Origin of the sequence: Pelomicrobium sp. G1 (assembly GCF_051905455.1) — a bacterium.
Classification (GTDB): domain Bacteria; phylum Pseudomonadota; class Gammaproteobacteria; order Burkholderiales; family UBA6910; genus Pelomicrobium.
In genome coordinates, this window is record NZ_JBQACR010000002.1 from 1 (window position 1) to 55,544 (window position 55,544).

Below are 55,544 nucleotides of genomic sequence, written 5' to 3' on the forward strand. Positions count from 1 at the left end.
GTCTTGCCCTCCCCTGCGGGGGTGGGACTGATCGCGGTCACCAGGATGAGCTTGCCGTCGCGGCGCGACTTGAGGCTTTCCACCCACTCGAGCGACACCTTCGCCTTGTAATGCCCGTAGGGCTCCAGGGCGTCCTCGGGAACCCCCAGCCCCTCGGCCACCTCCCGGATGCGCTTCATCTTGGCACGTTGCGCGATTTCAATGTCGCTCAGCATATTCGATAAAAATAGAGAAAGAGATCGAACAAAGCCTAAACGGAACCATTTCTCGCAAATCGACCGTCAGCAGATGCGGAAGGGATGCCACGACGTTATAGCCGGTGTGTGGCGAGACTGCCTTCCACGGTTCGAGAAGCGACTGCCGCGAAGCCCTGCGGGCTCGTCAGACCGCCACCCGGGTTCCGCCTTGCTTGAGCGCTCGCTCGAGCTGGCGCTCGGCGGCGGCGATGGTGTTGCCCAAGAGCATGGTCACCGTCATCGGCCCCACACCCCCAGGCACCGGGGTGATCCAGGACGCTTTCTCCTTTACCGCGTCGAAGTCCACGTCTCCCACCAGCCGCCCGTCCGGCAGCCGGTTGATGCCCACGTCGATCACCACCGCTCCGCGCTTGACCATGGGGGCAGTAATCAGGTTGGGCCGCCCCGCCGCCACCACCAGGATGTCGGCGAGGATAGTAAACTGGGCTAGCTCCCGCGTCTTGATGTGGCAGATAGCCACCGTCGCCTCCCGGGCCAGGAGCATCAAGGCCATGGGCTTGCCCACGATGTTGGAGGCGCCCACCACCACCACGTTCTGCCCCTCGATGGGGATGCCGGTGTGCTCGAGCAGCACCTGCACGCCGTAGGGGGTACAGGGGGGAAAGACCGTGTCGCCGATCACCAGCCCCCCCACGTTGTACAGGTGAAAGCCGTCCACGTCCTTGGAAAGATCGATGGCCTCCAGCAATCGGCGCATGTTGTAGTGGGGCGGCAGGGGCAACTGCACGATGATGCCGTGGATCGCCGGATCGGCGTTGAGCGCTTCGATCGCCCGCAGCACCTCTTCCTGGGGAGTATCGGCGGGGAAGCTGTGCACCTCCGAGTGCAGCCCCACCTCCCGGCAAGCCTTCACCTTGTTGCCCACGTACACCTTGGAGGCGGGGTTCTCCCCCACCATCACCACCGCTAGCCCCGGCACCACGCCCCGAGCCTTCAACGCCTCGACCCGGGCCCGGTAACCCGCCCGCACCTTGGCCGCCACGGCCACCCCGTCGATGATCTTCGCCGTCACTTTCGACTCCTCGCCCTTTTTCCGAAGACCCGCCCGTTCCCTCTCAAGCGGGCGTCAGGAACCCGAGCACGATAAAAATCATGATGCTGGCACCGGTCAGGGCATAGGCGCAACGGTTGAGCCATGCGGTCCGCACATGCCCGAGCCGCTCCTGGAACAGGGAGGCGGCGAGCGCCGCCAGCGCTCCGACCACCGCCAGGGCGATCACCACTTCCCGGTTGAGCAGCCAGTCCATCAGCGTTTCGCTATCCTGCGGGAGTAGGCTTCCACGAAATCCGCCGCTGCCTTGCTGCCCCCGGCGAAGGACTTCATCGCCTCCTCGTGGAGCAGGGACAGGGCCTGCATTTTAATGTCGTTGGCCCGGTCGTTCTCGACGATATCCTTGAGCTTCCTGGGACGGGGTACGTCCACTTCCAGCACCGCTCGCACCCGAGTGGGGATGTTGGTCATGATAAGCAGCCGGTCGGCGAGAAAGATCGCCTCGTCGATGTCGGTGGTGACAAAAAAGTTGGTACGACGGGTCTCCTCGAAAAGCGCCGCGTAGTACTCCCACATCAACTCCTTGGTCATGGCGTCGAGCCCGCGGAACGGCTCGTCCAGGAGCATCACGGAGGGGTTGTTGATCATGGCGCGAGCCAGTTCCGCCCGCCGCTGCATGCCCCCCGAGAGCTGGTTCGGGTACTTGTCGCGGAATTGGGTGAGCCCCACCTTATCCAGCAGGAACTCGGCGAATTCCCGGTTTTTTTGCGTGTCCTCGCCCCGCGCCTTCGGTCCGTACATGATGTTCTCGTAAGTGGTCATCCAGGGGAACAGGGCCGTTTCCTGGAAGACGACCAGTCTGTCGTGACTTGGACCGCTCACGGGCTTTTCATCCAGAGTGATGGTGCCGCTCGAGGGCTGTTCGAAGCCCGCCATCAGGCGGATCAAGGTGCTCTTGCCGCAACCGGAGGGGCCGATCATCACGGTGAGCTTGTGGCGCTGCACCGTGAACGAGCAATCCTTGACCACCTCCTTGGCGAACCGTTCCACGCCGTAGGACTTGCTGACCTGATTGACCTCGATTTCACCGGCCTGCACCTTGCCGAGGCCGGCTCTGGAGGTCGTTTTGAGTACCGTTGCCATTGAAGCGTCTCCCGAGTTCTACCGGACCCTTAACCAGGGGGTGGACAGCTCGCCCAGCTTGCGCACGATGCCGCTGGAGATATACCCGGCGATGCCGATGGAGATCATGCCCACCACGATCTGCTCGTAGGAGCCCCCGACGTAGGAGTTCCAGATGAAAAACCCGAGGCCGCCCCCGGCCCCGCTCGCCTGGATGGCGCCCCCGCCGCCGGAGATCATTTCCGCGGCCACCACCACCTCCCAGGTGATGCCCATGCCCACCGCCGCCCCCACCACGATGGAGGGCAATGTGCCGGGCAGGATGATGCGACGGAACACGTTCCAGCGCGTCGCCCCCATGGAGCGGGCCGCCTGGAAATAGCGCACGTCGATGGACTTGGCGCCCCCCAGCACATTGATCACGATGGTGTAGAACGCCCCCAGGAAGGTGACGAAGGCGATGGACATCTCCTGGGTCGGCCAGAAAATGATGGAGGCCGGCACCCAGGCAAGGGGCGGGATCGGGCGCAACACCTCGAAGGGCGGGAACAGGACGCCGTAGGCCGTGCGGCTGATGGCCATCATGAGCCCGAAGGGGATGCCCACGATCATGGCCGCGATGAAGCCGGCGAACACCCGCAAGGTGCTCTTGTACCAGCTCAGCCAGTAGCCCAGATCGTAGAGCAGCCCGAGCCACACCTCGATCACCGACGAGGGGGCCGGCACCGCTCCGATCCAGGGCAGCTCGAAGCCGAACCACTGTTTCCAGCGCGAGCCGACCTCCCAAAGGAGCACGAACACCGCGATGGATACAATGCCGCGCCCCACGGTGCGGCTAAACAGGGTTTTCCTGATCGCTGCCACGTCCACGGATCAACCCTCCTTCTCGCCGGCGGCGAAGGCTTTCAGCGCCTCCTCGTGCACCGCCTCCATGGTCTCGTCCATCAGCTCGCGGAAGCGCGGCGCCGTGAGCACGCCGTAATCCCGCGGATGGGGGATGTCCACTTCGAGGATTTTCTTCGGCTTGCACGGTCGCGTGGTCATGATGACCACCCGGTGCCCCAAGAAAATCGCTTCTTCCAGGTCATGGGTGATGAAGAAAATGGTGACCTTGTTCTTGTAGTAGATCTCCAGCAGCGCTTCGTGCATCACCGACTTGGTGAGGGAATCCAAGGCCCGGTACGGCTCGTCCAAGAGCAGCACCTTGGGATCGTTCATGAGGGCCCGCACGATCTCCACCCGGCGCCGCACCCCGGAGGAGAGCTCTCCCGGATAGCTCTGCTCGGTGCCCGAGAGCCCTGCGTCCGCCATCATTCCCCGGGCCTTTTCGCACGCCTCCTTCCAGGTCATCTTGCCCTGCATGACCGGACCGAAGGCCACGTTCTCCAGCACGGTCTTCCAGGGGAAGAGGGCACCGTTCTGGAACACCACGATGCGGTCGGGCCCCGGCTCCGCCTTGGGCTTGCCTGGCCCGCACAGCATTTCCCCGTCCAGGTAGATGGCGCCGGAGTTGATGCTGTGGAAGCCGGCGATGGCGTTGAGGAGCGTGGTCTTGCCGCACCCCGAAGGGCCTACGATCATGCAGATCTCGCCGGGGGCGATGTCCACCGAGCAGTGGTCCACCGCCAGCACCGCCGCCCCGTCCGGGTCGTAGATCTTGACCACGTCCTGGATGCGGATGGCGCCCTTGCCCGTGGGGCTCAGCGGCGCGAAGTTGGCGGACGGCTCCCTCATCATGATTGCCCTCCCAAAGCGAGCTCGCGAACTCGCCATTGCATCAGGTGGTCTCCGACGATCCGCACCAGGGCGCTGGTGATGTAGCCGACCGCGCCCAGGGTCACCATGCCGATGATGATGGTGGGATAGCGCACGGTGGTGTAGGAGTTGTTGATCACGTAGCCCAGGCCGAACTGGCCGGATACCATCTCCGCGGCCACCAGGGAAAACCAGGCCACCCCCACCGAGATCTGCAATCCGGTGAAGATGAAGGGCAGCGCCCCGGGGATGATGATGTGGCGGAAAGTCTGCCAGCGGCTCGCCCCCAGGCAATAGGCGGCGCGGAAATAGGACTCGTCGATGGACTGCACCCCCAGCATGGTGTTCAGCGCGGTAGCGTAAAACGAGGCGAGGAAGGTAAGGAAGATGACCGGCGTCTCTAGGCCCTTGAACATGAGAATCGCCAGGGGCACCCAGGCGAGGATCGGGATCGGCCGCAGCATCTCGAACACCGGAAACACGTATTCCTTGAACTTCGGCGACCAGCCGAGGAACAACCCCAAGGGCACGCCGAGTGCGGTAGCCAGGAAGAAGGCGATGCCGACCCGTCGGCAGCTCACCCAGATGTGCTGGTAGTATTCGGGGGTATAAATGGAGAGGCCGTAGGCCGGGTCGGGGCTCAACCATTCCTTGACCACCGCGGTAAGCCCTGGCATCTGCTCGAATCGCGGCAGCTTCCATACTTCCACCGCCAGGTACCAGAAGCCGAGAACCAGGGAAAAGCCGATCGCCATGAGATAGGGGCGCGGGCTCCTCAGCCACTGGGCCAACCGGAACATGGTGAGCGCCAGCCCCGTCAACTGTTGGGGCGCCGCGCGCCGGCCCACCGGCCGCAGTTGCGCCACCCACTCCGGCACGGTGAAATCCCGGGTGATCATGGTGGCAAAGCGGCTCATCACCACGTCGCCCGTCTCCGGGTCCGACTCCAGGATGCGCAGCAGGGCGTCGCCGTTGATCGCCAGACACTCGGTATCTTCGACGGCGGTAGATTTGGCCAGCCGGTAGGGTTGGCTCTTGAGCAGTGCCGCCCAGCCGAAAACCTCGCCGGGCCCCAGAATGCGCAGCAGGTTAGTGGCGCCGGCCCCCGGCCCGAGGACGTGCTCCACACGCCCGCGTACCACCACGAACAGATCGTCGGCCCGGTCGCCGCGGTTATAGATCACTTCGCCAGCCTTATACGAGACTCGCCGCGCCGCCCGCGCAATAGCTTCCAGCATCTCGTTGGAGACCACCTGGAACGGCATCGCGCTTTTGAGCAGGCCAACGGTGTCCTCCGTCCGGACCGTCCTCGTGGCCAATTCCATGCCCGTTACCTCCTCCTGGGGTTTCGCTGAAGTAATTCTCGCCCCTGTGGGTCGGGGTGGCCGGCCGCTGGGCGGCCGGCCACCGTTGCTCTTATTGCTTGAATGCCGCCTGGAACTCCGATTCAGGCAAGGCTTTGACGATCCCGATGGGCGCCTTCAGACCACGCTCCTTGAGGATCTCCTGGGTGAACTGGGGCATGACCGCCTCGGGACGCAGCGTCGGCGTGTTGATGGTCTTGATCTCGTAGAGGAAGGCCGTCGCCCGCTTGATCAGCTCTTCCGCCTCGGGGGTGATGGTATAGTGCAGGAGGATGCGCTCCGGCCCGCCCCCGGCCTCCTTGGCATGCTCGCCGTAGGCCGACCTCCACAACGCCTTAGCCGGGAACCCCGTGGTCTGCTCCTGAGCCATCCGGACCACTTCGGCCGCGTTCTTGGGGTCGGCCAGGAAAAGCTGGGCGTCCAGCTCCGCCTGCAGCCAAGCCTTCACCACGTCGGGCCGCTGCTGGATCAGATCGGCCCGCATGGCGAGGAAGCCGCCGTCGTTCTCCTGGGCCGAGCGGCCGGTGGCCACCAGCCGCGCCAGCCCCTCCTCGATCAGCCGGGAGGTGGTGGGTTCCCACATGACCGCCGCGTCCAGCTTCTTGGCGCGGAAGCCGCTGGTGATCACTTCGATGTTCTGGTTGAGATAGGCCGCCGGCTGGACGTTGTACTTCTTGAACACCGCCTGGGCGAAGCGGTCGGTACAGCTTCCCTTAGGCACCGCCACCTGCTTGCCGTTCAGCCACTGGATGGCTTCCTTGTCGCTCTTGAACTCCGGCGCGTCGGTGCGCACCAGGAAGGCGTTGCACTGGTCCCAGCCCAGTCCCAGGTTGGCGACGATGCGGATGTCGGCCACGTTCTGCTTGGTTGTGGACACGATGGCCGGCATGTCCCCCATGTAGCCGATGTGCTGCTTGCCGGCCAGCATGTTGTTGACGATGATGGCACCCTGGAGGCCGATCTGGAACTCCACCTCGGAGCCCTTGGGCAGGTATTTCTCGTAGAATTTTTTCCCACGCATCACCACGCCGGACCAGGACTCGGTGTAATAGGGCTGGTAGCCCACCACCAGCTTGACCGGCTCGCCCGGCTTGCCGAAGCTCAGGGTCTGCTGGGCGAGGCCGGCGCTCGCCGAGAGCCCGAACACGGCCGCCCCGGCCAACCCCAATACCCGCCGTGCGCCCGCTTTGAACCGCTCACTGGATAAAATGCTCATTTTGCCCTCCTATCTCCTAAGGATTAAGGATGATTGAACGCGCGGCTTTTTCCACTTTTTGTCGTTCCGGAGCGGCGGCCGGGAATCTGGCCTCCGATCCGGGCCGCGAACGCCTGCTACTTCGCTCCGGAAGCCGTGAGGTAACGGGTGATCAGCTCGGCCAGCCGCCGCATCACCAGATACCCCGACGCCGGGTCGGACTCCAGAACCTTGAGCACCTCTCTTCCGTTCATCCGCAACACCGAAGACTTCTCCAAACAAGTCGCCCGGGCGATCCGGGACGGCTGCCCGTCCATGAGGGCCGCCCAGCCGAATACTTCGCCGGTGCGCAGCACGAACCCTGCCGGCGTAGTGCGCTCGTCGCGCCCGATCAAGAACTCCACCCGCCCGCTCTCCAGGATATAGAGGTCTTCCGCAGGGTCTCCAACCCGGTACAAGGTGCTCCCCTCGGGATGGGTCTCGGACCTGCACAGCGCCTGGAGCGCGGCCAGGGTTTCCCGCGGCAGCCCCTTGAACAGCTCGGAGGAGTCCAAGGCGCTCGGCGGCGCGAGATAGATCGCGCCGTCCTCCACCGTGATGTCGAAGATCTGCAAAGGCGATTCCGCAAGGCCCTGGGGCGCGCCCGTGCGGATATCCCATTGCCATAGGTGCATGTGGCAGGTGAGCACCTCGCCGTCGAACAGGCCCTCGCACAGGGGCACCTCCTGGTGAGGGCAGATGGCCTGGCAGGCGTAAAAGTCCCCGCCCGCGTTGGCCACCAGCACCTTGAGCCCGCTTTCCACCTCGACCTCTTTCAGAGCGCCAGGCGGAACCTCTTCCACCCGGCATACCATTTTCTTGCTCACGCCGTGGACCTTAGCTGAATTTGTCGTAGCGGATGTTGTCGGTGGTCAATTTAGCCTTGAGCAACAGCATGCGGATTGCCGCCTCCACCGCGGGCGGCGGGCCGGCGAGATACGCCCGCACGTTCTGGTACCTTCCTTCCATGCGTCTTGCCGCCACCTCGTGCACCAGCCCCTGGTCGAAGGCAAGCCCCGGGTAACGGTCGACGAGCGCCTGCGGCACCGGCTCGTCGGAGAGCGCCACGGTGATCTCGAGGTTGTCGGGAAACTCCCGGCGGAAGCCCTCCAGCGCCTCGAGATAGAAGACGTCCCGCGCCGAGCGCACGCCGAAGAAGACGTAGCCCTTGTACTGGCTAAAGTAGCGCTCCTGGCAGCCGCGGGAGAGAATGGACATCATGCCGGCGATCCCGCTGCCTCCGGCGATGCACAGGACGTTCTTGCCGAGCCCCGGGTAGAAGGTGGCCTTGCCCAAGGGCCCGAAGAGGCGAAGCTCAGCCCCTTGCACGCTCCCGTCGAAGAGCCACTCGGAGAAGCCCCCGCCGGGCTTTTTCTTCACCACGAACTCGAGACGGCTCGCCCGCCGCTCGAAGTTGACCATGGAGTAGCCGCGAAAGCCCCGCACCGCAGGGGCCTCCGCCAGCACGAACTGGCCGGCGTCGAAGTCCATGGGGGCATCCAGCGCCACGCGGAAGGCCAGCACGTCATGGGTGAGCCGCGCCTGGGACTCGATGCGCCCGTGGTAGAAAGCCGGGATACAGGCGCCCGGGTCGGCGTAGTAGACGAAGTTGGCCACCTCGATGGAGAGGTCGCTCTTCGGCTCGCACTGGCACATGAGGAATTCGCCCTGGGCGCTCTTCAGCAGGCGGGTGCCCGGCGCCTGGGGCCAGGGGTCGTGGATCTCCCCCTCGATCAGCTTCGCCTTACACGTGCCGCAGGTGCCGCTGCCGCACTCGTAGGGCAGGTCCACAGCGTTGCGCAGGCCCGCGAACAAAATCTTCTCCCCAGGGGCACATTCGAACTGGTACGCCCGGTTGCGGGCGTTGACCTGCACCTTCATCCTCTTCCTTTGTCGTTATGGCCAGCGGCTGCGCGCCGGCGGGGTCAAAATGGAATGTGGTAGCCGATGCCCAGCATCCGCGTATCCAGCCGCACGTTGCGCCGCAGGAGCCTGGCGCTGTCCCCGTTGAGCCGCACGGTGTCGTAGAGCTTGCCCACGCCGAATAATTCCGTGATGCCCCCGTCCAGGGTGGTCTTGAACACCTGCAGACCCGAGACCACCTGCGCCTCCTTCTTGGCGTCGTCCACCGTCACGGTGTACACGGTGACGTGGCGGGTGAGGGGCGAATGATCGCTGTTGTGGCGCGGCAGATTGTTGAACAGAGTCTGTATCCCGGCCTTGTCGTGTTCGAGCCAGGTCATCTCCCGCTTGATCTCTGGGCTGTACGCGGTGATGGTGTAGCGAAACTCCGGATCGCACAGATCCAGGTATCCCTTGAAGTCCTTTTCGTCCAAGAGCATGCACGATCTGTAGACCAGCTCTTCGACCATGGTTCTAGCGTTGCTCATAGCTCTCCTCGCTCCGGCCGCGCCGCCCGCGGGGCCGTGCCCCCGGGCGGGCGCCCTGTGCCCCGTTTAAGCGGCGGCCGCCTTTCCGGCCAGACCCCGATCGCCGAACGGGTCGTAAGCCGCCCGGCCCATGCGCCGGCTCCATTCGGCGTAGTAGTGGCGCATGCCGCCTTCGTCGTGGATGGTCATGTTCTCCTCGCGACCGTGCAGCACCCAGCGGCTGTCGGTGCGCTCGTCGCGCATGGCAATGCCCTGGCCGTGCACGCCCAGCAGGTCCTCGTGGAGGTTGCGCCCGAACGGTCCCCAGATCATGTTGTGATCGTAGATGCGTTCGGCGCGCATCTCGGGCGTGTCGCGTTTGAGCCCCAGGCCGCGGAACTCGATGATCACCTTATTGGGGCCCAGCGGGATGGCCGTGTCCATGCGCAACACCGAGGTGCGCAGGTTGTAGGTCATTCCCGGGAAGATGTCGATCAGGATCCACCCCCCCGGCGCAAGCCCCGGCCAGCCCACCTTGCGGTCCTTGCTGCCCTCGTACTTGTCGTACTTGATCTCCATGGAGCCCACCGAGGCGTGGCCGTTGGGATAGCCCACGTACTTGCGGTCGAAATAGCCGGGCTGGAGCATGCCGGTGATGCGGTTAAAGTAGTGCATGTAGTCGTGGTAGAACTCGCTGTTGGTGTCGTGCCACAACTTGTAATTGGTGTTCACCACGGCCTTGTGGAAGTGGAACACCTCCAGCGGCTCCTGCATGTGGGGCTCCAGCATGGAGAGCGCGTCGCCGATGTATTCCTTCAGCGTGCACGCGTTGTCGTCCACGTTGACCCACACGAAGCCGCCGTAGCCCACCTCGCAGCGCACTTCCCTCAAGCCCACGTCCTCCAACTTCAGCCGGTCCTGGTATCCCTCCTTGCCTCGGGAGATGTCGATGCAGTTGCCGCGGCAGTCGAACGACCAGGCGTGGAAGATGCAGGTCATGCGCTTGGCGTTGCCCGAGGGGTCGTAGAGGATCACGTTCCCCCGGTGCGGGCAGATGTTGTAGAAGGCGCGAATCCGGTCGTCGTCGCCGCGGATGATGATCAGGTTCTCACCCCCCGGGTGGCGGAAGGTGCGGTAATCGTAGGGGTTGGGGATCTCGCTTTCGTGACAGGCGATGATCCACACTTTGTTGAAGATCTTGTCGATCTCCTCGCGGAACAACTCCTCGCTGGTATAGACCCGGGTGTCCACGTAATGGGTCGGGGGGAACTTGGGGCGCTGGGCCCATTGAGTGGCATTTCTGGACATCGCGACCTCTCTCCTGGACTAAACAATACGTTCCCACCCCTTCTGCAGGATTCGTACCAGCGACGGACGCCTTCCGTCCGATCGCCTTTTCCGCAAAAAAAATATGCGCTTATATCAAGACGGTCGGCGTCGGCGCGAAGCCCGCGCCCGTTTCCAAAGGAAACGAGGCGAGTCTTCCCCTTGCCAACCGAAACATGCCAGCCTGCCCGCGGCTGCATGAGCGCGGGCGGGCCCTGTGCGCAAGATGAGGCGGAGGGCTTCCACCGGCGGGGAGAGTCCGATCGGATGCGCCCGGGAACCCGGAGGGTAAGACGGCTGCGGCGACGTCCGCTAGGCCACCGCCACCCGGGCGGCGTCGCCCGGGCGCAAGGGCGAGGGGTTCTTGGCGTAGGCGTGGTAGGCCGCGGCCTCGGCGGCGCCGAATTCCACCTTCAACCCCATGTCGGCGAACACGGTCTCCAGCGCGCACAGGCACAGCATCACGTTCTCCATCTTGCAGGAGTAGCCCATGATGCCGAAGCGCCAGATCTTGCCCTTGAGGTCGCCCAAGCCCGCGCCCAGCTCCAGGTTGTAGTCGTGCAGTAGCCGGCGGCGAACTTCCGCCTCATCCACGCCGGGCAGGACTTTGACCGCGTTCATCTGGGGCAGCCGGTACTCGGGCTTGACCAGGAGTTCGAGCCCGAAGGTCTCCAGGCCGGCCTTGAGGGCCAGGTGGTTGCGCCGATGGCGGGCCCAAGCGCGCTCCAGTCCCTCTTCCTGCAGCATGAGGAGCGCTTCGTGCAGCGCGTACAGGCTGTTGGTGGGGGCCGTGTGGTGGTAGGTGCGGGTGGTGTCGCCCCAATAGGTGAGGAGCAGCCCCAGGTCCAGGAACCAGCTATGGACCTTTTCCTCCCGTTTTCTCACCATCTCCACCACCCGGTCGCTGAAGGTCACGGGGGAGAGCCCGGGCGTGCAGGACAGGCATTTCTGGCTCGCGGAATAGCAGGCGTCGATACCCCATTCGTCCACTTTCACCGGCACTCCGCCCAGCGAGGTCACCGTGTCCACGAGGGTCATCAGCCCATACCGGTGGGCGATCTCGCACAGCGTCTTGGCGTCGGAGAGCACCCCGGTGGAAGTTTCCGCGTGCACGAAGGCGAGGATCTTGGCGTCGGGATTCTTCTTGATCGCATCCTCCACCTTGTTGGGATCCACGGGCTCCCCCCAGGCGTCGTCCACCACCACGGGCACGCCCTGGCAACGCTCCACGTTCTCGATCATCCGGCCGCCGAAGACCCCGTTGCGGCACACGATCACCTTGTCGCCCGGGTTCACCATGTTGACGAAACAGATCTCCATGCCCACCGAGCCTGGGCCCGAGACAGGGAAAGTCACCTCGTTGGCGGTCTGGAAGGCGTAGCGCAGCATGGCCTTCAGCTCGTCCATCATGGCGACGAACACCGGGTCCAGGTAACCGATGGTCGGGCGGGAGAGCGCGGAGAGCACCCGAGGATGGATGTCCGAGGGCCCCGGTCCCATGAGGGTGCGCTGGGGCGGGTAGAAGGTGCTGATTTTTTTGCCGGGGCGGAATTTCATGATCTTTTCCGTAAAGTAGAGACGCACACCCGCGGCGGTCGCAAGCCGCTGCGGCCACAAAGAAAAATGTATTATATCAATTGCTTGGATTTCGCGCGCAAAGACCGTATTCGGCCCGTAGGGTCAAAGGCTTACGGAACGCCCCCCGTCTACCGCAATGGTGTGGCCGGTCACGTAGGGGGCGTAGGCCACCAAGTACACCACCGCGCGGGCGATGTCCTCGGGCTCTCCCTGCCGCTGCAAGGGCACCTGCTCGATGATCCGGTGGCGGATGTCGGCGGACCAGTGGCTGTCCTCCGGCCACAACACCGGGCCGGGGGCCACCGCGTTCACCCGTACCTCGGGGCCCAGCTCCAGGGCGAGGGAGCGGGTGAGGGCCGCGAGCCCCGCCTTGGCGATGCTGTAGACCACGTAGCCGCGCATGGGCCGATCGGCGTGGATGTCGGTGATGTTGACGATGGCGCCCCGGCGGCGGCGCAGCTCGGGGCTCGCCGCCTGGGACAGGAACAGGGGCGCCTTGAGGTTGGTGCCCATGAGGTCCTGCCAGGCGCTTTCCGTGATTCCCCCCACCGCCGTGGGAAAAAAGCTGGAGGCGTTATTCACCAGGATGTCCAGGCGCCCGAAGCGCGCGAGCACCGCCTCCACCAGCCGCCCCGGGGTGCCCGCGTCCAGCAAGTCCCCCTGGACGATGTCGGCGGAATCGGGCCGCTGCCGGTTGAGCTCGGCGCCGAGGACCTCGGCTTCGGCCCGGGAAGCCCGATGATGGATCATGACCCGGGCCCCCGCGCCGTGGAGAAAGCGGCAGATGGCGGCGCCCACCCGCTTGGCTCCACCGGTGACCAGGGCCACTTGGCCCGAGAGCACGGCTTCCACTACACTTGCGCCACGTTCGATCGAAGCAGCCAATTTACCACACTCGTCCCTGTTCCCCGCCGCTCCCCTGTGCCGGGAGATCGATCCCGACGCCATGAGCGCACTGCCTGCGCCCGATGAGGCAGGTGAGGCCCACAGCCGGCGCGTCGCGGCCCACATCCGCGGCGAGATCGCCCGGGCCGGCGGCTGGATTTCCTTCGCCCGCTACATGGAGCTGGCCCTGTACGCCCCGGGCCTGGGCTACTACGCCGTGGGGGCCGCCAAGCTGGGCCCCGAGGGGGATTTCGTCACCGCGCCGGAAATCTCCCGCCTGTTCGGCCGCGCCCTGGCGCGGCAAGTGGCCCAGGTCCTCGAGCGCTGCGGCGGGGCGGTGCTGGAGCTGGGGGCGGGCAGCGGCCGGCTGGCGGAGGATCTGCTCGCCGAGCTGGAAGCCCTGGGGCGGGCGCCTGAAGCCTATCTGATCCTGGAAGTGAGCCCGGCGCTGCGGGAGCAGCAGGCGAGGCGCTTGGCCCGGCTCCCGGAGCGGCTCCGGGACCGGGTGCGGTGGCTCGACGCGCTGCCGGCGGCGTTTCGCGGCGCGGTGATCGGAAACGAGGTGTTGGACGCCCTGCCGGTGCACCTGGTGGCCTGGCGCAAGCAGGGATTGTTCGAGCGGGGTGTGGCCGTCGAGGGCGACGCCTTCGTCTGGCGCGAGCGCCCCCTCGCCCATCCGGAGCTTCGCCGCGCCGCCGAGGCGATCGTGGCGCCAGCGGATTATGTCAGCGAGATCTCCCTCGCCGCGCCCGCCCTGGTGAGGACTTTAGGCGGGCTTCTCGAGGAGGGTGTCCTGCTCTTCGTCGATTACGGCTTTCCCGCTGCGGAGTACTACCATCCCCAGCGCGCCGCCGGCACCCTCATGTGCCATTACCGGCACCGGGCCCACGACGATCCCTTCCTGTGGCCGGGGCTGCAGGACATCACCGCCCACGTGGACTTCACTGCCGCCGCCCGCGCGGCGCGGGAAGCCGGCTTGGAGGTGCTGGGCTACGCGAGCCAGGCCCGCTTCCTCCTGAACTGCGGCCTGCTCGAGCTGCTGGCGACGGTGCCGGCGGAAGACGCGGCCCGCTACCTCCCCCTGGCAATGGAAGCCCACAAGCTCCTCTCCCCCGCCGAGATGGGGGAACTTTTCAAAGTGCTCGCCCTCGGGCGCGGCCTCTCCGCGCCGCTGCTCGGCTTTGCCGCTGGTGACCGCAGCCACGCGCTGGCCTGAGAACACCCATTTTCATGGGAGCCACGGATGAGACAACAACCCCGATCCTCGCCGGTGGAAATCCGTGTCCATCCGTGGCTGATCGAGCCTTCCTATAACACCCCGTCGCCCGCAGGGTTGAAGCGGCATGGGTCCGATGGTAGCGTGCGCAAATCCTCTGCTCATCCGTCTCGTATAACCCCCCGGAGGTTTTTATGCGCGCGCTGCTCGCCCTCATCCTCTCGGCTTTCGCCGCCCTCGCTTCCGCCGAGACGACCCTGCGGGTGAGCGCCATTCCCGATGAAGCCCCCACCGAGCTTCTGCGCAAGTTCGAACCCTTGGGCAAGTATCTGGAAAACGAGCTGGGAATGAAGGTCACCTTCGTCCCGGTGACCGACTATGCTGCCGTAGTGGAAGCCCTGGCTGCGGGGCGAGTGGATCTCGCTTGGCTCGGCGGCTTCACCTTCGTGCAAGCGCGGCTGCGCACCGGCAACGCCCTCCCCATCGTCCAGCGCCAGGAGGACGAAGCGTTCACCAGCAAGTTTGTGACCGCCGCCGGCAGCGGCATCCAGGGGCTCACGGACTTAAAGGGGCGCACCTTCGTGTTCGGCTCTCCTTCGTCCACCTCGGGCCACCTGATGCCGCGTTATTACCTGATGCAAAACGGTATCCACCCGGAGAAGGACTTCAAGCGCGTCGCCTTCTCCGGGGCCCACGACGCGACCGCCGCCTGGGTCGCCGCGGGCCGGGCCGACGCCGGCGCCTTGAACGCCTCGGTATGGGAAAAGCTCGTGGAATCGGGGAAAGTGGACCCGGCCCAGGTCCGGGTGTTCTACACCACGCCCCCCTATTACGACTACAACTGGACGGTGCGGGGCGACCTGAATCCAGCCCTGGTGAGGAAGCTGACCGACGCCTTCCTGAAACTTGACCCGAGGAACCCGGCCCACAAGGAGATCCTCGCCCTCCAGCGGGCGACCCGCTACGTGCCGACAAAGCCGGAGAACTACCAGGGCATCGAAGCCGCCGCCCGGGCTGCGGGGCTGATTAAGTGAGCCTGCGCCTTGCGCAAGTGGAGCTGCGCCACCCGGGCGGTCGGGTCGCCCTGCGGGGCGTGAGCTTGCGGATCGAGCGGGGAGAACGAGTCGCGGTCATCGGCCCCTCGGGAGCCGGGAAAACCACCCTGCTGCGCATCCTGGCCACCAGTTTGAAGCCCACGAGCGGGCGGGTGGAAATCCTGGGGTCCGACCCCTGGCGCCTTAAGCGCCGGGCACTTCGGAGGCTGCGCACCCGCATCGGCATGGTGCACCAGTCGCCCCCCCTCCCGCCCCGGCAGCGGACCGTAACGGCGGTGCTGGCCGGCCGCCTGGGCCGCTGGCCCTGGTGGAAGGCCTTGGCCTCCCTCGCCTATCCCGTGGATATTCCCGGCGCCCGGGCGGCGCTCGCGCGGCTGGACCTGGCCGAGCGCCTCTTCGACCGCTGCGACCGGCTCTCCGGGGGCCAGCTCCAGCGAGTGGCCGTGGCCCGCCTGCTTTACCAGCAGCCGGACCTGATGCTGGCCGACGAGCCGGTCTCCTCCCTGGATCCCGTCCTGGCGGATCGGGTGATCGGGGAGCTGCAGCGGGATGCCCAGGCCCGGGGCGTCGTTTTGCTGGCGAGCCTGCACGCGGTGGATCTGGCCCTGCGCTGGTTCCCCCGGGTGATCGGCCTCAAAGACGGAGAGATCCTGTTCGATCTGCCGCCGGTGCGGATCACCGACGGCCTGCTGGAATCCCTCTACGCCGGGGAGACCCCGGTCCCGCCCACACAGGACGGGCGTCCCCTCCCCGCCCCGGTCCGGGGCATTGCCCGCAAGCCCCTATGTTATTGAGCCCGCCTGACCGGGACCTGGCGGCGCTGCCCCGGCTCGCCGCCACGGTGCTGCTCCTTGCGCTGCTGGTGCCCGGGCTGCGCTGGACCGAATTCGACCCGGGGGTGTTCTTCGACGCCCGCCAGCGGGAGACCATGGGCCAGTTTTTCGCCCTGTTCCTGCCCCCCGCCCTGGACGCCGAGTTCCTGCGCCTCACCCTCAGGGCCACCCTGGAAACCCTGGCCATGGCCACCGCCGGCACTTTTCTGGCCATGGTGATCGCCTTCCCCCTCGCCTTCGCCGTGGCCCGCAGCCTTTCCATCTCCCGCATCGGGCCCGGTCCCGGCCGGCGGCTGGGCCAGGCGGTGCGGGGGAGCTTGCGGCTGCTCCTGGCGGTGCTGCGGGGGGTGCCGGAGATCGTGTGGGCCCTCCTCCTGGTGCGGGCGGTGGGCCTGGGCCCGGCGGCGGCGGTGCTCGCCATCGCCGTGAGCTACGGCGGCATGCTGGGCAAGATCTACGGGGAGATTTTCGAGTCGGCGGACACCCGCCCCGCCCGAGCGCTGCTGGAGGCGGGCAGCGGGCGCCTGGGCGCTTTCTTCTACGGCGTGCTGCCCGCGGCGGCCCCCGAGGTCGTGTCCTACAGCGTTTATCGCTGGGAGTGCGCGGTGCGGGCCTCGGTCATCATGGGATTCGTGGGCGCGGGCGGCCTCGGTCAGCAGATGGAGCTGTCGATGCGCATGCTGGAAGGGGGCGAGGTGTGCACCCTGCTCCTCACCTTCCTGCTCCTGGTACTCCTGGCGGACGGCGTGAGCGCGATTCTGCGCAGGGCGGTGGCATGAGAGGGGAACGCTGGCTGGCGGGGATCGGGCTGGCGGCCGCCGTCGCCCTCTCCTTCGGCGCCTTGTCCCTGAACCTGCAGGCCCTTTTTTCCCCGGAGGCAGCCCGGCAGATGCTCGCCTACGCCCGGGGCTTCTTCCCGCCGGATCTCTCGCTCCCCCTGCTGCGGCAGGTCGCCCGGGGGATCGGGGAGACCCTGGCCATCTCCGCCGTAGGGACGTTGCTGGCCGTGCTCGGGGGGCTCGCCCTTTCCCTCCCGGCCGCGGGACGCTTCGGGCAGCTCCTTCGGCTTCCCTCCCGGCTCTTGCTCAATTTCCTGCGCTCGGTGCCGGAACTGGTCTGGGCGGCCCTCATGGTGCTGGCGGCGGGGCTGGGGCCCTTCGCCGGCACCTTGGCCCTGGCCTTGCACACGAGCGGGGTGCTGGGGCGACTCTTCGCCGAGACCCTGGAGAACGCACCCCCGGAGCCCGCCCGGGCGCTCAAGGAAAGCGGCGCGTCCCCGGCGCTGGCCTTTCTCTACGGGACGCTGCCCGGCGTCTTCCCCCAGCTCGTGGCCTACGCCCTGTACCGCTGGGAGATCAACATCCGCATGGCGACAGTCCTGGGATTCGTCGGCGCCGGCGGGCTGGGACAGATGCTCTACGTGTCTTTGAGCCTGTTTCAGCAACAGCAAGCGCTTACCCTCATCGCCGCCATGCTCCTCCTGGTGGTCGCCGTGGACGCCGCCAGCGCCTTCCTGCGGCGGCGTCTGCTGCCTGCCGGCGCCTGAGAGCCCCTTGTCGGACCGCTCCGGCTGACCCCCGATCCGGGGTTTTCCCCCATCCTGCAGAAGCGCTATTCTTAAAAAATAACGACGGACAGGCTCAGCCGGGTTTCTCCCCGCTGAAACGGTCGCGCATTTGCTGCAATGCAGTATAATCGGCCGTTTCCGTGCCGCTAACGATTCCAAGGGAGTGCGCAGATGAACAAGCCCTTCGAGTATCCGCCGGGCGTCGAAATCACAGCCCCGATTTCTCCTGAGTTCGCCGAAATCCTGACCCCCGACGCGGTCGCCTTCGTCGCCAGGTTGCAGCGGGAATTCGGCCGGCGGGTACAAGCGCTGCTGGACGCCCGGGCCGAGCGGCAGGAGGCGTTCGATGCCGGCGCGCTCCCCGATTTTCTCCCCGACACCCGGGAGATCCGGGAGTCGGAATGGACCGTCGCCGCACAGCCTAAGGATCTCCTGGACCGGCGGGTGGAGATCACCGGGCCCACCGACCGCAAGATGGTGATCAACGCCCTCAATTCCGGCGCCTCCACCTACATGGCGGACTTCGAGGACGCCAACTGTCCCACCTGGCACAACATGGTGGACGGCCAGCGCAACCTGCGGGACGCGGTCCGGCGCACCATCACCTTCGACCAGGCAGGCAAGCACTACCGGCTGAACGACAAGACCGCCGTGCTCCTGGTGCGGCCCCGGGGCTGGCACCTGGTCGAGCGGCATATGCGGGTGGACGGCCAGCCGGTGTCCGGCCCCCTGTTCGACTTTGGGTTGTTCTTCTTCCACAACGCCCGGGAGCTCATCCGGCAGGGCACGGGACCCTACTTCTACCTGCCCAAGCTGGAAAGCCACCGGGAGGCGCGGCTGTGGAACGACGTATTCAACTGGGCCCAGGACGCCTTGGGTATCCCCCGGGGCACCATCAAGGCCACGGTGCTGATCGAGACCGTATTGGCGGCCTTCGAGATGGACGAGATCCTATGGGAGCTTAAGGAACACTCCTCGGGCTTAAACATCGGCCGCTGGGACTACATCTTTTCCTGCATCAAGAAGTTCCGCTCCAACAGGGACTTCTGTCTGGCCGACCGAGCCAAGGTGACCATGACCGCCCCCTTCATGCGCGCCTATGCGCTGCTGCTGGTCAAGACCTGCCACCGTCGCGGCGCGCCGGCCATGGGCGGCATGGCGGCCCAGATTCCCATCAAGGACGATCCCAAGGCCAACGAGGAGGCGCTGGAGAAAGTCCGGCAGGACAAGATCCGGGAAGTGACCGACGGCTGCGACGGCACCTGGGTCGCCCATCCGGGCCTGGTGCCGGTGGCCAAGGCGGTCTTCGACCAGTACATGCCCAAGCCCAACCAGTACGACAAGCAGCGGCCCGACGTGCAGGTGAGCGCTCGAGACCTGCTCAACTTCCAGCCGGAGAAGCCCATCACCGAGGCGGGCCTGCGCAACAACGTCTCGGTGGGCATCCAGTACCTGGGGGCCTGGCTTTCCGGCAACGGCTGCGTTCCCGTGTTCCATCTCATGGAGGACGCCGCCACCGCCGAAATCGCCCGCTCCCAGATCTGGCAGTGGATCCGCTCCCCCAAGGGAGTGCTGGAGGACGGCCGCAAGGTGACCAAGGAGCTATTCCGCAGCCTCCTCGTCGAGGAGCTGCCCAAGGTAAAGACCCACCTGGGAGAGGAAGCCTGGAACGCCGGCCGCTACCAGGAAGCCGCCCGGCTGTTCGACCGGATCACGGCGGACGACCACTTCGTCGAGTTCCTGACCCTGCCCGCCTACGAGCTGATCGACTGAGGGCCGCCCTTCGCCCCTTCTCCCGGGTGGCCTAAAATAAAAACGGACGTAGCGCAGCCAACAACAAGGGAGGCGGCATGAAAACCGTCAGGCAGCTCCTCGAAGCCAAGGGGCATCTGGTCCTCACCATCTCCCCGGACGCCACCGCCCGGGAAGCGATGAAACGTATGGCCGAGCACAACGTGGGGGCGCTGATCGCGGTGGAGGACGGCAAGCCCGTGGGCATCGTGTCCGAGCGGGATTTCGCCCGCAAGATGTTCCTGCTGGAGAAGCCGCCCCGGGACATCCTGGTGAAGGACGTGATGAGCGCGCCGGTGATCTACGTGCGGCCGGATCAGACCAACGAAGAATGCATGGCACTGATGACCGACAAGCGGGTGCGCCACCTTCCCGTGATGGAAGGGGACCGGCTGATCGGCGTCATCTCCATCGGCGACCTGGTCAAGGACACCATCTCCGAGCAGGAGTTCATCATCCGCCAGCTCGAAAACTACATCATGAGCTGACGGCCGGACGTCCTTCCCCGTCCGCTGCTTGCTAGGTCGCGCCTCGAACGTAAAGACGAAGGGCGCGCCGGAGGAAGGGGAAGTCTGCCTGGCTTCCACGCCGCTCTTTCTTGCCTTCGGTCAATGGCTGGCTAGCCGCTGACCCCTATTCTGCTCCCTGCTCCAGGCAGCCAGGATATTTCACCAAGACACCCCGTCGGATGGGAGAGATCGACGCCTTCATCGCTTCGCCCTGGATGATCTGGGCGGTCCTGGTGGTCGCCGCGGCCGCCTGGATACACGGCGTCATGGGCATGGGCTTCCCCTTGATCACCCTCGCCCTGATCGCTCTCGTCACCGAGCTGAAGACCGCGGTGATCCTCACGGTGCTGCCCAACATCGCCGTCAACCTTTACCTGATCGCCAAGGGGGGCCGCTGGGGCGAGAGCCTGGGGCGCCACTGGCGGGTGGCCGTGTACATGCCCATCGGCGCCGTGCTCGGTACCAAGGTGCTGCTCGCCGTGCCTGCCGAGCCGCTCAAGCTCCTGCTGGCCTTCATGATCCTCGTCTATCTCAACATGGCGCGGCTACGGGAGTTCTCCTGGGACTGGCTCAAGCGCGCCCCGCGCACGGCGGAGGCGAGCGTGGGCCTCTTCGCCGGCTTCTTGTCGGGCACCGTGAGCGTTTCCATCCCGCCCCTGGTGATCTATTTCATGGCCATGGGCCTCGCTCCCACCGCCATGGTGCAGATCATGAACTTGTGCTTCGTCTTCGGGAAGGGGACCCAGGCGGCGACCCTCGCCGCTACGGGCGAGATCACGCGCTTAGTCGTCTTTGCCACCGTGCCGCTCACCCTGCTCAGCCTCCTGTTTCTCGTCTGGGGAACGCGGGTGCGCAGCCGCGCCCACACCGCGACCTATTACGGCTGGCTCAACAAGACCCTCTTCGCTATGGCGCTCCTTCTGATCCTGCAGGTGCTCTACGCCTGGTGGAGCCGTTGATTCCCTATCGGGTCCAACCGCCGCCCCAGCCCTTCGCCCGCCGCTCCAGGGCAAGTGCCCCCGGCATCGGTCTTTTTCTTCCGATCGAGGTAGATCGCGTTGCGCCCCTGTGATTAGAATCGGACCGGCAGGAGCAGCGTTTCCCGTTCGAGCAGGGGAGGAAGAATATGCCGGTGATGCTCATCGTGTGCGACCCCGCGGCCAACGCCGGGTCCGCCCTGGAGGCGGCCGTCGCCGACCACGACGGCGTTCAAATCATAGAGGGCTGTTTCCTCATCAAAACCAGGGAACATCCGCGGGTGTTGGCCGGCATGGTGGAGCAGCATCTGCCCGGCGACACCACCTTCTACGTGTTCGAGCTGGACGGCCGCTACGACGGCTTCGGGCCCGTCGACGTGAACAAGTGGCTCAGGAAAAACCTCAAGAAATGACGGGTTCCCCTCCGCCCGCCAGCTTGTAACAAAAAATTCATCCGGGTGTAACGGGTTCATGGTTGCGCTTTGTGCACGGCCTCCCAGTCCGGAATATAGACGAAGCGCCACTGGATATAACTCGTCGCCCCGGAAAAGCCCGCCAGCGCCGGCGGAAATCCATCGGTCTTGATCGGCGCGCGCTCCGAGCGACTGTAAACGCCCATGATGCGCTTCCCGGGTCCGCGCACCAGCCCCCAGTCCCGGCTGCCCGTGATCGGATCCCTGAACTTCTTCCTGAGATGACGGCGCGCGACGGGATGGCGCTGGTCCAGGATCAAGTCGTCCAGGCTCGGCGGGAACTCCTTGGCGGCGCCCGGCGTCGCGTGGAAATAGCTCGCGATGGCGCGGCGATACTGCTCGCCGACGAAGAGCAGCTCCCGCTCCTTTTCCCGGCGTGAGGCGGTCTCCCACACCACGCCCGCCGACGCCAGGCCGATGCCCACCAGCGCGACGGCGGCCAGGACGCCGGCGTAGGTGAACCCGCCCCCGAGACCAAAGCGCCGCTCACCAGTCCCCATAGGCCGTGCCGTCCCGGGCGCGTCCCTCGGCACCGCTCTTCACGTCGAGGACGCCGCCCGGGCTCGAGGATCCGCCGGCGGGCACGAGCACGATCCAGGTGTCGGCTTGCCCGGTGACGGGATCCAGGGGAATGCGGCGCAAGTATCTCGCCTCCACCAGGTCCTCCAGGGAAGGAGGATAGCGCCCCCGGTCGGCGTAGTACTGATCGATCGCCTCCCGCAGGAGGAAAAGATTTTCCTTGAGCACCGCTTCCTTCGATCGCTCGAGGCTGCCGAAGTATCTCGGGGCCGCAATGGAGAGGAGCAGCGCCACGATGGCCAGCACCACCAGCAGCTCGATCAGGGTAAATCCAGGAAAACAGGCATCCGAAGGGCGAAGCGCCAAGACCCGCTGCGCGCCGCCGGTTCGCTCACGACCCGCCCCTGGCGCTTCACCACTCGCGATACGGAATCCCATTCAACCCCACTTTTTCCGACCGGGAGTAGACATCGAACACGTCGTCGCCTTCCGCCGGCGCGTCGGGCGGGCTGGCGTAGCTGCGCTTGCCCCAGGTTTCGGCCGCGGACAGACCCGCGTCGTCGCCCATCGGATCCCGCGGCACGCGCCGCAGGAAGTAGATTCTTTTCTTCTGCGGGTCCTTCGCGTCCTCGACGCCGGAGACCAATACCTCCAGCGACGGCGGGTAGCCCGAGGCGTGCGCCTTCTTCGCGACCCGACCCTGGTCCACGGCGTCTTTGTAGGCGTCGATGGCGCCGCGGATTTCCCGCAGGGCCCGGCGCAGTTCCTGCTCCTTGCCGCGCTGGACGGAAACCTCGGCGAGGGGCAGCGCCACCGAGGCGAGCAAAGCGACGATGGCCACGGTGATGAGCAGCTCGATGAACGTGAACCCGCGGGCGGCGAATCGCGAGCGGCGGGCAGCGGATGCCCCGGCCCTCGTCCGTGCTGGATTCTCTCCGTTGCACGCGCCGTCCATGTTCCCTCACGGGACCAGCGCGAGCCGCACCGGCGCGAGATCGGCCGCCGGCACCGGATTGCCGCCCTCGTCGGTGACCAGCACCCGGTCGAAGGAAAGCAGGGTCGCGCCTCCGTCGGTCCCCAGGGCAATAAATTGGAACTGGGCCGCCGCCGGACCGCCCGCCTCCCGCGCAAGGGAGATGGAGATCCGGCCCGGCGCCGGCGCTGAAGGGGCGGCGGGTCCGGCGCCGCCGGCCAGCCCGCCCGGTTCCGTCTGCACTCCGGAGGCGGGCGTGACCGGCGACAGCACGCCAGGGTCGTATACCAGCTCCAGCGTCGCCGCCGCAACGGTGGGGGGCAGGGCCACCGCCACCGTGAACGGCTGCCCCACGCGCACCTGGCTCGGCGCCGTCACGACAAGGGCCGCGGGCGCCGGGGGCAGCACCGGCACTGGAGCTTCTCCCGGCGGGGACAGCGCAGGCGCCGCTGCGCCGCCGGGAGCGCGGGACGCGAGGGAGAGGCCGCCCGGCGCCGTGCCTTGAACCGTCAGCGGCGCGGCCCCCACCGCCGCGTCGGTGCCGGATGCGAACTCGGTCAACCGCAGCTCAGGACGATCGAGGTTGCGCACGATGCGCGGCGTGATAAGCAGAACGATCTCGGTCTTCTGATTGTTTTCGTTGCTGCTCGAAAAGAGCTTCCCCAGGACCGGGAAGTCCCCCAGGCCCGGCAGCTTGCTGACCGTGCGCCGGTCATCATCCTGAATGAGGCCCGCCAGCACCTGGGTCTCGCCGTCGCGCAGCCGGAGCACCGTGGTCGCCGTGCGCCGCCCCAGCCGGAACGCCAGCGCGCCGGCGAACTCGATGGTTTCCAGGATGTTGGAGACTTCGAGCCCCACCCTGATCGCCACCTCGTCGCCCAGGTGCACCGTGGGCTCCACCTCCAGCGTCAGGCCCACGTCCAGATAGCTGATGTTGGACGACACGCCCACGTTGGCGGTCGAGGTGGTGGTCACCACGGGCACCTTCTCGCCGATCAGGATCTTGGCCTTTTCCCGGTTGCGCACCCGGATGCGGGGATTGGCCAGCACGTTGGTCTCGCTGTCCTGCCGGCGCAGGTTGACCACCGCCACCGGGTTGGCGACGAAGGCCTTGAGGTTCAGGCCGCTGTCGAGCACCACGTTCTGGGGCAGGCCGGATATCCCGATGGCGGTACCGGTGGCGGGATCTGCGCTCGCGCCCGGCACGCCCACGTTCATCCGCTCGGGATAGCGGATACCCAGCTCCTGGAGCTTTCCCGTGCCCACTTCCAGTACCTCCACCTCCAGCATGACTTCCGGCTCGGCCAGATCCTGAAGGGCGACCAGCCGCTCGACGAGGCGCACCGCCTCCGGCGTGTCCTTCACGACGAGGAGATTGAGCTTCTCGTCCACGAAAACGTCCCGGCTCTTCGCCACTGTCTTCACCAGGTTCTGCGCCAGCTTCGCGTCGGCGTTGGCGAGATAGAACGTGCGCACCACCAGCTCCCGGTACTCCTTGAGCTTCGCCGGCGTGTTGGGGTAGATGAGCAGCGTATTGTCGTTGAGCACTTTGCGCTCGAGCTGGTTGGTCACCGCGATCAGCTTGATCACGTCGTCGATGGACGAGTCGCGCACGAAGAGGGTGACCTTCGTGTCTTGCCGCACGTCCTTGTCGAACACGAAGTTGACGCCCGCGGTGCGGGCGAGCACCTCGAACACGCTCTTGAGCGCCGCTTCGCGGAACTCCAGGGTGACCGTCCGTGCGAGCGCGCCCTTGAGGCTCGCCGGCACGGTCCCGGCTTCCGGCCGGTGCCGGCCGATGGCCGCCATGAGCCGCCGCGCCTGGCGGTTGCCGGGATTGATCGAAAGCACCGAGCGGGTCGCGGCCTCCGCCGCCGCCACGTCTCCCCGAGCCAGCGCCTGCTCGGCCTGCTCCAGCCTTCTCGCCTGCTCGCGCTGGGAGGCAATCCGCTGGAGGCCGGCCTGGGCATGGGCGTTGCGGGAATCGATCTCGAGGGCTCTGCGATAGGCGGCTTGCGCCTCCTCCAGCCGGCCCCAGTCCAGGTCGTAGTCCGCCTGGGTGAGGAGCTGGGCCAGCGCCGCTTCCCGCTGCCGGCGATAATAGTCGTTGACCCGCTTGTCGCCGGGCGCTTCCTGGGCCGCCTGCTCCAGTTTCTGCAGGCCCGCCATCGTGTCCCCCCGCGCCAGCAGCGTCTTGCCCTCCTCGAAGGCCGGGTTCGAGGCGCACGCCGCAAGCAGGACAGCCGCCGCCCAGATCGCCACGATCCATCCGGGCTTCATTCCATGCTCCCGATGGAGAGCGTCTGCCGCTCGTTCAAGGGAAGATAAGTCAGCACCAGCGCGCCCGCCCGGATCGCGTCGACCCGGTACGTCCCGTCGATGGTGTCGCCCATCTCGACCACGTGATTGCGCTCGCCCGCCGAGAGGAAGACCACGATCCGGTCGCCCTCGATCAGCTTGCCCATGTAGGCGAACGGAAGCGGCGGCGGTCCCGGCCTGGGCGCGGGCGCGGCGGGCGCCGGCCGCGGCGACGGGAACGCCCACGAGCGGCTGGCGAACAAGTCGCGCCCTCCGTCCATCTTCTCCACCTCCCGCCCGAGCCGGTCGAGATCCAGCGCCGGCGCTCCGGCGGCGGACCGCGCAAACGGGCGGCGCTCGGGTACGCTCGCCTCGGCCACGCCCGCTTCGGCGCCGCCAGGCGGTTCGAGCCCGAACGCGAGGAAAAGCGCCGCCGCCAACGCCAGCGCCAGAAGCGCGGCCCGGGTCTTCCTCGCGAACTTCACGGCCCCTCCCGCAGGTACAGGGTGAGCCTCACCCGCGCCTCCACGGTGGAGGCGCCCACGTTCTCCCGCTGGAGCGCGAAATCGTCCAGCACCGCCGCGGGGAGCGCCTCCAGCACCGCGTTGACGAAATCGCGCACGTCCCCGTAACGGCCGCTCAAGGGCAGCAGCACCTGATAGCGGGCGAGCTTGAAGTCCCGTTCCTGCACCAGCTTGTATTCCCCCGACTTGAGCGCGAGGCGCCGGGCGCGGGCGGCGTCGAAGATGCGCGCGAGCAGCGCCGGCGCCGCCGTCACCGGCGGAAAGTAGCCGTAGAACTGCTGCAGCTTGTCCCCGGGGCTGGCCTGTCGCGCCGCGCCGCTTGTCTCCGTGGCCCCCAGCGCCTGAGCAAGCGATTTCACCTCCGCCTCCAAGGCTCGAGCCTCTTCCCGCATGGGCGCCACCGCAGTGACGTAGGTACCCGCGGCCAGCGCAAGGAGCGTAAAACCCGCCAGACCCACGCCGCCCAGCCGGTCCAGTTCGCGGCGGCAATACCACAGGATCCGATTCAGCGAGGCGCCGTCCATCGTCCCGTCACCGTGAATCCCACCGGCCGCCCTCCACCCTCGTCCTTCACCGCGTGGCTCGCCAGCATCGCGTCGAAAAGAGTCTCCGCGGCTTCGAGCCGCGCCACGAACGCCAGCACCGCCGCCAGGTCCTTCGCTTCGCCCTCGAGCCGGAACGCGCGCTTTTCCGCATCGGACTGGACTGACAGGAGCGCTACGGTCTCGTCCGCCGCGCCTTCCAGCCCGTGGAACAGGGCATTCCACGGGACCGCGATGCGCTCGATCACGTGGTTCGCCTGCTGGATCTCCCGGCGCGTTCCCTCGGTCACCGCGGCGGGGACGGCAAGGGGAGCCCCCCGGCGCTGGGACAGCCGCTTCATCTCCGTCACGGCGTCCTCCATGGCATCGCGCCACCGGCCCGCCTCCACGTACGCCGCCCCCACCGCGAACACGGCCGCCAGGCCCGAGACGAACAGTCCCCACGCGGCCAGGCCCGGCGAGCGGGTAGACTTCAAGAAATCCAGGCGCAGGTCCGGTTTCACGGCGCCCCCGTGAGGGCAAGGCGGGCGCAGCCGCCGTCCATGCCCGCGTCGAGGGACCTCAGGGTGAGGCGGGTGCGCCGCTGCGATTCGGCCGGCTCGCCCGGCGCGTACCAGTAGACCGGAGCGTCCGTGCCGATGCCTTCTTCCAGGAGCGCCCAGCGCTGGATCAGCGCCTCCAGCTCCGCGACCGGATCCTGCGTCACGCGCACGCTGTGGAACCCCCGCAGGCCCGCCCCATCCAGGTACGCGACGCTAACGCGCTCCGCGTCCAGGACGGCGAACCAGACGGCCTCTCCCCTGAGCTTGCCGCGGCAGCGGCGATAGGCAGCCGCGAAGCGGGGTTCCAGTGCGCGCAGCCTCAACCGGGCCGCCGCCGCAAGCTGCTTGATCCGATCGATGAGCTGCCGGTCCACGGCGGCCACCAGGAACGCCGACCCGTACCCGCCCCCGTCGACCCGCAGCACCCACCCGTCCACCCGCTCGCCATGCACCATCCGCAGTTGCGCCGCGGCGGCCCGCTCCAGCTCGTGCGGCCCCGCGATCGCCTCGCTCCAGGGCAGAATGCCATAGCGGACGAAGCGGTCCGAAAGAACGACGCGGGCAGAGGCTCGCCGCCACCGCGACCGCGCAAGCGCCTGCTCCAGCGCCGTGACGGCCGGCGCCCACGGCGTCGCGCCTACGTCGGGCGCGCAGGCGAGCGCCTCGCACTCCACGGTGCGCCGCCTCATGCCGAAAGGCGCCCGGGCCAGGAGCACCCGCTCCGGCGCGAGGGCGATGTGCAATTCTTCAGGCCACCAGCGTGACACGGTTCGCCTCCTGGAGCGTCGTGATCCCCTGGCGCACCAGGTCCACCGCCGCTTCCCGCAGGAAGCGGGTCCCGGCCCGCCGGGCGGCTTCCTTGAGGCGGCGCACCGGCGTGCGGGCGACGATCAGCTCCCGCAGCTCGTCATCGAGCATGAGCAGCTCGGCGATGGCGCGCCGGCCCCGGTAGCCGGTGCCGCGGCACTGGCCGCAGCCCTTTCCAACGCGAAAGCGGAAAGCGGACGCGGCGGCGGGATCGAGCCCCGATTCCCGCAGGAGCGCTTCGCCCGGCCTCTCATCCATCGCGCAGGCGCGGCAGGTGAGCCGCACCAGCCGCTGGGCGAGGATGCCATTCAAGGCGGAAACGAAGCTGTAGGGATCGACCCCCATGTGGGTAAAGCGGCCGATCACGTCGAACACGTTGTTGGCGTGGACCGTGGTGAACACCAGGTGGCCGGTGAGGGCGGCCTGCACCGCGATCTGGGCCGTCTCCGGGTCGCGGATCTCGCCCACCATGATCTTGTCCGGGTCGTGGCGCAGGATGGAGCGCAGGCCCCGGGCGAAGGTGAGGCCCTTCTTCTCGTTCACCGGAATCTGCAGCACGCCGGGAAGCTGGTACTCCACCGGGTCTTCGATGGTGACGATCTTGTCGTGGCCGCGATTCACCTCGGAAATCGCGGCGTACAAGGTGGTGGTCTTGCCGCTGCCGGTGGGGCCAGTCACCAGCATCATGCCGTAGGGCTCGTTGGAGAGGCGGCGGATCCCCCGACGGGAGGGCTCGTCGAAGCCGAGGGCGTCGAGAGTAAGCCCGGCGAGCTGGTCGGTGAGGGCCTGCTTGTCCAAAATGCGCAGCACCGCATCCTCGCCCAAGATGCTGGGCATGATGGAGACGCGGAAGTCGATTTCCCGGCCTCGCACCGTGGCCTTGAAGCGGCCGTCCTGAGGCACCCGTCGCTCGGCGATGTCGAGCTCCGACAGCACCTTGACGCGGGAAATCGCCTGCTCCGCTAGCTCGTTCCCGGCCACGGTTCCCATCGCGGTCAGCACCCCGTCCACCCGGTACTTGATGGCGAGGCCCGTCGCGGTGCTTTCCAGGTGCACGTCGCTCGCCCCGACCTTGAGGGCGTCGTAGAGGGTCGAGCGCACGAGTTTTACCACCGGGCTCGAGTCCTGGCTGATGCTCCTGAGGGACAGGTCCTCGACGCCAGGGGCCGCAGTGGCACCGTTCTCCGCCCTGGCGAGCACGCCGTCCATGGCGCGCAGGGTCTCCTCGTGGCGGGCGAGGTACGCGGTCACGTCCGCCCGGTGGGCGAACCGCCAGGAGAAGGCCTGCGCGAGCCGCTCTTCCGCCCACGGGCGGAGCGTCTCGTCCAGGGGGTCCGCCACCACCAGCACCGGGGCACCATCTTCGTCGGTGAACAGGATGCACTCCCGGGCGAGCGCTTCGGCGTAGGGAAGCCGCTCCCATTGGGGTGTCCACCGGTGCAGATCGTCCATGGTGGCCACCGCCATCCTGAGCGCCGCGGCGAGCGCCTGCGCGAATTCGGTGGGTGCGAGCCCCGCCAGCTCCTCCAGCGCCTCCATCAGCCGCGCGCCCCGCGCTTCGGCAAGGGCCCTCGCGTTCCGCACCAGCGCGGGCGTGATGAGGGATTGCAGCGGTGCGCGGTCCACGTCCATGACGCTACTGGATGCTCCCCGCCAGCTCGAAGATGGGCATGTACATGAGCCACACGATCACGCCGATCACCAGCCCGATCGCCGCCATGAGCAACGGCTCGAAGAGCCGCGTGAACCATTCCACCCAGCGGGACATTTCCTCGTCGTGGAACTCGCCGATGCGCTCCATCATCTCGCCCATGGCCCCGGTGCGCTCGCCCACCTGGAGCAGCCGCTCGGCCACCGGCGTAGTGAGGCCATGGATCTCCATCGCCTGCGACAGGGGAACGCCCTCGCCGATCGCCCGGGCCGCGCGCTCCAGCCTCGCGCGCAGCGGAGGCTCCAGCAGTCCGCCCGCCATGCCCAGGGCGCCGACAACCGGCGTGCCGCCCTTGAGCAGCATGCCCACCGTGCGATACAGACGGGCGAGCTGGTACACGCGCATCCGTTCGCCCGCAACGGGCAGCTTTCCCAGCCAGGCGGCCAGCCGTGCCCGCGCGCCCCGGCGGGTCAGCCTGTAAAGGGTGCCGCCCAAGGCGGCGAACAGAGTCATCAGCACCAGCGCCCCGTGGGCCTCGACCACGCGGCCCCACTCGAGGAGCAGGCGCGACAGCCAAGGGAGCCTCGCGCCCGCGTCCTCGTAGATGGCGCTGAACCGGGGTACCACGTAGCCCAGGAGGAACAGGGTCACCAGCGCCCCCACCGCCAGGAGCAGCGCCGGGTAGATGGAGGCGTTCACGATGCGTTTCTTCACGTGATCCACCCGGCTCTGGTAGATCACGTAGCGGGAAAGGGCCTCGGGAATGTTTCCCGTGCGTTCGGCGGCCCTCACCGTCGATACGTAAAGCGGTGGAAATGCTTCTGGCACCGACGCCATGGCCGCCGAGAGGGGCTGACCCTCCCGCAGCCGCGCCAGTAGCGCGGCGATCACCGCGCGGTGCTCGGCCTTGCGCTCCTTCGCGCTCAGCGCTTCCAGCGACTCGACCAGGCTCAAGCCCGCGTTGAGCAGCGCGAGCAACTCTTGGCTGAAGAGCGCCAGGGGAAACCTCGGCCTGAAACCCTCAGCCAAGTGCCGGAGACGAACCCGGCGTGCGGTGGAAAGGACGACATAGCCCTGCGCCGCCGCTTGGGCCGCCGCGTCCTGCTCGTCGGCCGCTTCGAGGCTCAATACCACGATCCCGGCGGAGGGCTTGAGGGCCTTGACCTGAACGTCCATCGCCCGCGCTACCAGCTCACGAGGTCAGCCGCCTCCCCGCTGCCGCCCGGCTGGCCGTCCTTGCCCCAGGAGGCGAGGTCGTATTCGCCGTGCTCGCCGGGCGAGCGGTAGAAGTAGGGCCGCCCCCAAGGGTCCGCGGGCACGCCCTTCTTGAGGTACGGCCCGTCCCAGCGCGGCTCGTTTTCGGGGCGCCGCACCAGAGCTCCTAACCCTTGCTCGCTCGTGGGATAGCGCCCCACGTCCAGGCGGTACTGGTCCAGCGCCTTGCCGAAGGCTTCGATCTGGACGCGGGCCGTCTTCGCTTCCGATTTGCCCACCTGGGAGAAATAGCGCGGCGCCACGAATCCCGCCAGCAGGCCTAGGATCACCATGACCACCAGAAGCTCGAGGAGCGTGAAACCCGCCCGCCGCGGCCTGCGAAGAGCGAGGAGAGAAGCGTGCACCATGAGAGCGTACCGTCCGCCCGCGTCATCGGAGCGGCGCCGCCGGGCGGCGGGCAAGGGGCAAAGCGCCCGCTTCCATGGCGCCCCCGGGAGAAGCGGTTCAGGCGGCATAGACGTAGAGAGGTTTCGACCCATGATCCAACCCGTAGATGCGACGAACGGCGGTCGGGGCTGCGGCACGCGGAAACAAGCCTCAGGCTAGGGCTCTCACGTTACAGCCGCGTGACGCCGGCCCGCCGCAGACCTTCATGCCCTGGCACCCCTACCGGAAATCGTCAGATGTCGGCCTCCATGCCTATTCCAGAATGCCCAGCACGGCGCCGGAGAGGGCGATCACCGGTGCCCCCCGATCACGCCCCCGTCCTCGCGGGTGATCACGATGGTGGCCGAGCGGGGCCGGGCGTTGCGGTCTGGCCAGTCGCTCACCTCCGTGGGCGAGCTCTCCCAATCCTCGCCGGGGTGCTGGATGTTGACGAACATCGCCTTGCCGTCGGGCGTCATCGTGACGCCCGTCACTTCGCACCCGCGGGGGCCGGTGAGGAAGCGGCGCGTCTCCCGGGTGAGGGGATCGGCGGCCAGCATCTGGTTGGTGCCGATGCTGGCGTTGACGCCGCCCGGGTCGTAGCTCGACGCTTCCGTCGTCGCGTCGGTCTGGATCCACAGGCGCCCGTCCGGATCGAACCACAGGCCGTCCGGGCTGTTGTACAAGTCCCCGTTGATATTGCTCGCCGGATCCACCGCCGGATCGCCGGCGAGGGCGAAAATGTCCCAGGTGAACGTGGTGGCCGCCGGGTCGCCGCCCGCCTCGTTCCAGCGGATGATGTGACCGTAGATGTTGGGGCCGCGCGGGTTGGCGGCGTCGGGCCCCGGGTTGCTGCCGGTGCCGCGGCGGCTGTTGTTGGTGAGGGTGCAATAGACCGCCTTGGAGAACGGGTGGACCGCGATCCACTCGGGGCGATCCATCCTGGTGGCGCCCGCCGCGTCCGCCGCCTGGCGGGTGCGGATGCAGATCTCGGCCAGGCTCCAGCCGGCCAGGGCCGGGTTTTTGGGCGAGAGCTCGAGCCACTGGCCGGTGCCGTCGGCGTTGAACCGGGCGACATAGAGCGTTCCCTCGTCCAACAGATCCATGTTGGCGGATCGATGCTTCGGGTCAAACTTGCGCTTGCTCACGAACTTGTAGATGTACTCGAAACGCTCGTCGTCACCGGTATAGACCACCGCGTGGCCGTGCTTGGATAGCACCACCTCGGCGTTCTCGTGCTTGAGCCGCCCCAGGGCGGTGCGCTTTTTCGGCGTGCTCCTGGGGTTGAACGGGTCGATCTCCACCACGTAACCGAAGCGGTGGGGCTCGTTGGGATTGGCGGTCAGCTCGAAGCGTTCATCGAATTCGTGCCAGCGGTACCCGAACCCGGCGGCGCTGAGCCCGTAGCGCCTCTGGTCGCCGGTGCGGGCATCGTTGAAGCCCGGCACCGCGCTGCTGAAGTACCCGTTCCAGTTTTCCTCGCACGTGAGGTAGGTGCCCCAGGGGGTGTGGCCGGAGGCGCAGTTGTTGAGGGTCCCCAGGACGGTCACGCCGGCGGGGTCGGCTGCGGTTTGCAGCAGCGGGTGGCCGGCCGCGGGGCCGGAGAGCTTCATGGGAGAGTTGCCGGTCAGCCGGCGGGCGAAGGGAGAGGGGCGCTTCAGCGACCACTTGCCCATGCGCGGGTCCTTCCACACTTCCACCACGCTCACGCCGTGGGCGTTTTGGGATTTGCGGATTTTTTCCGGGGACCAGTGGGCGGTGCCGTCGGGAAAGAGAAGGCCCTGATCCACGTACTCGTGGTTCACGCACAGGAGCCCTCGGCTGCGGCCGCGGGGGCCCGGGAACGGGAAAAACCACATGCCATCGTGGTGGGCGCCGGACTGCAGCGCCTGCTCCTCGGCGCTGTTGCTGGCGTCCCACTTGAACTCGGGCTGTCCGGGAGGCAGCCCGACGATGCCGATGGGATCGCCCCACGCGAACAGGACCTCGTAGCGATAGCCCGGGGGAAGGCGCACGTCGTCCACCAGGCCGTTGGCCAGGGTGTTGGGCGCGATGCCGTCGAACCCGATCCCGCCGAAATCCTGGCGGGGAGGAAGGGAGGCCGCGCCGGCATCCGGGACGGGAGCCAGGGCCGGGAGCCCGAGAAAGCCGAGGGCGGCGCCCAGGCCGCCTTTGAACACCCGGCGCCGGGTGAGGTTGACCTCAAGGATGTCGCCGAAATAGTCGTTGCCGGAGGGATTACAGACTTGCTCTTCTTCGTGCCGACGCATGAAGCATCTCCTCGATGGGCTGGTTGAGAAAAATGGGAACTCGAAGCGCTGACGGTGCGGCATCCCGGTCGAGCGGCGAGGAGGAGGCTAAAGGGGGAATGTTGCGTCTTTAAAGCCGGAATGTTGCATCTTCTGTGTCAGCGCGAGCGGCCATGATAGGCCGTCCGGACCATGCGGCCGCGAGCCCGCAAAACAAGGAGACGCGCCATGATCCCCGAGCCCGGGGATACGCGGCTGCGGACTGGACGACGGGGAACCCCATGGTGTACAAGTCTGGCAACGCCTGTTTCACTCGCGCTGGAGAGGTTTTCGGCAATGGACATCTACGCGGTGGTTCTCTCAGGAGGCGCCGGCACGCGGCTCTGGCCCATGTCGCGGGAAACGCTGCCCAAGCAGTTCCTGCGCCTCACCTCCGAACACAGCCTGCTCCAGGAAACGCTGCTGCGGCTCGACGGCCTGGAGGGCCTGCGCGCCACGGTGGTGGTAGCAAACCAGGAGCACCGCTTCCTGGTGGCCGAGCACCTGCGCGGCATCGGCTTGAAGCCCGAGGCCCTGATCCTGGAGCCCGCGGCCCGTAACACCGCCCCCGCCATCGCGGTGGCGGCCCTGCACCTGCTGCGCCACGACCCGGCGGCCCTAATGCTGGTGCTCCCGGCGGACCACCACATTCCGGACGCGGCCGCGCTGCGGGGGGCGATCCGCGCCGCGGTCCCGGCCGCCCAGGCGGGCCATCTGGTCACCTTCGGCGTCACGCCCCGCTGGGCGGAGACCGGCTACGGTTACATCGAGCGGGGGAAAGCGCTGGGCGCGGGCGCGGCCGGCTACCGGGTCGCCCGCTTCCTGGAAAAACCCGACGAGGAGACGGCGGCCCGTTTCCAGGCTTCCGGCCGGCACTACTGGAACAGCGGCATGTTTCTGTTCCAGGCCGAGGGCGTGCTGGCGGAGCTCAGGCGACTGCAGCCGGCTCTGGTGGCGGCGTGCGAGGAGGCCCTGGCCAAAGCGGGCAAAGACCTGGACTTCCTGCGGCTCGAGGCCGAAGCGTTTGGCCGCAGCCCCTCGGTTTCCATCGACTACGCGGTCATGGAGCACACGGACCGGGCAGTGGTGATGCCGGTGGACTTCTCCTGGACCGACCTGGGCTCATGGAAGGCGCTGTGGGAGGTGGGGGTCAAAGACGCCGCGGGCAACGTGACCCGCGGGGATGTGCACCTGGACGGGGCCAGGAACAGCTACGTCTACGCCGAACGGCGGTTCGTGGCCGCCCTGGGGGTCGAAGACCTGGTGATCGTGGAGACGCCCGACGCGGTACTGGTGGCCCGCCGGGACGAGGTCCAGAAAGTGCGTCAGGTGGTGGAGGACCTGCGCGCCCGCAACCGCCACGAGCACGTCACCCACCGCACGGTGTACCGGCCCTGGGGCTGCTACGAGAGCATCGACGCCGGCCACCGCTTCCAGGTGAAGCGCATCACGGTGAACCCGGGGCAGAAGCTCTCCCTGCAGATGCACCACCACCGGGCCGAGCACTGGGTGGTGGTGGTGGGCACCGCCAAAGTCACCCGGGGCGACGAAACCCTGGTGCTCACGGAAAACCAGTCCACCTACATTCCCCTCGGCGTCACCCACCGGTTGGAGAACCCGGGCAAGATCCCCTTACAGCTGATCGAGGTGCAGTCGGGCGCGTATCTGGGAGAGGATGACATCGTGCGCTTCGAGGACGCTTACAGCCGGGTCGGGCCGCCGCTCCCAGGCGGCGACGGATGAAGCGCATGCAGCCCGCATTCGGCGCGCTGATCAGCCGCTCGTCGCCATGTCCGCGGCGAATAGCCTCAAGCCCTCGTCCCAGGAGGGTAGCCTCAGGCCGAAGACCTGGAGCGCCTTGTCGCAGTTGAGCACCGAATAGGCGGGCCGCCGGGCGGGCGTGGGATACGCCGACGTGGGGATGGGATGGACTGGCACGGGCCGCGCCCCCGGCACTTGGGCCACGATGGCCCGAGCGAAGCCGCACCAGGAAGTCTCGCCGCCGCAGGCCAAGTGGTAGAGGCCACTACGCTCCCTTAGCCAGCCGGCGTCTCGGGTTTCCACGACGCGGCTCGCCCGCACCACCCGGGCGGTGGCCTCGGCCAAAAGCCGCGCCCAGGTGGGACACCCCACTTGGTCGTCCACCACCTGAAGCGCCTCCCGCTCGTTGGAAAGCCGTCGGATGGTGAGCAGAAAATTCCTTCCCCGGGCCGCGTAGACCCACGCGGTGCGGAAGATCACGTGCACCCCCCCGGCGGCTTGTACCGCCCGCTCCCCCTCCAGCTTGGTGCGCCCATACACGTTGAGCGGGTTAGGCGTGTCGGTTTCCCGATAGGACACGCGCCGGGCTCCGTCGAAGACGTAATCGGTGGAGTAGTGGATGAGGGCCGCGCCCAGGCGGACGCATTCCTCCGCCAGGACGCCGGGCGCGGCGGCGTTGACCGCCCGGGCGAGGTCCGGCTCGGCTTCGGCCCGGTCCACCGCCGTGTAGGCGGCCGCGTTCACCACCAGTGCCGGAGCGATCGCGCGCACGGCGCGGCGAATGGCATCGGCATCGGCTAGATCCAGCTCGGCACGGCCCAAGGACGTCACCGGTCCTAGGGGCGAGAAGGCGCGCTGGAGCTCCCAGCCTAGTTGCCCATCCTTCCCGAGAATCATGATCGCCATGGCGCGCCACCGTAGCCAAAAAGCTATTGGTAAAGTAAGCGATGCCTGATTCTACGGGGCTTGCTCATCGAAAACTTGGGGCGATTAATGCGTAGACTGTCCGGGGCAAAGACGGTTGTGGTAACTTGACAGGCGGAACACCATCAGGATGTGAGCCGTGCGCAGCGCCCGAGTACTCGCCGCCCTCCTCGGAGCCGCATTGACCGGCGGGAATCTCGCGGCCGGGGAGCTTCCCCCGTCCAAAGCCCAAGCGACCCCGGTGAGCCCCCTGGAGGCCCGGTATTCCCAGCGCTGGGATCAGACGGTTCACGGTAACCTGCTGCGCCGCATCCTGCCCCCGGGGCCCGATCCGGCCACGCTGCCCGAGCCCCGGTCGGAAGGAGCCCGGCTGCTCAAGCGCTACTGCGTCCAGTGCCATCATCTGCCGAGCCCCGCCATGCACACGGCCGCCGACTGGCCCGCCATCGTGGACCGGATGGTATGGCGCATGGAGGGCAAGGGCAACCTGGGCCCGTTGATGAAAGACCTCATGGGGGAAGTCGAGGCCCCCACGGCGGCAGAGAAGAAGCTCCTAATCGCTTATCTCAAGAAACACGGGCAGCAGGCCATCGACCCCCGCCGCTACCCCGATCTCGCCACCCCCGAGGGGCAGGCGTTCGAGCTGGCCTGCTCCCAGTGCCATGCCACCCCCGACCCCCGACGGCACACGGCCAAGGAATGGCCGGCGGTGGTGGATCGGATGCGCCGTTACCTCGCCTGGCACGGCACCATCGAAGGCGGCCCCTCCAGCCCTAAAAACGCGGTGGAGCTGGACCTGGAGGCCATCCTCGCCTTCCTGAAGAAGCACAGCCGGAGCAATTGATCCCGGACGGGATCAGCGCGGCAGGGATTGCGCGCCGTGCCGGTCCAGGTACCCTAGCAGCTCCTCCAGGGGCATGGGCCGGGCGAAATGGAAGCCCTGCCCCTCCCGGCATCCGTTCTCCAGCAGGAAGCGCTTCTGCCCCTCGTCTTCCACCCCTTCGGCGATCACCCGCAACCGCAGGCGCCGGGCCATGGCGATGATGGCGGTCACGATGGCGGCATCGTCCGGATCGTCGGCGATGTCGCGCACGAACGAGCGGTCGATCTTCAAGGCGTCGATGGAGAAGCGCTTGAGATAGCTCAAAGAGGAGTACCCAGTGCCGAAATCGTCGATGGCCAGGCCAACCCCCAGCGCCTTCAGTTCCCTGAGGCTCGCCACCGTCCTTTCCGCGTCCTTCATCAGCACGCTTTCGGTGAGCTCCAGTTCCAGCCGGGAAGGATCCAGGCCGCTCGTGCCGAGGGCCGACCCCACTGCCCGCAGAATGTCTCCGTGCCAGAACTGGCGGGCCGAGACGTTGACTGCCACCCGGGGCGCTAGGAGGTAGCGCTCGCTCCAGAGGCGCGCGTCCCGGCATGCCTGGGCCAGGACGAATTCGCCGAGCGGCACGATGAGGCCGGTCTCCTCCGCAAGGGGAATGAACTCGGCCGGGGGCACCAGCCCCCGCTGGGGATGCCGCCAGCGGGCGAGGGCCTCGACGCCCACAATGCTTTCCGTCACCAGGTCCACCTGGGGCTGGTAGTGGACCTGGAACTCCCCCCGCTCGAGCCCCCGCCGGATGGCCCCTTCCAGCTCCAGGCGCCGCACCGCCGTGGCGTTGAGCTCGGGGGTGAAGAAGCGGTACATGTTGCGTCCTTCCTTGGCTTGGTACATGGCGGCATCGGCGTTCTTGAGCAGGGTGTCGCAGTCGGTGCCGTCAGCGGGGAACACGGCGATGCCGATGCTAGGGGAGGAAAACACCTCGTGGGCGTCGATGCGAAACGGCCGGGTAAAGGCCCGCAAGACCTTCTCCGCCACCACGGCCGCGTCCCGGGACGCCCCCAACTGAGTGAGCAGCAGCCCGAACTCGTCGCCCCCCAAGCGGGCCACCGTGTCGCTCGGGCGCACGCAGGCGCGAAGCCGCTCCCCCACCTCCCGCAGCATCCGGTCGCCCGCTTCGTGGCCGAGGGAGTCGTTGATTTCCTTGAACCGGTCCAGGTCCATGAACAGGACCGCCACCCGCTCCCCGCTGCGCCGGGCGCCGGCCACCGCCTGGTCCACCCGGTCTGAGAACAGGCTGCGGTTGGGCAGCTCCGTGACCGGATCGTAGAAGGCCAGCCGCTCCACCTGGGCCTGGGAAGCCTTGCGCTCGCTGATGTCCTCCGCCACCGCGACGAAGTGGCTCACCTCGCCCCCCTCTCCCCGCACCGGCGCAACGGTGAGCATGCACCAGCCTAGTCCCCCGTCCGGGGTGCGGTTGCGCACCTCTCCGTGCCACTCCCGTCCCTCGTTCACCGCCTGCCACATTTCCTGGTACAGGGCCCGGGAAGGGCCCCGGGCGGTGAGGAACCGGGCGCTGCGGCCGATGGCCTGCTCCGGGGTGAAGCCGGTGACTTCGGTGAACTTGGGATTCACGTATTCGATCACCCCCCGGTAGTCGGTGATGAAAATGACGCTGCCGCAGCTTTCCACCGCCTGGGACAGGGTGCGCAGCTCCCGCTCCGCCTGCCGACGCTGGGCCTCCCCCTCGATATTGTCGAGGGCGAAAGAGATGTCTGCGGCCATCTCGCCCAGCAACTCCACCCCCTGGGCATCGAAGAGATCCAGCCGGTCGGCGTAGAGGTTGAGGCAGCCAATCACCCGACCCCCTCGCCGCAGGGGCAGGGAGACCGACGCCAGGCACTCGTCGATGGACAGCCGGCCACCTTCTGCCCCGGTTCCGTCGCAGACTCCGGTCACCACCCGTCCCTCCCGTAAGGCGTCGCCGCCAGATCCCCTTCCCGCCGGCCGGGAGGCGTCGGCGTGGATGCGCACCTGGTCCAGGAAGTCCTCGCCCCCGCCGGCGTGGACCACTGGCCGCACCTCGCCCGAAGCGGGGTCCAGGAGCCCCACCCAGGCGAGCTTCATCCCGCCGTGCTCCACAGCGATGCGGCAAATCTCCCGAAACAGGGTATCCGGGTCCCGAGCCCGGACGATGAGCTGGTTGGTGTGGATCAGGGTGAGGTAGAGCCGGTGCAAGTTGTGGAGTTTCTCCTCGGCCCCTTCGACCGGAAACGGCCCCATCCCGTCCCGGAGCGCCTCCAGGGCCGAGCCTGTCCCGGCAGGCGCCTGGCGCTCGGGGGGCTTGGCGTCTAAGATCTTCAACGTCGGCCAGGAAGGAGGGCTCATATGGGGCAAGGGGATCGGAACCGCAAGATGCATGGGATGCAATTGCAAATCCCGGGCCATCCGCTGGTCCCCGTGGAGCTGCCGGTCCCCGAACCCGGGCCAGGGAAAATTCTCGTGCGAATACAAGCGTGTGGCGTCTGCCGGACGGACCTCCACGTGGTGGACGGGGAACTGCCCGACCCCAAGCTCCCCCTGATCCCGGGGCACGAGATCGTGGGCACTGTCGAAGCCCTGGGCAAAGGTGTCGAGCGCTTCACACCCGGCCAGCGGGTCGGTATCCCCTGGCTCGGCTCCACCTGCGGAGCGTGCGCCTATTGCCGCTCCGGCCGGGAAAACCTGTGCGACGCGGCCCGGTTCACCGGCTATCACCTAGACGGGGGGTACGCCGAGTACACCGTGGCTGACGAGCGCTACTGCTTCCCCCTTCCCCCGGAGTACTCGGACGTGGAGGCGGCGCCCCTCCTGTGCGCCGGCTTGATCGGCTACCGGGCCCTGGAGATGGCCGGCGACGCCCGGCGCTTAGGGCTTTACGGCTTCGGCGCCGCCGCCCACCTGATCGCCCAGGTGGCGCGCCACCAGGGCCGGGAGGTCTACGCCTTTACCCGGCCGGAGGACAGGGACAGCCAGCGCTTCGCCCTCGCCCTCGGCGCGGTATGGGCGGGGGCAGCCGAGGAGGCTCCCCCGGCGCCCCTGGATGCAGCCCTCCTCTTCGCCCCGGTGGGAGCCCTGGTCCCGATGGCCCTCAGGAGCCTAGCCAAGGGTGGAACGGTGGTGTGCGCCGGCATCCACATGAGCGACATCCCCAGCTTCCCCTATCGGATCCTGTGGGGCGAGCGGCGCATCCAGTCGGTGGCCAACCTCACCCGCCGGGACGCGGAAGCGTTCCTCGCCCTGGCGCCGAAAGTCCCGGTGCGCACCCACGCCACGCCCCTGCCCCTGGAGCAGGCCAACGAGGCTCTGGCAAGGCTCCGCCAGGGGCGCCTCCAGGGGGCGGCGGTGCTAGTTCCATAAGCCTAAGTCACTGAAACTTTGGTAGCTCTCTTTTCTCCGTGACTTTTTTGCTGCGTCGCACAAATTTTTCTTGACTTTTCTCTAGCCATCGGTACAATGGATCTTGTTGCGATGCAGCATAACGATACCCGGGCTGCGTCGGAGCAACGTGGACGCAGACTTTGACAAGGAGATAGATTGCCATGGTGAACGTCGCTGACAAATTCGTGGCGCTGAACCGCGCCAACCTGGAGACCGCCGTCCAGGCGGCCAACATCGCCCTCGCCGGCGCGGAGCGTCTGGTGGAGCTCAACCTCTCGGCGGCCAAGACCGCCATCGCGGAGGGGGCCCGGGCGGCCAAGACCTGGGTCGAGGTCAAGGACGTGAAGGACCTGGTGGCGGCGCAAACCGCCATCGCGGAGCCGCAACTGGAGAGGGCGACCGCCTTCGCCCGCAGCGTGTACGAGGTGGCCGTGCAAACCCAGACGGAGCTGGCCAAGCTGGCGGAAGAGCGCATCGTGGAGGCCAACCAGGAGCTGATCGCGGCCCTCGAGCAGGCGGCGAAGACCGCCCCCGCCGGCCTCGGCGCGGACGCCGCGGTGGCCGCGATGAAGTCGGCGGTGTCCGCCGCCACCAACGCCTACGACACCCTGTCGAAGGCGGCCAAGCAGATGGCGGAGCTCACCGAAGCCAACGTGACGGCCATTACCGCCAAGGCCGTAGCGGCGAAGAAGAAGGCCGCCTAAGCTTCGCCGGCGGCTGCAGCGGAACCGAGGCCCTGCCGGGCGCTGCCCGGCAGGGTTTTTTCTTTGTGCCGGCGGCACGATGGTCAACGACGGAAGTCCGCTGGCGTTATTGGGAACACGTGGGTTGTCCACGTCATCCGCAAAGGAGGAATCGTATGCATACCTTGCGTCGCATCGCCGCCGCCGTCCTGATCATCGTCGCACCGAGTCTTGCCCTCGCCCAGGCGACGCCGGCAACGCCCGCCACCCCGGCCAGCCCCGCATCCAAGGACCAGCAGCCCGCGCAACCGGCTACCCCCGCGACGCCGGCCACTCCCGCGCAACCGGAGCGAGCCCAGATGAAAGAGCCGAAGATGGAGCATAAGGAAGAGAAGAAGGCCGAGAAAGCGGGCACGGCTGCCGAAAAGAAGGCGCAAAAGAAGGCCGCTAAGAAAAAGCCCAAGAAGGAAGAAAAGCCCGCCTCCTGACCGAACGGGAGTGGCGGACGAGGAAGAGGCAACCCGGCGGGTTGCCTCTTCTCATTTTTTTCACCTTCCAACGTCAGGCGGGCACCTTCATTCCTCGCTGCACCGCCGGCCGGGCGCCGATGGCGTCGAACCAGCGCTTCACGTAGGGAAATTCCTCGAGATCTACCTGATGCCACTCGTGGCGCGCTACCCAAGGGTAGGTGGCGATGTCCGCGATGGAATATTCCTCGCCCGCCAGGTACGCCCGCTTCCCGAGCTCCCCGTCCATCACGCCGTAGAGCCGCCGGGTTTCCTTGCGGTAGCGCTCTATGGCGTAGGGAATCGGTTCCGGGGCGTAGCGCAGGAAATGGTGGGCTTGGCCGAAGAAAGGGCCCACGCCCGCCATCTGGAACATGAGCCATTGCAGCACCTGGTAGCGGCGGCGGGGCGCCGAGGGCAGAAAACTCCCGCTCTTCTCCGCCAGGTAGATCAGGATGGCACCGGACTCGAAGAGGGAAAAGGTCCCTCCGCCGGGGCCGTCCTCGTCCACGATGGCCGGGATCTTGCCGTTGGGATTGAGGGCGAGGAACTCCGGCTTGAACTGCTCGCCCTGGCCGATGTTGACCGGGTGCACCGCATAGGGCAGGCCCGTCTCCTCCAGCATGATGGAAACCTTGCGGCCGTTGGGCGTGCTCCAAGTGTAGAGATGGATCATCGATGCTCTGTCTCCGTCGAAAAGGAAGAACGGCGGATGCGCATTTTCCCCGAACCGCCTACCATAGTCGAAAATCCAGGTCCGGGAACGCGCCCATGCTGAAATGGCTGATCACGGTGATCGTCGCCCTCGCCCTGCTGGGGGCGCTCACGCCGCTGCTCGCCCGCTTAGGTCTGGGACGCCTGCCCGGGGACGTGCGCCTCCAGCGGGAAGGGCGGGAGTACTACTTCCCCTTCAGCTCCACCCTCCTCCTGTCCCTGCTGCTCACCCTGCTGGTGTTCCTCTTCACTTGAGGGGCGGCTCCCCCGCGAGGGCCTCGCGGATGGCGCGGAGCCTCGCCTGGCGCAGGCGCTCGGCGATTTTCCTCGGCTCGCCCGCCTCCCGGGCGATGGCTCCGGCGTCCACCCCGCTGGCCGCGGCGAGGGCCAAGCGCAGCCGGTCCGCCTGGGGGTAGGGGCGCTCGGCGTAGCCGGGCCGGCCGTGGAAGTCCGCGGAGCACGCCTTGAGCAGGGCCTCGAAGCGCTCCGGCCGGCGGAAGGCGTCGGCGGCCTGGAGCAGGTCGAGCATCGTTGCAAGCTTCAATTCCAGGGCCCGGTGCACCGTGCCGTGGTGGCGCGCGGCGAGGACCGCCAGCTCCCGGCAGTCGTTGGGGGCCTTCAGGCGCTCGCACACCTGCTGCACCAGGGCGGCGCTTTTCGCTTCGTGGCCGTAGTGGTGGGGCCACTGGTCCCGGGGCGTCAGGGCTTTGCCTAGGTCGTGGGTGAGGGCGGCGAAGCGCACCGGGAGGGAATACCCCCGGGCCGCCGCCTGGTCGATCACCATCATCGTGTGCACCCCGGTGTCCACTTCCGGGTGATGCTCCAGAGGCTGGGGCACGCCGAACAGGGCGTCCACCTCCGGCAGGATGCGGGCAAGGGCGCCGCACTCCCGCAGCACGTAAAACATGCGGGAAGGGGTTTTCTCCATGAGGCCCCGGGAGAGCTCCTGCCACACCCGTTCGGGGACCAGGTGGTCCACTTCGCCGTTGGCCACCATCTCCCCCATGAGGGCCAGGGTCTCCGGCGCCACCCGGAAACCGAAACGGGCGGCGAAGCGGGCCACCCGCAGGATGCGTACTGGGTCCTCGACGAAGGCGGGCCCTACGTGGCGGAGAATGCCCGCCTTCAAGTCCGCCACGCCGCCGAACGGATCGATGATGTTTCCCGCTTCGTCCTTGGCGATGGCGTTGATGGTAAGGTCCCGCCGGGCGAGATCCTGCTCCAGGGTCACGTCTGGCGCGGTGTAGAACTCGAACCCCTTGTAGCCCCTGGCTACCTTGCGTTCGGTGCGCGCCAGGGCGTACTCCTCCTGGGTGTCGGGATGGAGGAAGACGGGGAAATCCTTGCCCACCGGGCGGTAACCCAGCCGCTCCATCTCTTCCGGGGTGGCGCCGACCACCACGTAGTCCCGGTCCTGAACTGGGAGCCCGAGCAACTCATCCCGCACCGATCCGCCCACTTGGTAAACCTTCACGGCTAGACGCCTATACGCCTCGGGCTCCCGGCGCCCCTCCCCGCCCCAGCCGCTCTGCGGCGCCGAGTCACCGCCGGGCGCGGTAGCGGAAGAACATGTAGCGGGCCCGGGGATGCCACCCGCCGAGATACTCGGGAGCAATCGCCTCCAGCGCCGCGGGGCGGATCCCGAAGACTTCGGGAAAATCGCAGTGGCAGACGCTCGCCACCTGCATGGAGTGATAGTTGTCTCGGGTGAGGAGCTTCACGGGCAGCCATTCCATGAGGGTCGCCTGCAGGTAGGACAGGCGATCCGGCAGCCCCACGATGGGCCGCGGGTGCCCGCTCACCCGGCCCGCGTAGGCCACCAGCTCCCGCAGCGTGTAGATCTTGGGGCCGCACAGGTCGTAGGCCTCCCCCACGGTGCGGCGGTCCCGCAGGCTGTGGACGAACGCCCGCGCCACGTCCTCCACCCATACCGGCTGGAAGCGGGCGTCGGGGCAGGCGAGAAACACCACCGGGACGAAGCGCAGGAGCCGGGCGAACAGGGTGAGGAAGGTGTCCCCCCGGCCGAAAATGACCGAAGGGCGGAAAATGGTCCAGTCGAGGCCGCTCCCCCGCACCAGCTTCTCGGCCTCCCCTTTCGAGCGCAGGTAGGCGCTGGGGCCCGCCGGGTCCGCGTTCAAGGCGCTCATGTGCAGGTAGCGCTTGACGCCGTTCAGCCGGCACGCCTCCATGATCTTGGCCGGCAGCTCCACATGCACCCGCTGGAAGTCCCCGCGCCGTTCCTCGTGCAGGATGCCCACCAGGTTGATCACCGCGTCGCTGCCCGCGATCAGGCGGTCCAGGGTGCCCGGGTCGTGCACGTCCGCGTCCATTACGTCCACCGTGGGGAGCAGGATCAGCTCGTCCTTGACCCGCTCCCGGCGCCGAGTGGGCACCCGCACTTGGATCTCCTCGGCCGCCAGCAGATGGACGATGTGCCGGCCGACGAAACCGCCGCCGCCGATCACGCAGACCCTTTCCAGCTTCATGTTGTTGGCATCGGACATGGGAGATGAAGCGGAAGAAAAGTGGAATTGTACAAACGTCCGAGTTTCAAGGCTCGTCCTCGGACGCCGAGGAATCCAAGGCCCCCTTGGCGGGAATGGTGCCGAGGCGCTGGAGCAAGGGCAGGCCCCCTCGGCCCAGCAGCGCCGCGTAGTACTGGGTGTTGGCCATCACCTTCTGGACGTAGCCCCGGGTCTCGTTGAAGGGAATGGTCTCGGCGTAGACCGCTCCTTCCATGGGCTGCTCGCTGCGCCAGCTCTGGGCGCGGCGCGGGCCCGCGTTGTAGGCGGCGGAAGCAAGCACCGGATGGCCGTCGAGCCGCTCGGAAACGTGCTTGAGGTAATACATCCCCAGGGTGAGGTTGGTCTCGATCTCCCCCGCTAGGGCGCGGCGGTAGGACTTGATTCCCAACTGCCGTGCCACCCAGCGGGCGGTGTCTGGCATGAGCTGCATGAGCCCCGCCGCACCGGCGCTGGAGCGGGCGTTGGGCACGAAGCGGCTCTCCTGGCGGATCAGGCCATACACCCAGGCTTCCTCCAGGCCCATTTCCCGGGCCATTGCTTGGAGCTTTTCCCGGTACGGCGCTAGGTAACGCAGGCTCAGGTCATGCTCCTGCCGGGTGCGCTCGGCCGTGTGGATGGCCCGCTCCCAGAGGCCGCGCTGGCGGGCGAGTTCTGCCGCCGCCAGGAGCTGGCGATCGTCGAAATCCCGGATCGCGTGGTCCCACTCCCGGGTGCCGTCGATGCGTTGCTCGAGGCTCAGCAAGGCCAGCGCCCGGCGGATGCCGGGCAGCCGTTCGATCGCGGCCACCTCGGCCCGGGTCGGGCGGTAGGCCGGCGCCCCCAAGGAAAGCCCGCCGCCCAAGGCCTCCGCGGCCAGCAGCCCATAGAAGCCGTGCTCCCCCGCCAAACGGGCCAGCACCTGGGCGGCTTCCGCCTCCCGCTTTAGGCCCTGGAGCGCCCGGGCCCGCCAGTACAGCCAGGCGGCCTGTCCCTGTCCGGCCGCCGACATGGCCTCGATCGCCTCCAGGACAGCGGGCCAGGCCTGCGCCCGCAACGCCGCCCGGGCCTTCCAGGCGAGGAGGTCGTCCTGGCCCTCCAGGTCGCCGGCCTCGCGGAAGTAGTCGAGGGCCTCGGGGCGGTGGGTTAGGGCCGCCGCCCGGCCCAACTGCCCCCAGAGAAACGATCGGTCCTCCACGGGAAACTCGGACTCGAGCTTCCTCCAATAGCCCGCCGCATGGGCGGGATCAATGCGGGCGAGCCGCTGGAGGGCGAAGAGGGTGAGCTCCCGGTCGGCCCGACGGGCGGTGCGCGCCCCCAGGCGCTGGACGTAGCGTTCGGGCCGCTCCGCCACCGCCCTCAGGGTCTTGGCGGGAATCCCCCGCCCCGGGGGCAGGTAGGCGCCGATGGCGGCGGCGAGGCTGGTCTTGCCCGCCGCCAGGGCGAGCCTCATCCGGGCCCAGATGTCCTCCTCCGTCAGGAGACCGCCGGAGACCAGGGCTTCGAACACGGGAACGCAGGCGTCCGGCATTTCCCGGGCGGTGAACCACAGGGGCTTCGCCTCCCGGAGCGCATCGAACCCCTCGGCCCGCAGGGCGGCCTGGAAGGCGTAGCAGCGCAAGTCGATCTCGTCCCCGCCGTAGCGGGCGTACTCCCGGCGGAACTGTTCCCAGCGTCCCCTGTCCCCCAGCAGCCGCAGCCAGTCGGCCTGGAGCCGCCGGGAGACGTCGGAATCCCGGTAGGTCTCGACGAACGCCTGGACCTGGTCGGCAGTGGCCTGATCCAGACCCATGCGCAGGCGGTAATAGGCCACGTAGGGATAGAGGACGTGGTCTTTCAGCCTGGCGGAGAGCTGGGCGAGCTGCGCCGCGTTCCCGGTGCGGAACGCCTCCCGCGCCGCCATGAAGTCCTCGTCGCCCCCCGCCCGGGCGGGCAGGGTAAAGAGCGCGCCGGCGATTAACAGCGCGGCCGCCCCCGCCAGCCAGCGCGTCCCCCGCGGACGCTGCCCCCCGTGTCTCATGCCCTCCTCCTCTTCGGCATTTCCGCCTGTTGGAGGGGGGCAGGGGCGGAATCGTTCGGGCGGCGGACGTCCATGGGCTTCGGAAGCGGCTCAGCCGAGAAACAGCCGGTAGGCCGGGTTGTCGCTCTCGTTCCAGTAGCGGTAGCCGAGCTGGTCCAGGAAGGCGCGGAACGCCCCCTTTTCCTCGGGCGGCACCTGCATCCCCACCAGCACCCGCCCGTAATCGGCCCCGTGGTTGCGGTAATGGAACAGGGTGATGTTCCAGTTGCGCCCCATGCTGTTCAGGAACTTCATGAGCGCCCCCGGCCGCTCGGGAAACTCGAAGCGATAGAGGATTTCGTTGTCCACCACCGGGGCGTGCCCCCCCACCAGGTGGCGGATGTGGAGTTTGGCCATCTCGTTGTCCGAGAGGTCCAGGGTCTTGAGGCCGTGGTCCTCCAGCGTTCGTACCAGCTCCCGGGTCTCGTCCCGGTCGTGCACCGACACCCCGACGAACACGTGGGCCTCCTGGGGATCGGCATAGCGGTAGTTGAACTCGGTGATGTTGCGCGGTCCGATCAGGGAGCAGAAGGTGCGGAAGCTGCCGGGACGCTCGGGAATGGTGACCGCCAGCACCGCCTCCCGCTGCTCGCCCAGCTCCGCCTGCTCGGCGACGAAGCGCAGCCGGTCGAAATTCATGTTGGCCCCGCTGGCGATGGCCACCAGGGTCTCGCCCCGGATTTTCTCCCGGGCGACGTAGGCCTTGGCGCCGGCGACCGCCAGCGCCCCGGCCGGCTCCAGGATGGAGCGGGTGTCCTCGAACACGTCCTTGATGGCCGCGCACAGGGCGTCGGTGTCCACCAGGATCACCTCGTCCACGCAGCGCCGGCAGAGCCGAAAGGTCTCCTCGCCCACTTCCTTGACCGCCACCCCGTCGGCGAACAGCCCCACCTGGTCGAGGCGCACCCGGCGCCCCGCCTTGAGGGAGCGGTGCATGGCGTCGGCGTCCACTGGCTCCACCCCCAGGATGCGGATGTCGGGTCGCAGCCGCTTCACGTAGGTGCCGATGCCGGAAACGAGCCCGCCGCCCCCCACCGGCACGAAGATGGCGTGGATGGGCTTGGGGTGCTGCCACAGGATTTCCATGCCGATGGTGCCCTGGCCGGCAATCACATCTGGGTCGTCGTAGGGATGGACGAAGGCGTAGCCGTGCTCCTCCGCGAGGGCCCGGGCCCGGGTGTAGGCCTCGTCGTAGGAGTCGCCGTGAAGCACCACCTCGGCGCCGCGGTTCCTCACCGCCGCCACCTTGATGGGCGGGGTGGTGACGGGCATGACGATGACCACCCTGCAGCCGAGCTTCTGGGCCGCCAGGGCCACGCCCTGGGCGTGGTTGCCGGCCGAGGAGGCGATGACCCCGCGCTCGAGCTGGGCCGGGGCGAGCTTCACCATCTTGTTGTAGGCGCCCCGCAGCTTGAACGAGAAGATCTCCTGCATGTCCTCCCGCTTGAGCAGCAGGGAATTGCCCAGCCGCTCGGACAGCAGGCTCGCCCGCTCCAGGGGGGACTCCCGGGCCACGTCGTAGACCTGGGCCGTCAGGATGCGTTCGAGATAGTCGTCGTTCATGCCAGCATAGAGCCCGGAGCGCGGCGCTTTTGCAATCGCCATCGGTTGCAGCTATTCTACCGTGAAGGTCCCCAGAATGACCCAGCCCACCCTCTCTCAGGACGCCCTCAAGCGCGCCGCCGCCCAGGAGGCGGCGAAGCTCGTGCCCGACGGCGCCGTCATCGGCGTGGGCACCGGTTCCACGGTCAACTTCTTCATCGATGAGCTGAAGCTGCTCAAGTCCCGCATCGAAGCCGCGGTGGCAAGCTCGGCGGCCACCGAGCGGCGCCTGAAGGAGGCGGGCATCCCCGTGGTGGACCTGAACGGCGTGGACGTGCTGCCCCTGTACGTGGACGGAGCCGACGAAGTAACGCGCCACCTCACCATGATCAAGGGTGGGGGCGGAGCGCTCACCCGGGAGAAGATCGTGGCGGCGGTGGCCGAGACCTTCGTGTGCATCGCCGACGAGTCCAAGCTGGTGGACGTGCTGGGGAAGTTCCCCTTGCCGGTGGAGGTGATCCCCATGGCGCGCAGCTTTGTCGCCCGGGAGCTGGCGAAACTGGGAGGCATCCCCGAGTGGCGCCAAGGCTTCGTGACCGACAACGGCAACGTGATCTTGGACGTGCGCGGGCTCGTGATCCTCGATCCCCCGGCTCTGGAGTCGGAGATCAACCAGATCCCCGGGGTGGTGGCGAACGGCATTTTCGCCCGCCGCCGGGCGGACCTGCTGCTGCTCGCCACCGCCCGGGGCGTGCAGCGCATGGAGGCCCCGGGACGCAACACGGCTGTCACATTGGGGGGCTAACCTTCCCTTAGCCGGGGTTTACCATGACGAAAATAGGCACATCGGAGCATACCTACAAGCAGTTCGACGCCGAGCTGGAGGCGATCCGCACCCAGGTGTTGCAGATGGGGGGACTCGTGGAAAGCCAGATCCAGCGCGCCATCGAGGCCCTCACCACCGGTAATCGAGACCTGATGGAGCAGGTAATCGTCGACGACCACCGGGTCAACGCCCTGGAGGTGGAGATCGACGAGGACTGCTCCCAGATCATCGCCCGCCGCCAGCCCGCCGCCATCGACCTGCGCATGGTGATGGCGGTGGTGAAAACCATCACCGACCTGGAGCGCATCGGCGACGAGGCGGAAAAGATCGCCCGCATGGCGAAGCTCATCTACCAGAGCGACCGGCTGCACATGCCGCGCTTCGGCGAGATCCGGCACGTGGCCGAGATCGCCATCGGCATGCTGCGGGAGGCCCTGGACGCCTTCGCCCGCCTCGATGTCGCCACCGCCATGAACGTGATCAAGCGCGACGCCCAGGTGGATGACGAGTTCCGCGCCATCCTGCGCCAGCTCATCACCTTCATGATGGAAGACCCGCGCACCATCTCCACGTCCCTGGAGATCCTGTTCATCGCCAAGGCCATCGAGCGCATCGGCGACCACGCCAAGAACATGGCCGAGTACGTGGTGTACCTGGTGAAGGGCAAGGACGTGCGCCACGTGGCGATTGAGGAGATCGAGCGCGAAACGCTGGGCCAGTAGCCCGTCCCGCCATGGGAGAGAGCTACGCCACCCTGGCCGCCGTCGACCTGGGCTCCAACAGCTTCCGGCTGCAGATTGCCCGGGTCGTAGGCGATCAGCTCTACCCCCTAGACTCCCTGCGCGAGCCGGTGCGGCTAGCGGCCGGGCTCGGCCCCGACAAGTGCCTCGACCAGGCGTCCCGGGAGCGGGCCCTCGCCTGCCTGAGCCGCTTCGGCGAGCGCCTGCGGGGCCTGCCTTCCCACACCGTGCGGGCGGTGGGCACCAACACCCTGCGGGTGGCCAAGAACGCGGAAGAATTCCTGCGGGCCGCGCAGCAGGCCCTCGGCTTTCCCATCGAGGTGGTGGCCGGGCGCGAGGAGGCGCGGCTCATCTACCTGGGCGTGGCCCACGGGCTGCCCGCCTCCGGGGACAAGCGCCTGGTGGTGGACATCGGCGGCGGCTCCACCGAATTCATCATCGGCCGGCGCTGGCAGGCCCTCAAGCTGGAAAGCCTGTACATGGGCTGCGTCTCCTGGAGCCTGCGCTTCTTTCCCGAGGGCAAGATCACCAAAGCGGCGCTCAAGGAAGCGGAGCTGGCCGCCTGCGCCGAGCTCGCCACCATCGCCGGGGAGTTCGGCCCCGGGCACTGGCAGGTGGCCTACGGCTCCTCGGGCACCGTGCGCGCCGTCGGAGACATGCTCTCGGCAGCGGGCGCAGGCGCCGAGATTACCGCCGAGGGGCTGGAATGGCTGCGGGGCGCCCTCCTCAAAGCGGGCGACGTGGGCAAGCTCGCCCTGCCAGGCCTGCGCCCCGACCGGGCCCCGGTCCTGCCGGGCGGATTCGCGATTCTCAACGCCGTCATCTCGGAGCTCGGGATCGAGCGCTTGACGCCCGCCGCGGGCGCCCTGCGGGAAGGCCTGCTCTACGACCTGCTGGGCCGCTTCCACCACCAGGACATGCGCGACGTGACGGTCAACCAGTTCATGCAGCGCTACCACGTGGACGCGCCCCAGGCCCGGCGGGTGGCGAAGCTGGCGGTGACCCTGGCCTCCGAGCTCCTGGACGGGATCGCCTGCGACCGGGAGGTGGAGCTCAAGCTCATCGACTGGGCGGCGAAGCTCCACGAGGTGGGGATTTCGGTGGCCCATAGCGGCTACCACAAGCACTCCGCCTACATCCTGCGCTACGCCGACATGCCGGGCTTCTCCAGAAGGGAGCAGGAGCGGCTGTCCCGGCTGGTCCTGGGCCACCGGGGTTCCCTCAAGAAGTTGCAGGGGCAGCTCGCCCAGGAGGCGGAGGTTCTCGAGATGCTGGCCTTGCGGCTCGCGGCCCTCGTGCACCGCAACCGGCGGCCGGTGGATCCTCCCCCCATCCACGCGCGCCGGGGAAAAGGAGGCTTCCAGGTGGTCGTGCCCCGGCACTGGCTCGCGCAAAACCCCCTGACCGCCCGCGCCCTGGAGGAGGAGCGGCTGGAGTGGAAGCACCTGAACCTTGACCTGGAAATCCTGGAACAGGAAGCGGCGCTGCGCGCCGCCTCCTAGGCATCCACCAGATCCGGCCCGATCACCGCCCGCACCAAAACCTCGGCTCCCTCGGGACGCGGCGTGAGCCGCAGCCACCAGAGGGCGCCCTTCTTGATGCGCCATTCCCCGTCCTGGCCGGCGAGCAGCCGCGCCAGCACCTGGCCCAGGGTGGGCTGGTGGCCCACCACCACCACCAGCCCCTCTTCCCGGGGCCAGCCGGTGGCGGCCAGGATCGACCCGGGGGAGGCGCCCGGCCCGACGGCCGCCGCCGTCTCGAAGCGTTCGGTCAGGGCCGCCGCGGTCTGCTGGGCGCGCCGGGCGGGGCTCGCCAGCACCCGGGCATCCCCGGGCAACCGGGCCCGCAGCCAGGCGCCGACCCGCTTCGCCTGCTTGAGCCCTTTGCCGGTCAAGGCCCGCTCCAGGTCGGCGCCTCCCGCTTCGGCCTCGGCGTGACGCCAGAGAATCAGCTCCATCGGCGACTCCTCTACATTTCTTTAATTATTCCCAAAACGGCTCGCACTCCACGAAGCGATTCCAGGCCTCGGGCAGCGCCCGGCGGCGCCGGACGGCTTGTTGCAGGCTCCAGTCCCTGACGAGATCGACGCCTTCCGTCACTTGGGCATCGGATGCGCGGGCGGTCACCTGGAGGAGCAGCGCCTCGGTCACGGCCGCGTCGTTCAGGGCGCCCAGCACGTCCTGCAGCCGCCGCAGCGCCTCGATGTAGGGGCGGGCCGCTCTGGCAGAAAAAAGGCCGGCGAAGAACTCGCAGGCGTAACGGAGCTTTTTGCCGGCGATGCGCAGCCGGTGCAGCTCGGGGACCGAGAAGCGCTCGTGGCGCCGGCCCCGCTTGAGGAAGCGCCGGTGCCGCCGGGCAAGCAGCGCTCGGGCGAAAGGCGCGACCGGCGCCTGCACGTCCCGCCGCCTGGCTTCGCCCAGTCCCTCCCGCCAGGAGCAGGCTTCGAGCCAGGCGCCGAGGCCCAGGGTGAGGCCCCGGTAGCGAAACCCGAGGGTGGCGTCCCGGGCCCGGGCATGGGCCTCGTCCCGCAGGCCCTGGGCCGTCTCTTGTAGCGCCCTGAGCCCTTGGTGACCGGGAAACGCTTCCAGGACCAGCGGCAGGGTCTCGGCGAGAAACACGTCCCAATCCCGGGCCGGCCCGAGCTCGCCCGTCAGCCACTCGAGCTCCTCCCCCACCGGCGCCGTGAGGGGCTTGGGAATCGCCCGGGAAAAGGCGGCGAGGGCCGAGCGCGCCCGGCGCAGCGCCACCCGCATCTGGTGCAGATGCTCCGGGTCTTGCCCGCGGCGCATGCCCTCCACGTTGCCCTGTAGCTGGACGACGCACCCCGCCAGAACGCGACGAAAGGCGTCCTCTACGCTCGTTTCCGGGTCCAGGCGCGGAGCGCGCGCCTTCACCACCGGCGGCCCCAGGTCCTGGGCGAGCCGCAGGCCCCGTTCCGCCTTGCTAAACACCTCCACCTCCAGGGCCAAGGCCCGGGCGAGCTCCAGGGCCAAGGCGAAAAGCGCCCGCGCCTCCCCCGCCTCCAGCTCCAGCTCCAGCTCGGTCAGGGGTTCCCCGCGACCATCCGCCCGGATCTCGCCCCAATCCAGGGCCAGCTCGGCGCGGGTGCCATCGTCGAAGGCGAGGGGCAGACGCCGCCGCAGGAAATCGGTGACGAACACGGGCTTCAGGCGCTCCCGCACCCCGGGCGCGTCCAGCAGCCCTTCAAGCTCGGGAGCATCGAATTTCGTGAGGTCCAGGGCGCCGTCCGGGACCGGGGCCTCCCATTCCCTGCGCCGGTGCAGGGCCCCCGAGACCTGGCCCTCCGCCTTCACCGTCTGGATCCAGCGCCGCCCGTCCCGCCGCAGGCGCAGGGCGATCCCGCTCTTGGCCAAGTCCAGCTCCGGGGTGTCGTAGTAGACGCTGTAGAGGCGCTGGGTGCGGCCTCGGCCGCGGGCTGCCCGGACGAGGGCGGGATGGTGGAGCAGGGTGGCCCAGGCCTCCCGGGGTAGCCGGAACTTGAGCTCGACTTCCGTGCCTGTCCCCATCGTGAACCCTCCGGGTCAGGCCCGGGGTTCGTGCTGCACCACCGCCAGCTCGGCCAGCAGGGCGGCCTGGGCGCTGTAGGGGGCCCGGCGCCGCCGCCGGCGCAGGTAGGCGCCGTCGGCGGTCATGTCCCACGCCTGCACGTTGTCCTTGAGGTAGGGCTTGAGCCCCTCGGAGATCACCCGACGCTTGAGCTTGGGATCGAGCAGGGGAAAGCAGACCTCGATGCGGCGGAAAAAGTTGCGCTCCATCCAGTCGGCGCTCGACAGGTACACGTCCCGCGCCCCGTCGTTGTGGAAGTAGAAGATGCGGTCGTGCTCCAGGAGGCGGCCGATGACGGAGCGCACCCGGATGTTGTGGGAAAGCCCCTTGATGCCCGGGCGCAGGGCGCAGACGCCGCGCACGATGAGGTCGACCTTGACGCCGGCGTTGGAGGCTTCGTACAGGGCCTGGATCACCGCCGGCTCCAGCAGCGCGTTCATCTTGGCGATGACGCGGGCCCGCTTGCCGGCCCGGGCGTGCTCCGTCTCTCTGCGGATCGCCGCCAGCACGTTGTGGTGCAGGGTGAAGGGAGACTGCCATAGGTGCCTGAGCCTTCCCGCCCGGCCCAGCCCGGTGAGCTGCATGAACACGTCGTTCACGTCGGCGCCGATCTCCTCGTTGCAGGTGAACAGCCCGAAGTCGGTGTAGAGGCGGGCGGTGCGGGCGTGGTAGTTGCCGGTGCTCAAGTGCACGTAGCGCCTCAGGCCTCCCTCCTCCCGGCGCACCACCATGGCCATCTTGGCGTGGGTTTTGTGATGCACCACGCCGTAGACCACGTGGGCGCCCGCCTCCTCCAGCCGCTGGGCCCAACGCATGTTGGCCTCCTCGTCGAAGCGGGCGAGCAGTTCCACCACCGCGGTGACTTCCTTGCCGCGCCGGGCGGCGTTCACCAGGGCCTCCATCAGCGCCGAGTCGGTGCCGGTGCGGTAGACGGTCTGCTTGATGGCCACCACCTGGGGATCCTCGGCCGCCTGCTCGACGAAGTCCACCACCGGCTGGAACGACTGGAAAGGGTGGTGCAGGAGCACGTCGCCGCGGCGGATCGCCGCGAACAGATCGGCGGGCTTCCTGGAAAGCTCCCTCGGCAGCCCCGGCAGGAAGGGCTTGTACTTGAGGTCCGCCCGGTCCACCTGGTCCGGGATGGCCATCAGCCGCACCAGGTTCACCGGGCCGTTTACCTGGTACAGATCGTCGGGGGTGAGCCGGAACTGTTCCAGCAGGAACTCCCCCATGGCCTGGGAGCAGCTGTCCGCCACCTCCAGCCGCACGGCGTCGCCGAAATGGCGATGGGCCAGCTCCCCCTGAAGGGCGGCGCGCAGGTCCTTGATCTCCTCCTCGTCCACGAACAGGTCCGAGTTGCGGGTGACCCGGAACTGGTAGCAGCCGAGCACGTTCATGCCGGCGAACAGCTCCCCCACGTGGGCGTGGAGGATGGAGGACAGGAACACGAAGCCGTGCTCGCAGCCGGCGATCTCGGGCGGCAGGCGGATCACCCGCGGCAGCACCCGCGGCGCCGGGACGATGGCGACGCCGGACGTGCGGCCGAAGGCGTCCCGCCCCTCCAGCTCTACGGCGAAATTGAGGCTTTTGTTGAGCACCCGGGGAAAGGGATGGGCCGGGTCGAGCCCGATGGGGGTGAGCACCGGCATCAGCTCGCGGAAAAAGTACGCCCGGATCCACTCCCGCTGGGCGTCGTTCCAGCTCGAGCGGCGCAGGAAGTGGATGCCCTCTCCGGCGAGCAGGGGCAGCACCTCCTCGTTGAGCAGCCGGTACTGATGCTCCACCAGCCGGTGGGCGTTCTCGGCCACCAGTTTGAACACCTGGCGCGCGGTCATGCCGTCGGGGCCGATGCCCGGGTCTTCCACGTTGATGCGCTCCTTGAGCCCGGCCACCCGGATCTCGAAGAACTCGTCCAGGTTGGAGGAGACGATGCACAGGAAGCGCAGGCGCTCCAGCAGCGGGGTGCCCGGGTCCTCGGCCTGGGCCAGCACGCGCCGGTTGAACTCCAGGACCTGCAGCTCCCGGTTGAGGTATTGCTCGGAGAGAACGCCCTTCGCGACGTCCATGACTAGCCGTTAGCGCTGCCGACGCGACGCGCCGCACCCCGGGCGCGACCGGGCGGCGCGGATGGAAAAAGGAAGCGGGCGGCTACTTGGACTTGGAGGGAGGCACGTAGCCGGCCGGCATGTCGGCCCCGCCTCCGAAGAAATACTTCTCCATCTGCTCGGCCAGGTACTTGCGGGCCTTGGCGTCGGCCAGGTTGAGCCGGTTCTCGTTGACCAGCATCGTCTGGTGCCGCAGCCATTGCTGCCAGGCTTCCTTCGACACGTTTTCGAAGATCCGCTTGCCGAGCTCGCCGGGGTAAGGGGGAAAATCCAGGCCCTCCGCCTCCCG

The 55,544-nt window shown here is 67.8% G+C and carries 55 protein-coding genes (1 of these 55 running past the window's edge); 18 read left to right on the plus strand and 37 right to left on the minus strand.

Going from position 1 to position 55,544, the window contains the following annotated elements; all coding sequences use genetic code 11:
• The 14 genes from ACTFO6_RS02075 to ACTFO6_RS02140 form a co-directional block, all read right to left on the minus strand.
• Positions 1 to 212, minus strand: a 212-nt coding sequence (locus tag ACTFO6_RS02075) for a formate--tetrahydrofolate ligase (protein ID WP_439932791.1), incomplete at its 3' end; no start/stop codon positions are given.
• 169 nt (positions 213 to 381) lie between these two features.
• Entirely contained in the window at positions 382 to 1,269 is an 888-nt protein-coding gene (folD, locus tag ACTFO6_RS02080; protein WP_439932792.1) for a bifunctional methylenetetrahydrofolate dehydrogenase/methenyltetrahydrofolate cyclohydrolase FolD, read from the minus strand.
• 43 nt (positions 1,270 to 1,312) lie between these two features.
• A complete protein-coding gene (locus tag ACTFO6_RS02085; RefSeq protein ID WP_439932793.1) occupies positions 1,313 to 1,504 on the minus strand; it encodes a hypothetical protein in 192 nt (63 codons plus the stop codon).
• A complete protein-coding gene (locus tag ACTFO6_RS02090; RefSeq protein WP_439932794.1) occupies positions 1,504 to 2,391 on the minus strand; it encodes an ABC transporter ATP-binding protein in 888 nt (295 codons plus the stop codon). The genes ACTFO6_RS02085 and ACTFO6_RS02090 overlap by 1 nt, the downstream gene beginning before the upstream one ends.
• Positions 2,392 to 2,409: 18 nt before the next feature.
• Positions 2,410 to 3,240 (minus strand): ABC transporter permease, encoded by an 831-nt coding sequence (locus tag ACTFO6_RS02095; RefSeq protein WP_439932795.1) that lies wholly within the window; start codon positions 3,238 to 3,240, stop codon positions 2,410 to 2,412.
• Between the two features lie 3 nt (positions 3,241 to 3,243).
• The gene (locus ACTFO6_RS02100; RefSeq protein ID WP_439932796.1) at positions 3,244 to 4,107 is read right to left on the minus strand and encodes an ABC transporter ATP-binding protein; all 864 of its coding nucleotides are present in this window, start codon (positions 4,105 to 4,107) and stop codon (positions 3,244 to 3,246) included.
• Positions 4,104 to 5,450, minus strand: coding sequence for an ABC transporter permease subunit (locus ACTFO6_RS02105; RefSeq protein WP_439932797.1), 1,347 nt, complete (start codon positions 5,448 to 5,450; stop codon positions 4,104 to 4,106). The genes ACTFO6_RS02100 and ACTFO6_RS02105 overlap by 4 nt, the downstream gene beginning before the upstream one ends.
• Before the next feature lie 91 nt (positions 5,451 to 5,541).
• On the minus strand, positions 5,542 to 6,705 hold the full coding sequence (locus ACTFO6_RS02110) for an ABC transporter substrate-binding protein (RefSeq protein WP_439932798.1): 1,164 nt from the start codon (positions 6,703 to 6,705) through the stop codon (positions 5,542 to 5,544).
• Positions 6,706 to 6,821: 116 nt separating this feature from the next.
• Complete coding sequence (locus ACTFO6_RS02115; RefSeq protein WP_439932799.1) at positions 6,822 to 7,550, minus strand: Rieske 2Fe-2S domain-containing protein; 729 nt, start codon at positions 7,548 to 7,550, stop codon at positions 6,822 to 6,824.
• Between the two features lie 10 nt (positions 7,551 to 7,560).
• Positions 7,561 to 8,604, minus strand: a complete 1,044-nt coding sequence (locus ACTFO6_RS02120; protein WP_439932800.1) for a 2Fe-2S iron-sulfur cluster-binding protein — start codon at positions 8,602 to 8,604, stop codon at positions 7,561 to 7,563.
• A gap of 44 nt (positions 8,605 to 8,648) precedes the next feature.
• Positions 8,649 to 9,113, minus strand: a complete 465-nt coding sequence (locus tag ACTFO6_RS02125) for an aromatic-ring-hydroxylating dioxygenase subunit beta (protein ID WP_439932801.1) — start codon at positions 9,111 to 9,113, stop codon at positions 8,649 to 8,651.
• A gap of 66 nt (positions 9,114 to 9,179) precedes the next feature.
• A complete protein-coding gene (locus ACTFO6_RS02130) occupies positions 9,180 to 10,400 on the minus strand; it encodes an aromatic ring-hydroxylating oxygenase subunit alpha (RefSeq protein WP_439932802.1) in 1,221 nt (406 codons plus the stop codon).
• A gap of 330 nt (positions 10,401 to 10,730) precedes the next feature.
• Entirely contained in the window at positions 10,731 to 11,975 is a 1,245-nt protein-coding gene (locus tag ACTFO6_RS02135) for a pyridoxal-phosphate-dependent aminotransferase family protein (RefSeq protein WP_439932803.1), read from the minus strand.
• 123 nt (positions 11,976 to 12,098) lie between these two features.
• Positions 12,099 to 12,881, minus strand: a complete 783-nt coding sequence (locus ACTFO6_RS02140; RefSeq protein ID WP_439932804.1) for a pteridine reductase — start codon at positions 12,879 to 12,881, stop codon at positions 12,099 to 12,101.
• A gap of 61 nt (positions 12,882 to 12,942) precedes the next feature.
• Between ACTFO6_RS02140 and ACTFO6_RS02145 the strand changes: the two genes are divergently transcribed.
• From ACTFO6_RS02145 to ACTFO6_RS02185, 9 genes are all read left to right on the plus strand, one after another.
• The gene (locus ACTFO6_RS02145) at positions 12,943 to 14,097 is read left to right on the plus strand and encodes a class I SAM-dependent methyltransferase (protein ID WP_439932805.1); all 1,155 of its coding nucleotides are present in this window, start codon (positions 12,943 to 12,945) and stop codon (positions 14,095 to 14,097) included.
• Between the two features lie 194 nt (positions 14,098 to 14,291).
• Complete coding sequence (locus ACTFO6_RS02150) at positions 14,292 to 15,131, plus strand: putative selenate ABC transporter substrate-binding protein (RefSeq protein ID WP_439932806.1); 840 nt, start codon at positions 14,292 to 14,294, stop codon at positions 15,129 to 15,131.
• A complete protein-coding gene (locus ACTFO6_RS02155; protein ID WP_439932807.1) occupies positions 15,128 to 15,946 on the plus strand; it encodes a phosphonate ABC transporter ATP-binding protein in 819 nt (272 codons plus the stop codon). Before ACTFO6_RS02150 ends, ACTFO6_RS02155 begins: the two co-directional genes overlap by 4 nt.
• On the plus strand, positions 15,937 to 16,764 hold the full coding sequence (locus ACTFO6_RS02160; protein ID WP_439932808.1) for a PhnE/PtxC family ABC transporter permease: 828 nt from the start codon (positions 15,937 to 15,939) through the stop codon (positions 16,762 to 16,764). The genes ACTFO6_RS02155 and ACTFO6_RS02160 overlap by 10 nt, the downstream gene beginning before the upstream one ends.
• Entirely contained in the window at positions 16,761 to 17,531 is a 771-nt protein-coding gene (gene phnE, locus ACTFO6_RS02165; RefSeq protein WP_439932809.1) for a phosphonate ABC transporter, permease protein PhnE, read from the plus strand. Before ACTFO6_RS02160 ends, phnE begins: the two co-directional genes overlap by 4 nt.
• 192 nt (positions 17,532 to 17,723) lie before the next feature.
• Positions 17,724 to 19,325, plus strand: a complete 1,602-nt coding sequence (gene aceB, locus ACTFO6_RS02170) for a malate synthase A (protein ID WP_439932810.1) — start codon at positions 17,724 to 17,726, stop codon at positions 19,323 to 19,325.
• Positions 19,326 to 19,402: 77 nt separating this feature from the next.
• Positions 19,403 to 19,831, plus strand: coding sequence for a CBS domain-containing protein (locus tag ACTFO6_RS02175; protein ID WP_439932811.1), 429 nt, complete (start codon positions 19,403 to 19,405; stop codon positions 19,829 to 19,831).
• Between the two features lie 200 nt (positions 19,832 to 20,031).
• The gene (locus tag ACTFO6_RS02180; RefSeq protein WP_439932812.1) at positions 20,032 to 20,811 is read left to right on the plus strand and encodes a sulfite exporter TauE/SafE family protein; all 780 of its coding nucleotides are present in this window, start codon (positions 20,032 to 20,034) and stop codon (positions 20,809 to 20,811) included.
• 167 nt (positions 20,812 to 20,978) lie between these two features.
• Positions 20,979 to 21,242, plus strand: a complete 264-nt coding sequence (locus ACTFO6_RS02185; RefSeq protein ID WP_439932813.1) for a hypothetical protein — start codon at positions 20,979 to 20,981, stop codon at positions 21,240 to 21,242.
• Between the two features lie 56 nt (positions 21,243 to 21,298).
• On the opposite strand, the gene ACTFO6_RS02190 is transcribed toward ACTFO6_RS02185, so the two are convergent.
• From ACTFO6_RS02190 to ACTFO6_RS02245, 12 genes are all read right to left on the minus strand, one after another.
• The gene (locus ACTFO6_RS02190; RefSeq protein ID WP_439932814.1) at positions 21,299 to 21,802 is read right to left on the minus strand and encodes a type II secretion system protein; all 504 of its coding nucleotides are present in this window, start codon (positions 21,800 to 21,802) and stop codon (positions 21,299 to 21,301) included.
• Entirely contained in the window at positions 21,789 to 22,187 is a 399-nt protein-coding gene (locus ACTFO6_RS02195) for a type II secretion system protein (protein ID WP_439932815.1), read from the minus strand. Before ACTFO6_RS02195 ends, ACTFO6_RS02190 begins: the two co-directional genes overlap by 14 nt.
• 46 nt (positions 22,188 to 22,233) lie before the next feature.
• On the minus strand, positions 22,234 to 22,776 hold the full coding sequence (locus ACTFO6_RS02200; RefSeq protein WP_439932816.1) for a type II secretion system protein: 543 nt from the start codon (positions 22,774 to 22,776) through the stop codon (positions 22,234 to 22,236).
• 6 nt (positions 22,777 to 22,782) lie between these two features.
• Positions 22,783 to 25,074 (minus strand): secretin N-terminal domain-containing protein, encoded by a 2,292-nt coding sequence (locus tag ACTFO6_RS02205; protein WP_439932817.1) that lies wholly within the window; start codon positions 25,072 to 25,074, stop codon positions 22,783 to 22,785.
• The gene (locus tag ACTFO6_RS02210) at positions 25,071 to 25,577 is read right to left on the minus strand and encodes a hypothetical protein (RefSeq protein ID WP_439932818.1); all 507 of its coding nucleotides are present in this window, start codon (positions 25,575 to 25,577) and stop codon (positions 25,071 to 25,073) included. The genes ACTFO6_RS02205 and ACTFO6_RS02210 overlap by 4 nt, the downstream gene beginning before the upstream one ends.
• On the minus strand, positions 25,574 to 26,140 hold the full coding sequence (locus ACTFO6_RS02215; protein ID WP_439932819.1) for a hypothetical protein: 567 nt from the start codon (positions 26,138 to 26,140) through the stop codon (positions 25,574 to 25,576). The genes ACTFO6_RS02210 and ACTFO6_RS02215 overlap by 4 nt, the downstream gene beginning before the upstream one ends.
• Positions 26,122 to 26,661, minus strand: coding sequence for a hypothetical protein (locus tag ACTFO6_RS02220; RefSeq protein ID WP_439932820.1), 540 nt, complete (start codon positions 26,659 to 26,661; stop codon positions 26,122 to 26,124). The genes ACTFO6_RS02215 and ACTFO6_RS02220 overlap by 19 nt, the downstream gene beginning before the upstream one ends.
• Complete coding sequence (locus ACTFO6_RS02225) at positions 26,658 to 27,467, minus strand: hypothetical protein (protein ID WP_439932821.1); 810 nt, start codon at positions 27,465 to 27,467, stop codon at positions 26,658 to 26,660. The genes ACTFO6_RS02220 and ACTFO6_RS02225 overlap by 4 nt, the downstream gene beginning before the upstream one ends.
• Positions 27,448 to 29,139 carry a GspE/PulE family protein gene (locus ACTFO6_RS02230; RefSeq protein WP_439932822.1) on the minus strand — a complete coding sequence of 564 codons (1,692 nt, stop codon included), beginning with the start codon at positions 29,137 to 29,139 and terminating at the stop codon, positions 27,448 to 27,450. Before ACTFO6_RS02230 ends, ACTFO6_RS02225 begins: the two co-directional genes overlap by 20 nt.
• Before the next feature lie 4 nt (positions 29,140 to 29,143).
• Complete coding sequence (locus ACTFO6_RS02235) at positions 29,144 to 30,334, minus strand: type II secretion system F family protein (protein ID WP_439932823.1); 1,191 nt, start codon at positions 30,332 to 30,334, stop codon at positions 29,144 to 29,146.
• Between the two features lie 8 nt (positions 30,335 to 30,342).
• Positions 30,343 to 30,780, minus strand: a complete 438-nt coding sequence (gspG, locus tag ACTFO6_RS02240) for a type II secretion system major pseudopilin GspG (protein WP_439932824.1) — start codon at positions 30,778 to 30,780, stop codon at positions 30,343 to 30,345.
• A gap of 330 nt (positions 30,781 to 31,110) precedes the next feature.
• Positions 31,111 to 33,069, minus strand: a complete 1,959-nt coding sequence (locus ACTFO6_RS02245; protein WP_439932825.1) for a PhoX family protein — start codon at positions 33,067 to 33,069, stop codon at positions 31,111 to 31,113.
• Positions 33,070 to 33,384: 315 nt separating this feature from the next.
• Here ACTFO6_RS02245 and ACTFO6_RS02250 point away from each other — a divergent pair, with 315 nt between their 5' ends.
• Complete coding sequence (locus ACTFO6_RS02250) at positions 33,385 to 34,830, plus strand: mannose-1-phosphate guanylyltransferase/mannose-6-phosphate isomerase (RefSeq protein WP_439932826.1); 1,446 nt, start codon at positions 33,385 to 33,387, stop codon at positions 34,828 to 34,830.
• Between the two features lie 30 nt (positions 34,831 to 34,860).
• Here the strand turns inward: ACTFO6_RS02250 and rfbD are convergent, their stop codons facing one another.
• A complete protein-coding gene (rfbD, locus tag ACTFO6_RS02255; protein ID WP_439932827.1) occupies positions 34,861 to 35,754 on the minus strand; it encodes a dTDP-4-dehydrorhamnose reductase in 894 nt (297 codons plus the stop codon).
• 157 nt (positions 35,755 to 35,911) lie between these two features.
• On the opposite strand from rfbD, the gene ACTFO6_RS02260 reads away from it, so the two are divergent.
• Positions 35,912 to 36,616, plus strand: coding sequence for a hypothetical protein (locus tag ACTFO6_RS02260; protein ID WP_439932828.1), 705 nt, complete (start codon positions 35,912 to 35,914; stop codon positions 36,614 to 36,616).
• A gap of 12 nt (positions 36,617 to 36,628) precedes the next feature.
• Here ACTFO6_RS02260 and ACTFO6_RS02265 read toward each other — a convergent pair whose 3' ends face one another.
• Positions 36,629 to 38,956, minus strand: a complete 2,328-nt coding sequence (locus tag ACTFO6_RS02265; protein ID WP_439932829.1) for a putative bifunctional diguanylate cyclase/phosphodiesterase — start codon at positions 38,954 to 38,956, stop codon at positions 36,629 to 36,631.
• Between the two features lie 51 nt (positions 38,957 to 39,007).
• Here ACTFO6_RS02265 and ACTFO6_RS02270 point away from each other — a divergent pair, with 51 nt between their 5' ends.
• From ACTFO6_RS02270 to ACTFO6_RS02280, 3 genes are all read left to right on the plus strand, one after another.
• Entirely contained in the window at positions 39,008 to 39,991 is a 984-nt protein-coding gene (locus ACTFO6_RS02270; RefSeq protein WP_439933085.1) for a zinc-dependent alcohol dehydrogenase family protein, read from the plus strand.
• Positions 39,992 to 40,173: 182 nt separating this feature from the next.
• Positions 40,174 to 40,716 (plus strand): phasin family protein, encoded by a 543-nt coding sequence (locus tag ACTFO6_RS02275; protein WP_439932830.1) that lies wholly within the window; start codon positions 40,174 to 40,176, stop codon positions 40,714 to 40,716.
• Between the two features lie 164 nt (positions 40,717 to 40,880).
• Positions 40,881 to 41,183, plus strand: a complete 303-nt coding sequence (locus tag ACTFO6_RS02280) for a hypothetical protein (RefSeq protein ID WP_439932831.1) — start codon at positions 40,881 to 40,883, stop codon at positions 41,181 to 41,183.
• A gap of 73 nt (positions 41,184 to 41,256) precedes the next feature.
• Here ACTFO6_RS02280 and ACTFO6_RS02285 read toward each other — a convergent pair whose 3' ends face one another.
• A complete protein-coding gene (locus ACTFO6_RS02285) occupies positions 41,257 to 41,877 on the minus strand; it encodes a glutathione S-transferase family protein (protein WP_439932832.1) in 621 nt (206 codons plus the stop codon).
• Positions 41,878 to 41,972: 95 nt separating this feature from the next.
• Between ACTFO6_RS02285 and ACTFO6_RS02290 the strand changes: the two genes are divergently transcribed.
• A complete protein-coding gene (locus ACTFO6_RS02290) occupies positions 41,973 to 42,170 on the plus strand; it encodes a DUF2905 domain-containing protein (RefSeq protein ID WP_439932833.1) in 198 nt (65 codons plus the stop codon).
• Here ACTFO6_RS02290 and ACTFO6_RS02295 read toward each other — a convergent pair.
• The 4 genes from ACTFO6_RS02295 to ilvA all read right to left on the minus strand — a co-directional run bounded on the left by ACTFO6_RS02295 (position 42,163) and on the right by ilvA (position 48,038).
• Complete coding sequence (locus ACTFO6_RS02295) at positions 42,163 to 43,389, minus strand: multifunctional CCA addition/repair protein (protein WP_439932834.1); 1,227 nt, start codon at positions 43,387 to 43,389, stop codon at positions 42,163 to 42,165. The two genes, ACTFO6_RS02290 and ACTFO6_RS02295, sit on opposite strands and share 8 nt — an antisense overlap.
• Positions 43,390 to 43,456: 67 nt before the next feature.
• The gene (locus tag ACTFO6_RS02300) at positions 43,457 to 44,401 is read right to left on the minus strand and encodes a complex I NDUFA9 subunit family protein (protein WP_439932835.1); all 945 of its coding nucleotides are present in this window, start codon (positions 44,399 to 44,401) and stop codon (positions 43,457 to 43,459) included.
• Between the two features lie 64 nt (positions 44,402 to 44,465).
• Complete coding sequence (locus tag ACTFO6_RS02305; protein ID WP_439932836.1) at positions 44,466 to 46,436, minus strand: transglycosylase SLT domain-containing protein; 1,971 nt, start codon at positions 46,434 to 46,436, stop codon at positions 44,466 to 44,468.
• A gap of 90 nt (positions 46,437 to 46,526) precedes the next feature.
• Positions 46,527 to 48,038, minus strand: coding sequence for a threonine ammonia-lyase, biosynthetic (ilvA, locus tag ACTFO6_RS02310; RefSeq protein ID WP_439933086.1), 1,512 nt, complete (start codon positions 48,036 to 48,038; stop codon positions 46,527 to 46,529).
• 76 nt (positions 48,039 to 48,114) lie between these two features.
• On the opposite strand from ilvA, the gene rpiA reads away from it, so the two are divergent.
• The 3 genes from rpiA to ppx are packed head-to-tail and all read left to right on the plus strand — an operon-like array spanning position 48,115 to position 51,085.
• Positions 48,115 to 48,822, plus strand: a complete 708-nt coding sequence (gene rpiA, locus ACTFO6_RS02315; protein ID WP_439932837.1) for a ribose-5-phosphate isomerase RpiA — start codon at positions 48,115 to 48,117, stop codon at positions 48,820 to 48,822.
• Positions 48,823 to 48,854: 32 nt separating this feature from the next.
• Positions 48,855 to 49,565, plus strand: a complete 711-nt coding sequence (phoU, locus tag ACTFO6_RS02320; protein WP_439933087.1) for a phosphate signaling complex protein PhoU — start codon at positions 48,855 to 48,857, stop codon at positions 49,563 to 49,565.
• Between the two features lie 11 nt (positions 49,566 to 49,576).
• Entirely contained in the window at positions 49,577 to 51,085 is a 1,509-nt protein-coding gene (gene ppx / locus ACTFO6_RS02325; RefSeq protein WP_439932838.1) for an exopolyphosphatase, read from the plus strand.
• On the opposite strand, the gene ACTFO6_RS02330 is transcribed toward ppx, so the two are convergent.
• From ACTFO6_RS02330 to ACTFO6_RS02345, 4 genes are all read right to left on the minus strand, one after another.
• Positions 51,082 to 51,540: a SixA phosphatase family protein gene (locus tag ACTFO6_RS02330; protein WP_439932839.1), complete on the minus strand. Its 459-nt coding sequence runs from the start codon at positions 51,538 to 51,540 to the stop codon at positions 51,082 to 51,084. The two genes, ppx and ACTFO6_RS02330, sit on opposite strands and share 4 nt — an antisense overlap.
• Before the next feature lie 25 nt (positions 51,541 to 51,565).
• Positions 51,566 to 53,110, minus strand: coding sequence for a CYTH and CHAD domain-containing protein (locus ACTFO6_RS02335; RefSeq protein WP_439932840.1), 1,545 nt, complete (start codon positions 53,108 to 53,110; stop codon positions 51,566 to 51,568).
• Between the two features lie 15 nt (positions 53,111 to 53,125).
• Positions 53,126 to 55,216: a polyphosphate kinase 1 gene (ppk1, locus tag ACTFO6_RS02340; RefSeq protein ID WP_439932841.1), complete on the minus strand. Its 2,091-nt coding sequence runs from the start codon at positions 55,214 to 55,216 to the stop codon at positions 53,126 to 53,128.
• Between the two features lie 82 nt (positions 55,217 to 55,298).
• On the minus strand, positions 55,299 to 55,544 hold the 3' portion of the coding sequence (locus ACTFO6_RS02345) for an oxidative damage protection protein (RefSeq protein ID WP_439932842.1). Its footprint extends 33 nt past the window's final position; the window shows 246 of its 279 coding nt (coding positions 34–279); its start codon lies off the right edge, out of view; the stop codon is at positions 55,299 to 55,301.

Bases quoted from the DNA above. Each gene is read 5' to 3' on its own strand.
- ACTFO6_RS02285 (WP_439932832.1), bottom strand. From the start codon at position 41,877: ATGATCCATCTCTACACTTGGAGCACGCCCAACGGCCGCAAGGTTTCC.
- ACTFO6_RS02185 (WP_439932813.1), top strand. From the start codon at position 20,979: ATGCCGGTGATGCTCATCGTGTGCGACCCCGCGGCCAACGCCGGGTCC.
- rpiA (WP_439932837.1), top strand. From the start codon at position 48,115: ATGACCCAGCCCACCCTCTCTCAGGACGCCCTCAAGCGCGCCGCCGCC.
- ACTFO6_RS02235 (WP_439932823.1), bottom strand. From the start codon at position 30,334: ATGGACGTTCAGGTCAAGGCCCTCAAGCCCTCCGCCGGGATCGTGGTA.
- aceB (WP_439932810.1), top strand. From the start codon at position 17,724: ATGAACAAGCCCTTCGAGTATCCGCCGGGCGTCGAAATCACAGCCCCG.
- ACTFO6_RS02215 (WP_439932819.1), bottom strand. From the start codon at position 26,140: ATGGACGGCGCCTCGCTGAATCGGATCCTGTGGTATTGCCGCCGCGAA.
- ACTFO6_RS02330 (WP_439932839.1), bottom strand. From the start codon at position 51,540: ATGGAGCTGATTCTCTGGCGTCACGCCGAGGCCGAAGCGGGAGGCGCC.
- ppx (WP_439932838.1), top strand. From the start codon at position 49,577: ATGGGAGAGAGCTACGCCACCCTGGCCGCCGTCGACCTGGGCTCCAAC.
- ACTFO6_RS02205 (WP_439932817.1), bottom strand. From the start codon at position 25,074: ATGAAGCCCGGATGGATCGTGGCGATCTGGGCGGCGGCTGTCCTGCTT.
- ACTFO6_RS02305 (WP_439932836.1), bottom strand. From the start codon at position 46,436: ATGAGACACGGGGGGCAGCGTCCGCGGGGGACGCGCTGGCTGGCGGGG.
- ACTFO6_RS02270 (WP_439933085.1), top strand. From the start codon at position 39,008: ATGCATGGGATGCAATTGCAAATCCCGGGCCATCCGCTGGTCCCCGTG.
- ACTFO6_RS02250 (WP_439932826.1), top strand. From the start codon at position 33,385: ATGGACATCTACGCGGTGGTTCTCTCAGGAGGCGCCGGCACGCGGCTC.
- ACTFO6_RS02100 (WP_439932796.1), bottom strand. From the start codon at position 4,107: ATGATGAGGGAGCCGTCCGCCAACTTCGCGCCGCTGAGCCCCACGGGC.
- ilvA (WP_439933086.1), bottom strand. From the start codon at position 48,038: ATGAACGACGACTATCTCGAACGCATCCTGACGGCCCAGGTCTACGAC.
- ACTFO6_RS02090 (WP_439932794.1), bottom strand. From the start codon at position 2,391: ATGGCAACGGTACTCAAAACGACCTCCAGAGCCGGCCTCGGCAAGGTG.
- ACTFO6_RS02190 (WP_439932814.1), bottom strand. From the start codon at position 21,802: ATGGGGACTGGTGAGCGGCGCTTTGGTCTCGGGGGCGGGTTCACCTAC.
- ACTFO6_RS02175 (WP_439932811.1), top strand. From the start codon at position 19,403: ATGAAAACCGTCAGGCAGCTCCTCGAAGCCAAGGGGCATCTGGTCCTC.
- rfbD (WP_439932827.1), bottom strand. From the start codon at position 35,754: ATGGCGATCATGATTCTCGGGAAGGATGGGCAACTAGGCTGGGAGCTC.
- ACTFO6_RS02335 (WP_439932840.1), bottom strand. From the start codon at position 53,110: ATGGGGACAGGCACGGAAGTCGAGCTCAAGTTCCGGCTACCCCGGGAG.
- gspG (WP_439932824.1), bottom strand. From the start codon at position 30,780: ATGGTGCACGCTTCTCTCCTCGCTCTTCGCAGGCCGCGGCGGGCGGGT.
- ACTFO6_RS02300 (WP_439932835.1), bottom strand. From the start codon at position 44,401: ATGAAGCTGGAAAGGGTCTGCGTGATCGGCGGCGGCGGTTTCGTCGGC.
- ACTFO6_RS02275 (WP_439932830.1), top strand. From the start codon at position 40,174: ATGGTGAACGTCGCTGACAAATTCGTGGCGCTGAACCGCGCCAACCTG.
- ACTFO6_RS02245 (WP_439932825.1), bottom strand. From the start codon at position 33,069: ATGCGTCGGCACGAAGAAGAGCAAGTCTGTAATCCCTCCGGCAACGAC.
- ACTFO6_RS02085 (WP_439932793.1), bottom strand. From the start codon at position 1,504: ATGGACTGGCTGCTCAACCGGGAAGTGGTGATCGCCCTGGCGGTGGTC.
- ACTFO6_RS02130 (WP_439932802.1), bottom strand. From the start codon at position 10,400: ATGTCCAGAAATGCCACTCAATGGGCCCAGCGCCCCAAGTTCCCCCCG.
- ACTFO6_RS02160 (WP_439932808.1), top strand. From the start codon at position 15,937: ATGTTATTGAGCCCGCCTGACCGGGACCTGGCGGCGCTGCCCCGGCTC.
- ACTFO6_RS02180 (WP_439932812.1), top strand. From the start codon at position 20,032: ATGGGAGAGATCGACGCCTTCATCGCTTCGCCCTGGATGATCTGGGCG.
- ACTFO6_RS02120 (WP_439932800.1), bottom strand. From the start codon at position 8,604: ATGAAGGTGCAGGTCAACGCCCGCAACCGGGCGTACCAGTTCGAATGT.
- ACTFO6_RS02290 (WP_439932833.1), top strand. From the start codon at position 41,973: ATGCTGAAATGGCTGATCACGGTGATCGTCGCCCTCGCCCTGCTGGGG.
- ACTFO6_RS02105 (WP_439932797.1), bottom strand. From the start codon at position 5,450: ATGGAATTGGCCACGAGGACGGTCCGGACGGAGGACACCGTTGGCCTG.
- ACTFO6_RS02230 (WP_439932822.1), bottom strand. From the start codon at position 29,139: ATGGACGTGGACCGCGCACCGCTGCAATCCCTCATCACGCCCGCGCTG.
- ACTFO6_RS02145 (WP_439932805.1), top strand. From the start codon at position 12,943: ATGAGCGCACTGCCTGCGCCCGATGAGGCAGGTGAGGCCCACAGCCGG.
- ACTFO6_RS02125 (WP_439932801.1), bottom strand. From the start codon at position 9,113: ATGAGCAACGCTAGAACCATGGTCGAAGAGCTGGTCTACAGATCGTGC.
- ppk1 (WP_439932841.1), bottom strand. From the start codon at position 55,216: ATGGACGTCGCGAAGGGCGTTCTCTCCGAGCAATACCTCAACCGGGAG.
- ACTFO6_RS02200 (WP_439932816.1), bottom strand. From the start codon at position 22,776: ATGGACGGCGCGTGCAACGGAGAGAATCCAGCACGGACGAGGGCCGGG.
- ACTFO6_RS02110 (WP_439932798.1), bottom strand. From the start codon at position 6,705: ATGAGCATTTTATCCAGTGAGCGGTTCAAAGCGGGCGCACGGCGGGTA.
- ACTFO6_RS02150 (WP_439932806.1), top strand. From the start codon at position 14,292: ATGCGCGCGCTGCTCGCCCTCATCCTCTCGGCTTTCGCCGCCCTCGCT.
- ACTFO6_RS02135 (WP_439932803.1), bottom strand. From the start codon at position 11,975: ATGAAATTCCGCCCCGGCAAAAAAATCAGCACCTTCTACCCGCCCCAG.
- phnE (WP_439932809.1), top strand. From the start codon at position 16,761: ATGAGAGGGGAACGCTGGCTGGCGGGGATCGGGCTGGCGGCCGCCGTC.